The sequence below is a fragment of the Rothia sp. HMSC072B04 genome (genome assembly GCF_001813725.1).
Taxonomy (GTDB): Bacteria; Actinomycetota; Actinomycetes; order Actinomycetales; family Micrococcaceae; genus Rothia; species Rothia mucilaginosa.
On sequence record NZ_KV813813.1, the window covers coordinates 1 to 48453 of the forward strand.

Below are 48453 nucleotides of genomic sequence, written 5' to 3' on the forward strand. Positions count from 1 at the left end.
AGCGAAGCGAGGGCGGGTGCCCCTGTAGGAACGAGGACGATACCCACCTTTCCAAGCGGAGCCGCCGTGCATCCCCAGCCGAGCCAAGCGTCCCCGGTCTTTCCAAGCGGAAACTGAGGAAATGCGCCTAGTGGCCCGCCTCCTGCCAAGACTTACCCCAGCCGACCTGCACATCCAGAGGAACACGCAGGGAGGCGGCACCGCTCATCTCCTCGACCAGCACGCGTTCGGCGGCTTCACGCTCACCGGTGGCGACTTCGAGGATGATTTCGTCGTGCACCTGCAGCAGCATGCGGGTCTTCAGGCCCTCTTCGCGCAGGCGGCGGTGAATGTTGATCATGGCGATCTTGATGATGTCCGCGGCGGTGCCCTGAATGGGGGCGTTGAGGGCGGCGCGTTCGGCGGCTTCACGGCGTACACGGTTGGGCGAGTCCAGGTCGGGCAGCACGCGGCGGCGGCCGAAAATGGTTTCGGTGTAGCCGTCCTGGTGTGCCTGCTTGAGTACGCCGCGCAGGAATCGTCCCACGCGTCCGAAGCGCTTGAAGTAGTTGGTGCGCAATTCGCCTGCTTCGTCGGAGCTGATGTTCAGCTGCTTGGCGAGGCCGAATCGGGACAGGCCGTATGCCAGGCCGTAGGACATTGCCTTGACCTTGGAGCGCTGCTCGGGGGTGACTTCTTCGGGGGCGACGCCGAAGACTTCGGAACCGACGTAACGGTGCAGGTCCTCCCCCGCTTCGTAGGCTGCGATGAGCTTCTCGTCGGCGGCGAGGTGCACCATGATGCGCATTTCGATCTGCGAGTAGTCGGCGGTGAGCAGACCCTCGTACTCCACACCGTCGACGGGTGCGGGCGCGACGATGAAGGCGCCACGGATGCGGCGGCCTTCTTCGGTGCGGATCGGGATGTTCTGCAGGTTCGGCGCGGTCGAGGAGAGTCGACCGGTGGAGGCGGCACCCTGCTGGAAGGTGGTGTGCACGCGTCCGTCGTCGGCGGCTGCTTTCTGCAGGCCTTCGACGGTCTGTACGAGTTTGATGTTGTCGCGGTAGGCGGCGAGCGCACCGAGGAATGCGGCACCGTCGGACTCCGGGGAGATTTTGGCGAGCAGTTCGGTGACGGATTCGGCGTCGGTGGAGTAGCCGGACTTGATTTTGCGGGTGTGCGGCAGGGCGAGCTTGTCGAAGAGCACGGTCTGCAGCTGTTTGACGGAGGCGAGGTTGAGGGGTTCTTCGCCGTCGTCGGTTTGGACGGTGTCGCCGATGATGGTGCGTGCGGCGTCCTGCGCCTGGTTAGCGCGTGCGGAGAAGGTGTCGTGCAGTTCGGCAAGGAGCGCGTCGGAGACGGCGATGCCTGCCTGCTCCATGTCTGCGAGGACGTAAAGTAGCGGCAGTTCGATTTCTTCGTAGACTTTGAGCTGGCCGTGTTCTTCCATTTCGTAGTGCAGCAGGCGCGCGAGTTCGTGGATGATGCGGCTGATTTGGGTGAAGTAGCGCAGGTTGTCGACGGGTTCGGCTTCGCCAGGCAGGCTGAAGAGGGAGGGTTCTGCCTCATCTTCTTCGGGCTGGAAGACGAGCTGCGCGTAGGGGTCCTTGGGGATCCAGAGGTAGCGTTCGGCGAGGTCTTCCATGCGTTCGGAGAAGAGTTTGCGGGTTGCGGTGGGGATGAAGCCGCACATGTAGGAGGACAGGGCGGGGTCTTCGACGGCGCCGGCGAGTTCGTAGCCGTAGGCGCGCAGGAGTTTGCGCTGAACCTTGAGGTCCATGACGATTTTGCGGGCTGCTTCGTCGGAGAGCCAGGCGGCGAGGGCGGCGTCGAGTTCCGGGTCGATGCTGCGGGTGTCGACCCAGAGGCTGGTGCTCTTGCTGGTGAGGAGCACGCCGAGCAGTTCGGGGTTTTCTTCGGCGGCGCGGATCTTGGTTTTGGTGACCTTGACGGCGGGTGCGTCGCCGATGGCGGGGCGCGCTACGGGCAGGTTGGTGACCGGGTAGAGGGTCACGGCGCCTTCGAGGCGTTCGGGTACGGCGATGGGCGCGCCCTGTTCGTCGGTGCCGTAGTTTTCTTCGGCTGCGGCGGCGCAGAAGGCGCGGAATGCTACTGCGTCTGCGTTTTTGGTGGGTGCGCTGGTGGCAATGGGTGCGTAGACGGGGCCGGTGGGTGCCTTCTTGGTGGCGCCCTCCTCCCCTACTTCTGCGGTGGAAACTGCAGAGCCAGCGGATCCGGCTGCGCGCACGATGGGGCCGAGGGTGTCGGCGGCGCGCTTGCGGATGGTGTGGAACTCTACTTCGTCGAAGAAGGTGTTGAGTGCATCCAGGTCGGGGGTGAATGCGGTGTCTTCGAGGGTGACGTTCAGGTCGAGGTCGTTGACGAGCTGGTTGAGGCGGCGGTTGCGTACGACGTTGTCGATGTTTTCGCGTAGTGCTTCGCCCTTCTTACCGCCGATTTTGTCGCTGTTTTCGATGACGGCGTCGAGGGAGCCGTATTCGCCGAGCCATTTAGCGGCGAAGCCGGGGCCCACGCCGGGTACGCCGGGCAGGTTGTCCGCCTGCTCGCCGGTGAGGGCGGCGAGGTCGGGGTACATGTGCGGGGGTACTTTGGTTTTCTTTTCGACGGCGGCGGGGTCCATGCGCTGAATACCCTTGGAGGGGCCGGTGGTGACCGGGTAGAGCAGGGTGACGTCGTCGGTGACGAGCTGGAAGATGTCGCGGTCGCCGGAGAGGATGAGAACCTTATATCCGGCTTCGGTGCCGCGGCGGGTGAGGGTTGCGACGATGTCGTCGGCTTCGTAGTTTTCGTAGGTGAGCGCGGGGACGTTGAGCGCGCCGAGCATCTTCTTGATGAGGTCAATCTGGCCGTTGAAGGCTTCGGGGATGGCGTTGCGACCACCCTTGTATTCGCCGTATTCGGCGGTGCGGAAGGTGCCGCCGGGTAGGTCAAAGGCTACGGCGATGTGGCTGGGCTGGTTGTCTTTGATGATGCTCAGCAGGGTGGAGAGGAAGGCATGGACGGCTTCGGTGTGCTGGCCGTCGCTGCGCACGAAGATGTGCTGTCCGGTCTTTTCGGCCATGGTGTAGATGCCGAAGAAGGAGCGTAGGGCGAGGGAGTGTCCGTCAATGAGCAGGAGGGTTTTGTTCTCTGTAGTCACTCCTCTAGTGTATCGAGTCTGAGTTTTCTTGGTGGTTGGCTTCGTGGCTGCGGGTTTTGTGGTGGCTGCCGGTTAGGACTGTGGGGAGGCGCCCGCGCCGTGTTGGGTGCCGGTGCTGTGCCATATAGCGGAATAACGGGGTGTGTGGAAAGAGTTTTACCTCATATGTAGGTGCCGGTGGGGTGCGTTTGGTGAGTTTTCCCCCAAAAAATGTGCCCCAAGCCACTATGTAAGGTGGATAATAATACGGTTTCCAGATAATATATAACCTTATTATCGCCTCCAGCGTAGGAACCCCCACACCCCGTGTATTCATAGGCAGAACTCTACCCAGAATTCACCGGCAGGATCCACCGGACCGTGAGGGCACCTCCCGCGCTTAACACACAACGAACCCTCATTTAGGAAACTATGAAGGCACTCAAAAAACTTCCCCTTCTCGCGTGGATTATCATCGCGATTGCATCGGGTGTGCTCATCGGCATGCTGACCCCGGGAATGATTAGCGGCATCAATGACGCAACCGGCGCAGCCATCCCCACCGACCTCATTGTGCAGCTCTTCGTCTCCTTCTCGACCGTATTCAGCGCCTTCCTGAGCTTCGCGATTCCGCTGATTATTATCGGCTTCATCGTGCCCGGCATTGGTTCCCTCGCGCAGGGTGCGGGCAAGATGCTCGGCATCACCGTGGGTCTGGCGTACATCTCCAGCATCCTTGCTGGTTTCCTGGCACTGACCTGCGCACTGCTGCTCTACCCCATCATCCTGAAGGGTCAGCAGCTCGCCTCCTTCGATAACCCCGAGAACGCACTGTCCAAGGGCTACATCTCCTTCGAGCTAACCCCGATTATGGGCGTGCTGAGCGCACTGATTCTCTCCTTCATCCTGGGCCTGGGCATTACCGCTCTGAAGACCCGTGCGATGCTGAACCTCTTCGAGGACTTCCAGGTCATCGTTGAGAAGATGCTCGGCTACGTGATTATCCCCCTGCTGCCGGTGCACATTGTGGGCGTGTTCGCAAACATGACCCTCGCCGGTCAGGTGGCGAAAATCCTCTCCGTCTTCGGTCTTGTGTTCGTCATGGTGATTATTCTGCACTGGGTCACCCTGGCGCTGCAGTACTCGGTGGCTGGCGCGATTTCTCGCCGCAACCCCATCCAGATGCTCAAGACCATGCTCCCGGCATACTTCACCGCAATCGGTACCCAGTCTTCGGCTGCGACCATCCCGGTGACCGTGCGTTCGGCGAAGAAAGCTGGCATCTCCCCCCGCGTGGTGGACTTCGCGATTCCGCTGTGCGCGACCATTCACCTCTCCGGCTCCATGATTACCATTACCTCCTGCTCGGTGGCAGTGCTGTTCATGACCGGTCAGCACCCCGACTTCGGTAGCCTGATCCCCATGATTCTGGTGCTCGGCGTGATGATGGTTGCCGCTCCCGGCGTTCCCGGCGGTGGCGTGATGACCGCAATCGGTCTGCTGCAGTCCATGCTTGGTTTCGATGCCTCCATGATTGCCCTGATGATTGCCCTGTACCTGGCTCAGGACTCCTTCGGCACCGCAACCAACGTGACCGGTGACGCGACCATCGCAACCCTGACCGAGCGCATCTCCAAGGCAATCGGAGCGAACCCCGATAAGGAAATCCGCGACGAGGACATCGAAAAGGCAGAAGCTATTTCCGCCTAATCCTCATCCGCTCACATAGCGTTTTTCAGCCCCGCTTCCCCCTGTAGGAGGCGGGGTTGATTCGTACCCGGAAGCACTCGCGAAAAGCTATCCCACCCAAAGCAACAAAAACCAAGGAGTACACTGGAAGTCATGACTGAAAACAACACACAGCACGCACCCGTCCGCGCGGCAGCGCCCACCACCCTCACCGCAGAAGAAATCAAGGCGCAGCTGACCGAAAGCGGCATCCCCGAGCACCTGCACCCCTACTTCCCCCGCGGTCTGGGCGAGCTCATCCCCGCCATGGGCATTAAGTTCCAGGAACTCACCGCAGAACGCACCGTCGCAACCATGCCCGTTGCCGGTAACACACAGCCCATCGGTCTGCTGCACGGCGGTGCCAACGTGGTTCTCGCCGAGACCCTCGGCTCGCTCTCCGCGGGTGTGCACGGCGGCGAAACCCTCGTAGCAGTCGGCGTGGACATCAACGCAACCCACGTGCGCCCGGCAGTCTCCGGCGTGGTCACCGCAACCTGCACCGCCGTCAAGCTCGGACGCACCCTGTGCATCCACACCATCGACATTGTGGATGAGCGCGGCCGCACCACCTGCACCGCACGCATCACCAATATGCTGATTCCCCGCCCCACCGCCTAACGTCCTACAACTTCAGCAAGTAGCCTAAAATCGTAGAAGCACGGGGTACACGGCACCCCGCCAACACCCCACCAGAAGGTACGACCAGAAGGAGCACCATGGCCCGCGAGCGCACCCCCTATTTCAAGCGTTACCCGAAGATTGTGCGCGCCAAGCGCATTGTCCTGCCCATCGCAATCGGCGTGATGCTGGTGTGCCTGGTGACCGCCATCAACAACCCCGGCAGCTTCTGGTGGCTGGGCGTAATGCTCGGTACCGGCGGTATGCTCTGGGCTGGCTCCCCCACGGACCGCCCGATCAGCGGCCCCAACAATGACGAAGACGATTTAAACCGTTACCTACGTTAAGTTCCGTGTAGCGCTGGATTCCCGCCCGCGCTAAGCACCCGGTTTACAACGCACACCCGCGAACCGTTAAACACGAACGCCCCGTCCCTCAGCTTCATTGTGAGGGGTGGGGCGTTTGTGTGTCATGGATAAGGCGCTGGTTCATCACTGCACCAGCCGTGTGTGTTCAGCGGCGATTCCTAGTCTTCGCCGTAGCGTGCATTCGTACCTGTACTGTCACGTACTTTGCACGTCTTGTGCTTAGGAGAGCTGCTTGATGATGGTGTCGGAAACTTCGCGCATGGACAAGCGGCGGTCCATGGAGGTCTTCTGAATCCAGCGGAATGCTTCTGGCTCGGTCAGGTTCATCTTGGTGATGAGCAGCGACTTTGCGCGGTCAACGAGCTTGCGGGTCTCGAACTGGTCGCGGATGGTGCCCACTTCCTTCTCGAGTGCGCGAATCTGCTCGTAGCGGCTAATCGCCACCTCAATGGCGGGAACCAGATCGTTCGGGGAGAACGGCTTGACGACGTACGCCATAGCGCCTGCCTCAACGGCACGGTCAACGAGTTCCTTCTGGCTGAATGCAGTCAGCAGAACGACGGGAGCAATCTGCTCCTTCGCGATTTCTTCAGCTGCGGTGATGCCGTCCATAATCGGCATCTTCACATCCATGAGGACGAGGTCGGGGCGGTGCTTCTGTGCTAGCTCGACAGCAGTCTTGCCGTTATCGGTTTCTGCAACAACATCGAAACCCTGGTCCTTCAGAATTTCGACGATGTCGAGGCGAATCAATGCCTCATCTTCTGCCACGACGACGGTGCGAGCGGGACCTTGCTCCTCCGCCTGATTTTGAGTGGTCAGCTCTGACATTACTCTTCTCCTTTATCAAATTTGAATCACTTAAAGTCTACAGGAGGGAATAAATGTTCATCTACTTTCTCGCCTTGTCCCCCGCGTGTTACATGCATCCTATATGCAGGTGGGAAGGGTTTTTGACGTTATTTTGGGCGCCACCACACAAATTTTGCACCTTAATGCATATTTTTGTTCTATACTGCTCATAACCACAAAGAAAAACCCTCACAACATAGACATACGCGGCGAAATTCACACCTAAAACATAGACCCGAAAATGACTCTGACATGCACTAACGCATCATCGGGTTAGATACAAACGTAATAAACAAAATATTTATACCGAAACTCCATCACCTGCCAAAGAAGGCCGATACACTGGAATGGATTATTCTCCTCGACTTCTCCGGCACTCGCATTTGACCGACCATACTCGATACCCGGAGGGGATTCATGCCAATCACCCGTCAAGCACGCACCTTGTACTCAGACTTCGTCGAGTACAAGGAACTCGACCGCGCCCCGCTGACTTCCATTCACCCCGGAATTCTCGTCGCCTTCGACTCCACCGCGCTTGCAAGCCTCTACAACTACCCAACCCACATTAGCGACGAAATCCTCCGCGCCTACTCCCAGCTCCGCGGACACGCCTTTCTCCCTCACCAGGCGCTCAAAGAATTCTGGGCAGCACTCGACGGCGCATCCCCCGTGCCCGCCGCCGCAGAACGCGTCCGCTCAGCGCTCGCATCCTTCAAAGAAACCCTGCCCGAAGAACGCAACTCCCCCTGGAGTGCGTTGCGTTCCGTCACGCACCAGCTGGACCACTCCATCGCACAGATCATGCGGATTCTCGAACCCACCACCGACACCGGATCAATCAACGTGGCACGCCGCGAAGACGACACGATCCTGCCGCGACTGAACCGCATCTTCACCGGACACGTGGGTGCCGCGCCCAGCCCCGAACGCCATGAACAGCAGTGCCGCGAAGCCCTCGCACAAGGCCACCCGCTACTCGCTAACGCCAGCTTTGACGCCGACTTCGCGCTCTGGAACCAGTGCGTTACCGAAGCAACCACCCGCGTGAAGGGCACCGACTGCGTCTTTGTCACCGGCGGTGTGCGCGACACCTGGCTACGCAACGGTCAGCAGGTACGCGCCGCATCGGGTGGCGAACCCGTACACCAGCTCGCGAACCGCCAGCTGCTACGTGAATACGCTAAGGCAACCGGAGGCGGCGTGTTCCGCATCTACACCGTCGAGGAGATTCTGCGCCTCGCCTCCAACCAGTACGGCGTGACCGTCAGCGACGCGACCTACAGCGCGATTCGCGCGGAACAGCCCGTAGCTGTGTAAATTCGCCGTGCACAGTCACCGTTGAGAATAATCCCACCACACCACACCCACCACCACCATTAACCGCAAGAAGCCACATGTGTTCCGAACACATGTGGCTTCTTAGCGTCTGCGGGCAAGGTGTCTACAGAATCAAAGTAGGGCGCGAAAACCTAGTTCTCACGGCTGGCGCGGTACAGCTCAGCGGCGCGTTGCTCCGAAGACTCGTCATCACCGAGGAGCAGATAGCACAGGTACAGGGTGAAGGCGGCGCGGCAGTCGTCAGCGAGCGCGCTGGTTCCTTCGCCGGGGTGGGCGCTGAAAGCGATAACGTCATGAGCCTGGGGCAGAGCTGCAATCAGGTGTGCGGCGGTTTCGTAGCCTTCCTGGTCGCCGGGCAGGGTGAACTCGTGCGCCTCCGGGTTCTCGGTAGCGCCGGCTTCCGATTGGGCAGCCTGGAAATTAGCCTTGAGGACGTCCTCAACACGGCTCATCAGCTCATCGTCGGGCAGTGCGCGGTCATCTGCGGCAAACGCAACGTGGATGCCGTTCAGGGTCTCGTAGGGGTGCTCGCCCGCGTAGTATCCGGCGGCGAGCGCGTAGCCGGTGAGCAGCTGCGCCTCGGCGGCGGTGAAGGTGCCACGCGCCTCACGCAGGGCGGGTAGCAGTAGCTCAGTCAGGAGGGGGCGCAGGGACTCGGGGGCGTTCGCGATAGCCTCCTGCAGGTAATCTTCCGCTTCCGCGGTGGGCTCGGCATTGAGCAGGGTCAGGAAAGCCTCATCGGTGCCCGCCCAGCAGCGGGCAATCAGTACGAGGGTTGCAACGAGTGCGAGAAGTTCACGGTAACTACCCGAACGGTCAGCGTCGAAAGTGTCAGCAACAACGCGGGCGAGCATGCGGGCGGCAATGTTCTCGAGGACGAACTCGTCGTAGGGGTTGTCGCCGGGCCAGTTTGCGGGGTCGGGAAGGTAGGTTTCGTCCAGGTACCGCAGCACAGGTTCGAGGGGCACGGGAGCATCCGCAGCGAGGTCGGGGCGGCACTGCTCAATCCAGCTGTTCACAGTCGCCTCGTCGGCAATGCCGGTAGCCTCAGCCAGCTGGGCGCGCGAAAGGCTGTACGGTGCAACGAGTGCGGCGAGGTCGTCGCACGCGCCGTTGGAACGGTAGGTGGGTCGGTAGTTAGCGCTGGGGAGGGTTCCGGGGAGGGTGGCTACCATGGTGGCTCCTTCGCTGAGGTTCGGGGTGAATTGGGTTGTATGGTGTGCGATGCGCGGTGCCGCCTGAAGGGTCGGGGTGCCTTCTTTCTACGCATCTTCTAAATTCAGAATATCCCAGACCCCCGCATCATGTACTGCCCGTCGTCATTACCCGCCCATTAACCGCGAGAAGCCACATGTGTTGTGAACACATGTGGCTTCTCGGCGCAGAGGGAAAAGGATGCTAGTCCAGCAACGCGTCCACGAATGCTTCCGGGTCGAACGGCGCCAGGTCGTCCGGGCCTTCACCCAGGCCGATGAGCTTGACGGGAACGCCGAGCTCCTCCTGAATAGCGACCACGATACCGCCCTTCGCAGTGCCGTCGAGCTTAGTCAGCACGATACCGGTGACATCCACGATATCGCCGAAGACCTTCGCCTGAACCATACCGTTCTGGCCGGTGGTCGCGTCGATAACGAGCAGAACCTCGGTGACCGGCGCTTCCTTCTCAATCACGCGCTTAATCTTGCCGAGCTGATCCATCAGGCCGGACTTGTTCTGCAGGCGGCCCGCGGTGTCCACGAGCACGGTGTCAACGCCCTGCTCCTTGCCAGCCTTCACGGCATCAAACGCGACGGATGCGGGGTCGGCACCTTCCTTCTCAGAACGCACGGTCTTCACGCCCACGCGGTCACCCCAGGTGGTCAGCTGCTCAGACGCAGCGGCACGGAACGTATCCGCGGCGCCCAGGAGCAGGGTCTGACCGTCAGCGACCATCACGCGAGCAATCTTGCCGACGGTCGTGGTCTTACCCACGCCGTTCACGCCAACGACCAGCACCACGCCGGGATTGCCGTCGCTGCCGGCGGTCTTCAGTTCGCGGTCCATGTCGGGGCGAACAATCTTCACGAGCTCTTCGCGGAGCATCTTCTTCACGGCGGCGGGGTTGCTCGTACCTTCAACGCGCACGCGCTGCTGCAGCGCCTCCACCAGGCGGGTAGTCGGCTCGGAACCCAGGTCGGCAAGCAGCAGGGTCTCCTCAACCTCATCCCAGACGTCCTGGTCGATGCGGTCGCGGGAGAGCAGAGCCAGCAGGCCCTTGCCGAGCATGTTGTTGGAGCGTGCCAGGCGGGCGCGCAGGCGCACCAGGCGACCCGCGGACGGGTCGGGCATATCAAGTTCAATAGCGCGAGGTGCCGAGCTTTCGGGTTCTTCCGCCGAACCGCCGGAGGCCTTAGCCGCCTCCTGGCGCAAAGACTGCAGGTCCGCGGTCTTCTTGGGTCGGCGCAGAACGGCGAAAAGTATACCGGCGATAACCAGTACACCCAGCACAATCGCGCAAATCATCATCATCGTTTCATTCACACTACTAGCTTACCGGTTTGGGCGGTTTGGCTGGTCGAGGTGACGCGCATGCCCGGCTGTCGGCGGAGTAGACTGGACACTGTTAAGTTTTTTAGCCGAACACATGGTTGACAGTTGCGGGTGGGGCCCGCGGCTGCCGCACGGCACCGCACGATTTCGAGGATGAACATGAGGAACCCTGCCAAAACACCGCCTGTTTTTGACCCGCGCACGATTGACCCGAACCGTGTGCCGACCGGCTTGAAGGTTCTGATTGCTGCCTCGTTCATGATTGCGGTGGGTTTTGGTTTGGTGGCGCCGGTGCTGCCGAACTATGCGCAGAACTTTAACGCGACGGTCACTATGGCGACGATGGTGGTTTCTGCGTTGGCGATTACGCGCCTGATTTTCGCGCCGTCGGCGGGTCAGATGATTACCCGATGGGGTGAGCGTCCGGTGTACACGATTGGCATGCTGATTGTGTCGGTGACGTCGTTCATGATTGCGTTTGCCTGGGATTATTGGGTGCTGCTGGGTTCGCGTGCGGTGGCGGGTATCGGCTCGGTCATGTTCACGGTCTCCGCGATGGGCCTGCTGGTGCGCCTGTCCCCGGCGCATATGCGTGGCCGTATTTCGGGTTATTATGCGACGGCGTTCCTGCTGGGTAACCTGCTGGGCCCGGTGATTGCGAGCGCCCTGGCGCCCTTTGGTATGCGTGCGCCGTTTATTGTGTATGGTTTTTCGCTGCTGGCGGCGGGCCTGATTGTGTGGTTCTTGATGCCTTCGCAGGCGGCGCTGGAGGCGGAGCGCGACGCGATTATGGAGGCGGCGGCGCTGGCTGAAGGTAAGGGCACCGGGGTGTTGCCGTCGGCGGCTCCTTCCCCTGCGTCTGAGTCGGGTGACGAGTCTGCGGCGGACTCCCCCACTGGCGCATCCGGCAAGGCGGCTAAGTCTGCTGCATCCGGCGGCGCTGCGGGTAAGAGCGACCTGCCGGCGATGACGGTTCGTGACGCGTTGAAGTTCTCGAATTACCGTTCTGCGTTGGTTTCGAATTGGGCGATTGGCTGGTCGGTGTTTGGTGTGCAGTCGTCGATTATTCCGTTGGCGGCGGCGTATTTGGCGACGGGCGGCGACATGTCGAATTCGGTGGCGGGTACCCTGTTGGCTTCGTTGGCGATGGCGACGAACTCGTTTGGTAATGCGTTGACGCAGACGTTCTCGGGTCGTTTTTCGGATCGTTTTGGTCGCCGTGTGATGGCGTTTTCGGGTCTGCTGTTGGCGGGTTCTGCGGTGACGTTTATGGGTTTCGCGCCGGTGGCGTGGGTGTTTGTGTCGTTGACGGCGTGTCTGGGTATTGGTGCGGCGTTTATGGGCCCGTCGATTCAGGCTGCGGTGTCTGATGTGATTGGTACTCGCCGCAGTGGCGGCCAGGTGTTGGCGGTGTATCAGATGTGTAGCGATTTCGGTATGATTCTGGGCCCGCTGGTGGCTGGCATGATTGCGGATGCGTGGGGCTTTGTTCCGGCGTTCATTATGAGTGGTTTGTTGTTGGTGGCGGCGGCGTTCACGTGGGCGCCGTTCCGGAAGGCGCGCTGGCCGAAGGATATTGCGGACGCGGACTATACGGGCCGCTAAGCACTCTATATCATGTGAAAAGCCGGTGCCAGGTTCCTGTGATGTGACAGGAACCGGGCACCGGCTTTTTACCATTTGATATTTAGGGGACGAGCACAATATTGCCCATCATCGCGGGGTCTCCCCAGAGTAGTAGGACCCAAGGAATAGAAATCAGAATCCCAAATGCCACTAGCGAGGGGCGGTACCATCGGCTCTTCGGCAAATATGCCGCTACCAGCAGTGCCAGCGGGAACAGTGGCAACAGAATACGATTCGTAGAAGAAATCGGGAGCCAGAAGACGAAGAGGTATCCCATGTAGCAAGCGGTCCACAGCCAAAGGGCGGGGTGGATGAGAGTGCGGCTGAATTTATGGGAAATCCAGTAGTAGAAACCCACCATTGCTACCACAAATAAGATTGCCACAACAATCTTAGGAATCATTCCGCCGAAGTAGTGATAATGCTGGTTGATCCACTGGATAATGTATTGGTGTCCTTCACTGGGTTTACGCTTAGACCAGCCCAGTTCTGTTGCGAAGTAGGCGTCTATACGACCCGTGTATAGGGCGGCATGCAGGGGGTGTACGAACGCGAAGGAACAGACGAGCAGAGCGCTGAGGAGCTGTCCAAAGCGTCCGCGGAAGGCAGCCCACGCATCCGATAGCGCAGAGTGCGATGCATCCTCGATACGACGGCGACGGTAGTCGTTCACCGTACACCACAGCCACCACAAACCAACAAAGGCTCCGAGGGGCACGCCCACAGGGCGGGAAAGAGCCGCTAGAAGCGCCACAGGCAGAAGCAATACATACCGTCCCCGGAGCACACACCACACGCTCAAAGCAATGAGCAGGATAGACAGTGCCTCAGCATAACCGGTAATGAACACGGGGCTGGCCATGCTGAATGCGTACGCGGCAACAGCCCATAGCGCCAAGCGGTTGCGGGATTCATCCCCTACGAACGCACGAGTGTCGAAGACGCCGCGGTCACGCCAGTTCAGGCAGCCGATGAATAGGCGATACAGTACGTAAGCCAAAGCGAAGCCCGCTGCGAGGGTCAGTGCAAGTGTTGCGACGCGATACTCAATACCGAACGTATTGGCGATTCCACCGGCAATAAGGGATTGCAACGGCATGAAAGCCCAAGCATTGTAATCCACAGACCCGTCAGCGCGGAGCGGCAGGTTCTGAGGATACCATTCGGTATAAATGCGTTCGTAGAACAGAGCGTCCCACCTGTTCAGGAACCCAAGGAGGTCATTGTGCTGACCGAAGTCAATGAGCGGGTGGGTCCTGTGCTGTTCAAGAGCGATAGAGAACATACCCAGGTGGAGGATACATGCTACAGCCCAGATGATAAGGGCTGGAATCCAGGTTCGGCGAGCGGGCAGTAGCTCAGGTCGGTTGGCGTCGGCTCCAGAGGAGGGAGAGTCTCCGCTTCCACTCTTTGTGGAGGTTCGGAGTGCTTCTAGAGTCGGTACAGGACCGGTGAGGAAGCCATAAAAAAAGTTACGTAAGTTGAAGGACGGCACGACCCGTCCATGATGTTCAGCCATGGTGTTCCGTATGTATGAATGAGTGAAATAGTTGGTGTGTTTCGGCGCTACTCCCAGACTTTTTAGAGTATGTCATGGGTCACGGACCGGGGGGGTATGCACTGCACTTTAGTGAAATGTCCCCCATAGAATATCAGCCACTAACCCACCAGGCACGTATAACAAACTCTCCACCTGTAATCTACTCATAGATTTACGTCACAGGGCACCTGGTGGCTTGTTAAAAGACCACAGAAAAGCCGGTGCCTGCGAGGGAGCAGACACCGGCTTCACAACCAGAGAAAACCTTTATCGGGTCACAGGCACCTTGGAGAATTCACGCACGGTACCTTCGGGGTCGCCGGAGCGTACCAGTGCTTCACCAATGAGGACCGCATCGGCGCCAGCGCCGGCGTAGGCGCGCACATCCTCGATACTGGCGACGCCGGACTCAGCAACCTTAATAACCGAGTTGGGCAGGTGCGCTGCGAGGGATGCGTAGTGCTCGTTATTGACTTCAAGGGTCTTGAGGTTGCGCACGTTAATGCCGACGATTTTCGCGCCGATGCGCTGGGCGACCTCGATTTCTTCGGGGGTGTGGGTTTCGACGAGGGCGTTCATGCCGAGCGATTCGGTGAGTTCGAGGAACTCGCGCAGGGTCTGCTCGTCGAGGGCCGCCACAATCAGTAGCACCAGGTCGGCGCCGTGTGCGCGTGCCTCCCAGATCTGGTATTCGTCGACAGTGAAGTCCTTGCGGAGCACGGGGATGTTCACGGCGGCGCGGACTGCGTCGAGGTCGGCGAGGGAGCCGTTGAAGCGGCGCTGTTCGGTGAGCACGGAGATCGCTGCGGCGCCACCCGCCTCATAGCGTGCGGCGAGCGCGGCGGGGTCGGGGATTTCGCCGAGCGCACCCTTGGAGGGTGAGGAACGCTTCACCTCGGAGATAATGCGTGCCGTCGTGCCGTTGCCGCCGCCGGGTACTTCACCGCGTAGGGAGGCGAGCGCGTCGCGGGCGGGTGCGGCTGCGAGGGCGCGCTTCTTCATTTCTTCGAGGGGAACCTGCTGTACACGGGCGGCGAGGTCTTCGCGGACGCCGACGATGATCTCGTCGAGAACGGTGCTCATGGTGTCTCCTTGGGTTACTTGGTGGAGTTGACGGCTGCGTCTGCGTCCAGCGGTGCCAGGCCGGAGGCGGTCAGCACGGCGCGCAGCGGGGCGGCGGACTTGTTGACGGTTTCGAGGGTTTCGGAGTCCGGGTTGGAGTCCATGACGAGGCCTGCACCTGCCTGTACGTAGGCGGTGCCTTCCTTGAGGACGGCGGTGCGGATGGCGATTGCCATGTCCATGTTGCCGGCGAAGTCGAAGTAGCCGCATACGCCGCCGTAGACGCCGCGGCGGGTGGGTTCGTATTCGTCGATGAGCTGCATGGCGCGCGGCTTGGGGGCACCGGAGAGGGTGCCTGCCGGGAAGGCGACGCGCAGCACGTCGTAGGCGCTGAACTGGGGGTCAAGTTCGGCGCTGACGGCGGAGGAAATGTGCATGATGTGGCTGAAACGCTCAATAATCATGAACTGGTCGACGGACACGGTGCCGGGCTTGGCGATGCGCGAGAGGTCGTTGCGTGCCAGGTCGACGAGCATGAGGTGTTCGGAGCGTTCCTTTTCGTCGGCGAGCAGTTCCTCGGCGAGTGCGAGATCCTCTTCGCGGGTTGCGCCGCGCGGGCGGGAACCGGCGATGGGGTGGGTGCTGGCGATGCCGTCCTTGAGGGTGACGAGCGCCTCCGGGGAGGAGCCGACGATGTGGAAGGGGGTGCCGTTGCTGTCTTCGAAGTTGAAGAGGTACATGTACGGCGAGGGGTTGGATTGGCGCAGTACACGGTACACGTCGAGTGCCTTGGCGTTGGTTTCGGCTTCGAATCGGCGTGAGAGCACGATCTGGAAGACGTCGCCGTCGATGATGTTCTTCTTGGAGCGGTCGATGGCGTCCTTGAAGCCCTGTTCGCTCCAGGTGAGGGTGACGTCTTCGCGGACCTTACGGTCGACGTCTGCCACGCCGGAGAGAGTGGAGGTGGTTGCGGTGGCGCCGCGCTGCAGGCGGCGGAGCATGCTGTGCAGGCGCGCGACAGCATCCTGGTAGGCGCCGTCAACGTTTTCGCTGGTGCCGTTGAAGTTGATGGCGTTGGCGACGAGTAGGACGGTGCCGTCCTTGTTGTCGTGGATTGCCATGTCGGAGACCATGTTGAGCGCGAATTCGGGCAGGTTCACGTCGTCGGCGGGCGGGAAGGGCAGGTGCTCCCAGTGGCGTACGACGTCCCAGCCGAGGTAGCCGACCAGGCCGGAGGTGAGCGGCGGCAGGGTCGGGTCGGGTTCGGTGTAGAGCATCTGCAGGGTCTTGGCGATGGCTTCTACGGGGTCGCCGTCGACGGGTGCGCCGGCGGGGGTGCGGCCCTGCCAGTGGACTGCGCCGTCAACGGTGGTGAGGGTGGAGCGGGAGGACGCGCCGATGAAGGAGTAGCGGTCCCAGGCTGCGGATTCGCCTTCTGCGGAGATTTTGGCGGATTCGAGCAGGAAGGTGCCGTGGGCTGCGTCGACGGGTTCGCCCTGGTCGTTTTGGAGTACGAGGGATCGGTAGATGCCGATGGGGGTGAGTGAGTCGGCGAGGATTTTGATGTGTACGGGAATGACGCGGGTGCCGGCTGCGCGGGCGCGGAATTCTTCGAGGCTGGGGGTGATGGTGCCCAAATCCTGCATTGCTGTACTCCTTGGTGTTGGGTTGGGAGCGCATCGGTGCGCTGTGTCCCTTAGCTACCGCGCGGGGTTTTTACCGGTATATGGGGTTTTACCGGTGCATGGGTTTTTACCGGTATATGGGGGTACCGGGACATATGTGCCGGTGTGTATCTCTCTGGCGCATACTTGCCAGATCCATAGACGCCCGATAATGCCTGATAAATCCCGGTAAGCCCGGTGCGCGCGTTGTTTCAGTTTAACCGGTGCTGCGGCCCAGTTCCACGGTGAAGATTCAATAGTTCTCTTCGTGAAACTGAGCCGCGTACCGTTCAGCCGTGTTAGTTGCTGAACTGCTTGAGGGTTGCCGCGGTCTGCAGTGCCGCTGCGGTCGCCTCGTAGCCCTTGTCTTCGTTGGAGCCTTCCAGGCCTGCACGGTCGAGTGCCTGCTGCTCGTTGTCGCAGGTGAGCACGCCGAAGCCGATGGGGCGGCCGGTCAGCACGGACACGTCGGTCAGGCCGTTGGTTGCGCCCTGGCAGACGTAGTCGAAGTGGGGGGTGCCGCCGCGGATGACCACGCCGAGCGCGACGATTGCGTCGAACTTCTCAGCGAGGCGGGTTGCAGCGACGGGCAGCTCGAAGGTGCCGGGAACGCGCACGAGGGTCGGCTCGATGCCTGCGTCGCGTGCTGCACGCTGCGCGCCGTCGATGAGGCCATCCATGACCTGGGTGTGCCAGCTTGCCGCTACGATTGCGAGCTTGAAGCCCTTGTAGTCTTCGGGGTTGAGGGTGGTGTCTGCTGCGCCTACGCCGCTCATTGTGTTCTCCTTGTGGGTTTTTGGTTTTTGAAAAATTAGGGGTTTGCAGGGGTGCCGCTACGCGCTTTTGAGCACGTGGCGCATGCGCTCACGCTTGGTCTGCAGGTAGTGTGCGTTCTCGACTCGGGCGGGAATTTCGTCCGGGATGAGTTCGGTGACCTGCAGGCCGAGGCTTTCGAGCGCCTCCTGCTTGGCGGGGTTGTTGGTCACGAGCCTCAGCTCGTTCACGCTCAGTTCCTGCAGGATCAGTGCCGCCTGCGAGTAGTCGCGCATGTCGCCGTCCAGGCCGAGCGCCAGGTTCGCGTCGAGCGTGTCGAGTCCGGCATCCTGCAGCGCGTAGGCGCGGAGCTTGTTGACCAGGCCGATGCCGCGTCCTTCGTGGTTGCGCACGTAGATGAGGTACCCGCCGGTGTGGCCAATGATGCGCAGGCCGTTCTCCAGCTGGGGGCCGCAATCGCATCGGAAGGAACCGAAAATATCGCCGGTGGCGCATTCGGAGTGGATGCGTACCGCGGGCACTCCCCCGTCCTCGGCGGGGACGGGGGTGCCGTCACGGTCGAGGGCGCGGGCGCTGATGTGCTCGGCGCCGTCTGCGAATCGCCAGGCGCGCAGGCCGAACACACCCTGCGGGGTGGGTACGGCGACCTCTTCGGTGCTTTCAACCAGCAGCGGGCTGGGGTTGGGCACCATGTCGAGGGGGCTGACTCGGTAGCCTTCAGCGAGCTGGGAGGCGATGCGCAGGGATTCGGCACTGAGCTCTTCAGCCTGCGCCTCAACCGGCTCGACCGGGGTGCCCGGCTCTGCCAAGGTGACAGCCGCGGGGGTGCTCAGCTCTGCGGGAGTGCCCGGCGTTGCCTGGGTGTTAGGGGTTTCGCTCATGCGTTCTCCTACGCCTTAGCTACGTACTTGATGAGGTCTTCGATAGAGATCATGGGCAGGTTGTGCTCGGTGGCGAAGGCGCGCAGTGCGTCGAAACGCATCATGGAGCCGTCGTCGTGCACGACCTCGGCGATAACGCCCACGCCGGACAGGCCCGCCGCGAGGGAGAGTTCCACTGCGGCTTCGGTGTGGCCGGGGCGTTCCGCCACGCCGCCGTCAACGGCGCGCAGCGGGAAGATGTGGCCGGGGCGGGTAATGTCCGCCGGGGTCGAGGCTGCATCCGCGAGGATCTGCACGGTGCGGGCGCGGTCCGCCGCGGAGATACCGGTGCTCACGCCGGATGCCGCATCGCAGGAGACGGTGTATGCGGTGCCCTTGGGGTCTTCGTTGTTGGTGACCATGGGCGGCAGGTTCATCTCGTCGGCACGCTTGTTGCTCAGGGGTGCGCAGACCACGCCGGAGGTGTAGCGGATCATGAAGCCCATCAGCTCGGGGGTTGCGTGCTCGGCGGCGAAGATGATGTCGCCTTCGTTTTCGCGGTCTTCATCGTCAACGACGACTACGGCGCGACCTGCGGCGATAGCGTCCACTGCGGTCTGCACGCTGTCGAGGACGCTTGCGGCGTCGGCGCGACGCGGCGCAACCTGCTCAGAGGAAGAAGCCTGGGGCACGCCTGCGAACGCGGTCAGACGCTGCACGTACTTAGCGAGCGCATCGGTCTCAAGGTTCACGCTGTCGCCAACCTTGAGGGCGCCGAGGTTGGTTGCCTTCAGGGTTTCGGGGATCAGGCCGACCTCGAACCATGCGGGGGTTTCGCCGGGTGCAGATACCGCGGTGACGGTCAGGGACACGCCAGAAACAGCGATGGAGCCCTTCTCAGCGAGCAGGGGTGCCAGTTCGGTGGGCAGGTTGAAACGCAGGGTGCTCCACGCCTCGTGCGCGGTGACGGATGCGAGGGTACCGACCGCATCCACGTGGCCCTGCACGACGTGACCGTCGAGGCGGCCACCGGCGGGCAGGCAGCGCTCCAGGTTGACGGTGTCGCCGGGGTTCAGGTTGCCGAGGTTGGTGCGGCGCAGAGTCTCACCCATAGCGTAGGCGCGGAACTGGCCGGGCTGCAGCTGGTCGAGGTCGATAGCGGTGAGGCATACACCGTTGACGGCGAGGGATCCGCCGTGTTCGAGGTCGGCGACGATGTCTCCGGCGTTGAGGGTCAGGTAGGCTGCGTCGCTACCTTCGATGGGGGTGATGGATTCTACGGTGCCGAGGGCGCCAATGATTCCGGTAAACATGTGTGCTTTCCTTTTCTCGCCGTGTCCGCCGGGGCGTCGTCGTTGAGGGCGACGGGCGGCGATGGTTTGTTCGTCGGTATAACTATACGTATTTTTCGAATATTCCCCGTGACGGGGAGCTTTTGTGCCAGCATGCGAACCAGCCGGCATGAATTAGTCGGGCACAGGCGGGGGTCCTTGAGGTACTACTCCCCCGCCCGTGCTCAGCCCAAGGGAGACTAGCCCAAGCGGAAGCTAGTCCAGCCTCGGTTCGGGCGCGTGGCAGGCGTCCAGCTTCGGCAGGGTACGCCGCTCACCCGGTTCCTGCGCCGTTCCGCGAGGTGCCGGCACCAGATGCGTTGCGGTGTCATTGCCAAGCACGCGCACCGCCGGGAACATGCCCAGATCGTCCAGTTGCAGGCGCGGCGCCTGCGCGAGGGTGTCCACGAGCAGACGGTACACGGCGCTCTTGCCCTGCCCCATGATCATGGGGGCGCGGTACCAGACCATCTCGTCGATGAGGTCTTCACCGGCGAAGAGGCCGACCATGCCGGGTCCGCCCTCAATCATGAGGTGCCGCACCCCGCGGGCGTACAGTTCGTCGAGCAGTTCACGCGGGTCGTGGGTGAAGACCTGCAGGAAGTTCTGCGGGTCCGCCTCCACACCTTCGGGCGGGTTGAGGCCGCGCACGCGGTAGTTCTCGGTAATCTCGGTTTTACCCATGACCACGCGCAACGGCTGCTTCTCGAAGCGTTCCCCGTTGGCGTCGCGCGCATCCAGGGTCGGGTCGTCCATGAGGGTGGTTCGGGTGCCGATCATGACGGCGTCGGCGCGGTGACGAATCAGGTGCCCGTCAATGCGTGCGGCGGGGCCGGTAATCCACTTGCTCGTGCCGTCAGCAGCCGCGATGAACCCGTCCAGGGTGGACGCGCTCTTTGCGGTAATGAAGGGGCGGCGTTCGGCGGCGGCAATGAACCAGCGCTCGTTCAGCAGGTAGGATGCGTCCGCGAACTCCTCCATGGCGTGCACGGTGACGCCCTGCGAGCGCAGGTAGGCGGCGCCTCCAGCTGCGTTTTCGGTGTCGTCGCTGTAGGCGTAGTAGAGTTCGCTGATGCCCGCCTCGGCGACGGCGTGTGAGCAGGGGCCGGTGCGTCCGGTGTGGTTGCAGGGCTCGAGGCTCACGTACATGCGGGCGCCGGTGAGGTCGGTTCCCGCGGCTCGGGCGGCGGCGAGGGCGTCGGCTTCGGCGTGCGGGGTGCCTGCGCCTCGGTGGTAACCCACGTGCAGCAGGTGCCCGTGCGCGTCAGTGATGACGGCGCCGACGAGGGGGTTCGCGCCGCGGATACCCTGGCGTGCCGCCTGCAGTGCCAGGGTCATGGCCTCTGCGTGGCTGAGCTCCTGCTCGGGGCCGGGCAGCTGGAGGGTGCGTGCGGCGGGCAACCCGGCGAGGTGACCGTACTCCGCGGCGGAGTAGTCTACATCGTTGCGCGGCGAAGATACGCTCGGGGCGACGGTTAGGGGCAGGTGCGCGCTCGCCAGCACCTGCAGCGAGGGGTTCTGCGGCATTTATGCACGGCCCTTCTGCACGTCGGTTACCTCAACGGTCACGTCGGGGAACTGGGTCTGTACCTGGGTCTTCTGCGCCTCCAGGTTGCGGGTGCGCCACCAGACGAAGAAGCCGACCAGGGTGAAGCATCCGTAGAACACGTACATGAGGGAGGTCGCGTAGTAGCCTGCGCTCCACAGCAGCGGCACGCCGACCAGGTCGACGGCAACCCAGATGAGCCAGAATTCAACCCAGCCGCGCGCCATGCCGTAGGTGGCGAGTAGCGAGCCGGTGAAGATCCAGGCGTCGGACCAGACCGGTTCATAGGAGCCGAGGGCACGGAAGATGGGGGTGAGCAGCAGGGTGCCCGCAACCATGGCGACAACCAGGCCTGCGCGTTCGGTGTTGGTAGCCCACTTGGGAATCACTGCGGCACCTTCGGAGGCGTCACCACCGGCGGCGCGGGTTGCACGCCAACGATGCCAGCCCCAGATGGACACGGCAATGAACATGATCTGGCGGCCTGCCTGGCCGAGCATGGTCACGGGGTGCGGGCTGCCGACGAGGGCGCCCAGGAAGACGGTGAGGAGCAGTAGATTGCCGAGAATGCCGACGGGCCACGCCCATACTTTGCGTCGCATGCCGCCGAGCGCCGATGCCAGGCCGAATGCGTTTCCGAGAACTTCGCGCACGAGGAGGGACTGGTCCCCCACGTGAATTTGTGCGTCGAAGAGCCACCGCAAAATGTCCATGTTTCTTTCCTCTCTGAGTTGGACCGTGTGTCGGATGCGCTGTGTGCGCATCTGCGGCGGCTCCGGGGAGAGGAACAGAAAAGGGCGGCTACCGCGGGCATCTTATGGGGCGCCCGGTATCCGTGGTGAGGCGGGAGCGGCGAATCAGCCAACCGTGGATGAAGACCGTGGCTGAAATCAGCGGCTGCGGTCGAGGGGAATAACGTACCGGCACCTACGAAAGGTGCCTTTCCCCTGCTACACAGAAAGCTACTGCTCTCTTAAACAACTGCATTGGGTGCGCGGTGCAAGCTGTCCCAAGGTTTCTCGGGAGGCTCGGCGGAGTGCGCTCCTGCCTTTTTCTGCTCGTGCTACCTTCCATCCAGACTGTACTGTCGGCACCGGATTTTCACCGGTTCGGCCTCTCTTGCGGGCGGGCTTCTCTAGCGGAGTCTTGGCATCCTGCGCGGATGCGAAGATTCGTACGATTTTTGCCTGCCTGCGAGAGCGGTTCGCGGGCTGTGACCGCCGGTTCGGAATTTCACCGACCCCGGAGCACGATGTCGATACTGATTATGCCACAGCGCACGCCGGGGGTTTAATTTGTTTTCTCTGGGATAACTTCCATGACAAGATGACGTTTTATGACTGTACTCTCGGCGCATCTTCAAGACCCTCTCAACAAGCCCTCGCGGCAGCCACTTGCGGGACCGTTTTGGAACCTGATTCTTCAATTTTTCGGGGATGATTTATCACGGTTTCATAACGGTGGAGAGCACCAAACAGACCAAAGAGTTATGAGGACCTTCTGAGGGGTTACCTAGAACACATTGAACACCCATCAATACCTTTATGACAAGGAATTATAACAATAAGGTTAAATTATTGGTTTAAGGTTTACTCCAGGGGTGATTTAAGGTTATTCTTATCTACAGGAGCTCCCATCACCGATAAACCGGTTCCGTTGAGAGCGACATGATTCGGACCATCCGAGCACTCACATCAAACCCTTAAGCTTCTGCCATTTGAAGCTGGAAAACTGGCCCGCGGACTGCATTCCTGAGGATGGTTTTCACGCAACATCTGCGCATACTGGATTGCGCAGTATTGCGGCACACGATGTTGATGTGCTTCACCATCGGGAGGCAACCACACCGAATTGTTTTCTCAACGGAACCGGCGTGGGAGCTCTTCCGAATAAACTTCCGGAAGATCGCATGGCGTGCGCCTTTGTATACCTGTACGAGGGGGCGTTGTGCGTGTCAAACGGTCATAAGCTCCCGTTCTTCTGTCGTCGCCTACCGTGGTGCGCGATGGAGGTTACGGGAACCTTGCGGGATGGTTGATCCCGCGCGCTCTGCATTGTCTTGTGGAGTGTGGTGTGTTTGGGTGGCGTATTCGCAGTGCCGGAGCGAATACGCCACCCGTTTTTAACGTGTAAAACCCTGCCCACCCCAAACTCAGGCGAGCTGCACACGAAACTCAGCCCCAGACCAGCCTCATATACCCCAGACTGAGGCAAGCTAGCCTGAGAAGGAAACCCCGTACCAAGCCACCTATATTTCCCTACCTCAAGGGGATAGGCGACCTAGAGGGCGTGTACCGGACACGCAAAGCGGGGGCTCCGTCCTCAAGGCGCCCCAGCGCCGCAGAGGGGGCACTCCCCCGCGAGCGTGAACCGGTATGCCGCTCTCTCAAACGCAAAGGTCGCCCGCGATAGTTACCTATCACGGGCGACCCTATTTGTTACCAAGCCTATAGGGGCGCAGTCGGGAATGCATAGCGGGGGCTCCGTCCTCGAAGCGCCCCCAGGCGCTGAAGAGGGGGCACTCCCCCGCTAGCATTGTCCGACGTGCCCTTCCTATGAGGCTGTCGAAGAGTTTTAGTCCTCTACTGAGCGGAATGCTACAACCGCGTTGTGGCCGCCGAAACCGAAGGAGTTCGACAGTGCCACAATCTCACCGGCGGGCAGCTCGCGTGCCTCGGTCACCACGTCCAGGTCAATCTGGGGGTCCTTGTTGTCCAGGTTGATGGTGCAGGGTGCGGTGCGGTGGTGCAGTGCCAGTACGGTGAGTACGGCTTCGAGTGCGCCCGCGCCGCCGAGCAGGTGGCCGGTCATGGACTTGGTTGCGGAGACGGCAATGTTCTTGGTGTGCTCGCCGAAGGTTTCGTGCATTGCGGTTGCTTCGGGCAGGTCACCGGCGGGGGTGCTGGGGGCGTGCGCGTTGATGTGCACGACGGTCTTCGGGTCGATGTTGCCGTCTTCGAGGGCTTCGCGCAGTGCGCGGGTTGCGCCGAGTGCTGCAGGGTCCGGTGCGGTGATGTGGTAGGAGTCGGCGGATACGCCGGTGCCTGCCAGTTCCGCGTAGACGCGTGCGCCGCGTGCCTTGGCGTGCTCTTCGGATTCGAGGATGAGCGCTGCTGCGCCTTCACCCATGACGAAGCCGTCGCGGTCGACGTCGTAGGGGCGGGATGCCTTTTCGGGTTCGTCGTTGCGGGAGGAGAGTGCCTGCATCTTGGCGAATGCTGCCATGGGAAGCGGGTGGATTGCCGCTTCGGCACCGCCGACGATGACGACGTCCGCCTTGCCACTGCGGATCATTTCAGCACCGAGCTGCATGGCTTCGGTGGAGGATGCGCATGCGGAGACGACGGTCTGTGCTGCGGCGCGTGCCTTGAGGTTCATGGAGACGGCTGCTGCGTTGCCGTTGGGCATGAGCATGGGAACGGTCATGGGGAGGACGCGGCGGGGGCCCTTTTCACGGAGGGTGTCCCATGCGTCGAGGAGGGTCCACACGCCGCCGATACCGGTGCCGAAGGCTACGCCGGTGCGTTCGGGGTCGACTTCTTCTGCGGATTCGGCGTCGGGGCCGGAGAATCCTGCGTCTTCCCATGCTTCGCGTGCGGCGATGAGGGCGAGCTGGCCCGAGGGATCCAGGCGCTTTGCTTCTACCTTGGTGAGGCGGCCGGATTCGAGGGCGGGCACTGCGAGCTGGCCTGCAATGTATACGGGCAGGTCGTATTCCTTGACCCAGGGGTGGTCGAGGGTGGATACACCAGATACGCCCTTGGTTGCGTTTTCCCAGGTGGTGGGGACGTCGCCGCCAATGGGGGTGGTCGCGCCGAGGCCGGTCACCAGCACTTTTCGAGACATTGTGGCACTTTCTCTTCGGTGGTCGATTTGGTGGTTTATCCGGTGGTGTGTGGATAAAAACCTGTAGGGCCCGGGGGTTACAGTGGGCGTTTTCACGCCGTGGAGAGTGCAGTCATCGCACCCTGCGTGTGCCCGGGGTGTGTTGGATTGAAAGCTGAGTGAATAGCGATGCGGCGCGGGCCGGTGAGAGCCCGCGCCGCCTCGTTATTGGTTATAGCTTAGGCAGCGTTCGCGATGAACTCGACTGCGTCGCCAACGGTCTTGAGGTTCTTGACCTCTTCGTCCGGGATGGTCACCTCGAACTTCTCCTCAGCGTTCACGACGATGGTCATCATCGAGATGGAGTCGATGTCCAGGTCCTCGGTGAAGGACTTGTCCAGCTGAACGTCCTCAACCTCAACGCCGGTCTCTTCGTTAACGATTTCTGCCAGACCTGCGAGGATCTCTTCCTTGTTAGCCATTCAGGGGCTCCTTTGTTTTTTCGATGGTCATCGCACCCGCCGGGTGGGGGTACGCGTGCATTACCGAGTTTATCGTGTCTGCGTGGTGTACGCATGCGTCAACTCGGAGTTTGTGGGGATGCTTTCCCGCTTTATTTTCTTTCTCGCACACCGGCGCTGTACCGGTCGTGAGGAGCGGGGAGCATCGGGCTCCGGGGTTTCCTTAGGGAAGGACGACTACCTGAGCTGCGAATGCCAGGCCGGCACCGAAACCGATCTGCAGGGCGAACTTGCCGGAGAGTTCCGGGTTCTCCTTGAGCAGGCGGTGTGCGGCCAGCGGGACCGATGCGGCGGAGGTGTTACCGGCATCGACGATGTCGCGTGCCACTGCCACCGTGTCGGGAAGCTTGAGGGTCTTGACCATCTGGTCAATGATGCGGGCGTTTGCCTGGTGCGGGATGAGCGCGCCGAGCTCGTCGGGGGTGATGCCGGCGGTTTCGAGTGCCTGCTTGGCGACCTTCGCCATTTCCCATACTGCCCAGCGGAAGACGGAGGGGCCGTCCTGACGCAGGGTGGGCCAAATCTTTTCGCCTTCTTCGACGGGGTTTGCGGCGAAGTCGCGGTTGCGGATGTCCAGCAGGGAGTGGGTCATGCCGACGGTGCCCCATCGGGAGCCGTCCGAACCCCATACGGTCGGGGCGATGCCGGGTTCGTCGGAGACGCCTACGACTGCTGCGCCTGCGCCGTCGCCGAGCAGGAAGGAGATGGTGCGTTCGGTGTTGTCGATGAAGTCGGAGAGCTTCTCAACGCCGATGACCAGCACGTGCTTTGCGGTACCCGCGCGGACGAGGGCGTCTGCCTGGGCGATGCCGTAGCAGAAACCTGCACACGCTGCGGAGATGTCGTATGCGGGGCACTTGGAGCCGATTGCGTCGGCGACCAGGGTTGCCAGGGAGGGGGTTGCGTAGGGGTGCGAGATGGTCGAGATGATGACCGCCTCAATGTCCTCACCGGTTACACCGGACGCTTCGAGGGCGTCCTTGGCGGCGCCGATGGCAAGGTCGGTTACCGACTGGTTTTCGCTGGCGCGGTGGCGGGTTGCGATGCCGGTGCGCTGCTTGATCCACTCGTCGGAGGAGTCGATTGCCTCAACGATGTCGTCGTTGGGGACGATGACCTCGCCGCGGGCTGCGCCGTAACCGAGGATGCGGGAGTAGCGGTTGATTTCGTACTGCTTGAGGGTAGTCACGTATTCAATCCTTAGTGCTGATGCTCGCAAGACACTGTGTGCCTTGCAGGTCTAAAGTGCATGTCTAGTGTGAAGGGTTCCCAGTGCGGGGAGGGCGGGGTGCTCTCCCCCGGCGTTTAACCCTTCAGCGAGGCGAGGTCCTCGGGGGTGTTGATGGAGGTGCCGGGCACGCCGCGCATCGCGCGCTTTGCCAGGCCGACCAGGGTGCCTGCGGGGGCGACCTCGATAATGCCGGCGACCTCACGCTCGAGCAGGGTTGCCATGCACAGGTCCCAGCGGACGGGGCTGGTGACCTGGGAGACGAGGGTCTTGACGAACTCTTCACCGGATGCCACGGCGGAACCGTCGCGGTTGGTCAGCAGTGCGGAGGTCGGGTCGGAGACCTGCAGGGATGCGGCGAACTCTTCCAGGGCGGGCACGGCGGGTGCCATTGCCTCGGTGTGGAATGCGCCAGCAACCTTCAAGGGGATGACGCGAGCGCGTGCGGGCGGGTTCGCGGCGAATGCTTCGATGGCGGGGATGGGGCCTGCGGCTACAATCTGGCCGCCGCCATTGGAGTTTGCTGCGACGAGGCCTGCTGCGTCGATGGCTTCGCGGACGTTTTCTTCAACGCCGCCGAGTACTGCAGCCATGCCGGTCGGGGAGGCGGCTGCCGCCTCCGCCATGCCGTTGGCGCGCACGCGCACGAAACGCATTGCGTCTTCGTCACTGAGTACGCCCGCGAGGGCTGCTGCGGTGATTTCACCGACGGAGTGACCCGCGAAGATGAGCTCTTCACCGTCGAGTTCGCGCAGTGCGAGGCGACCGGTGACGATGCCTGCAGCCACGATGAGGGGCTGGGCGATTGCGGTGTCTTTGATGGTTTCTTCTTCGGCTTCGGTGCCGTAGTGAATCAGGTCGATGCCTGCCGCTTCGGAGAGTCGTTCCAGGTGCTCACGCACACCTTCAATCTCGAGCCAGGGGCTCAGGAAGCCCTTCTTCTGGGAGCCCTGTCCGGGGCAAACGAGTGCGCGCATGCGGTGCGACCTTTCTGGTTTTTAGTACTCGTACGCGGTGCCATTATAGAGACGGAGACCACGGTTAGTCTGTTACCTATGCTACCTTGTTCAGCCGCTTTGTATAAACATCACTGTGCAGAAACTTTGGGCTGCGCTGGGAGCTTAGACAGAGGTTGAACAGTGTATAGCTTAGAACGATTTCCCCCATTCGTACAGTTCAGCCGCACAAGGTTCAAATAGAGAGACATTAAACGGCGGCGCTCAGCGCACTATTTAGAGCACTATTCAAAGCACAGTCCAACACAGCCCAGCACACTCCCCCATATCGGTGCGCTCCCCTTTAGAGGCGCGAACGCCCTATGCCCGCGGATGCGCCCGCGCGTACGTCTCCGCCAGACGCTTCATCGACACGTGCGTGTAAATCTGCGTGGTCGCCAACGACGAATGTCCCAACAGCTCCTGCACCGAACGAATATCGGCGCCACCATCCACCAGGTGAGTCGCCGCCGAATGACGCAAAACGTGCGCACCCGACGCCTGAGTATTCTCCACCGTGCGCAACAGGCGGGTCAGGTCCTCACGAATCTGACGGGCATTCGCACGCCCACCCCGAGGGCCAATAAACAGCGCCGTCACACCCTGCGCGCCCTCCGGAATCCACTGCGGACGACCATAGGACACCCAACGATTCAACGCCTTAAGCGCCGGGGTGCCCAGCGGCACCACGCGCTCCTTATTGCCCTTACCCAGCACGCGTACCGTCTTATTCGCCCGGTCCACACTCTGCAAATCCAGGCCGGTCAGCTCAGAAATACGCATGCCCGAGGCGTACAGAACCTCAACCACAGCTTCCAGACGTAGCAGGCGCGCATCACGAGGATCCTGCGCCCGACGCTCCTGCAGAGTAGTCAGCAGCTGGTTCATCTGCTCACGGCTCAGCACCGGCGGCAGGTGATTCTCCCGCTTGGGGGTGCGCATACCGCGGGTCGGGTTGGCGTGCACCAGCTCCTCCTCCTGAGCCCAGGTGAAGAACGTGCGCAGGGTCGAACCGCGGCGCGCCACCGTAGAACGAGCCGCCTGCCGCAGATGCAACGAACCCAACCACTCACGAATCAGGGACGCATCAATGCTGTCCAGATGGCGCACGCCGCGGCGCGCCATGTAGGCGAAGAAGCCCTCCAAATCGGAGATATACGAGCGGATCGTCTCTTCGGAACGGTGCTTCTCGTAGCGCAGAAAACGCTCAAAACGGTCCAGGACGGGGCGGAACACCTCGCCGGAAACGCCCAGTGCCGATTCGGGCAGAGCAGAGCTCTCTACTTGCTCCGGCGCAAGCGTGCGGGTGTAGGTCACCGGCAGGGTCGTGGAGGGAGCCTCGTCCCGGTACTCTTCCCGGTTCTCACTCCGGTTTTCTGCCTGGTTTTCAGCCCGGTTTTCGGGCTGGCGGGTGGGAGTCATGCGTCCCTCCTTTCTGGTTCCTGGCTCTGCTCTGGCGGCGTTGATGCTTCTCGACGTTGTATTTCTGCCCCCGGCGTATCTGCTGATAGCGCAGCGGCAGGGGTAGGCTCCACGCCAGTACGCGCAAGCCTACCCCAATTGTAGAGAGGTTCCACGCTCTCCACGTGCCGCCCGTCATGACCGACCGCAGTAACCCGCTACTGCCGGGATGTTCACTACGGGCGTTCAGCCGGGGTGCTCAGCGGGGGTCAGCACGGGCGTTCAGCGGGGGCTCTTCTACGCAGCGACAGCCGGGCGGACCTTTCTCCAGCTTGTTCCGCTACTCTCCGCCAGACCACAACGACCCAGGTGGAACAGGTCAGCCATCACGTCGCGAGCGCTCAACCCGAGAGCTGCGGCAATCTCGTCCACGCCGCGGTAGGAGCGCGGGCTCAAATCATCCCAGACCCTACCCTGCCGCTCCGTCAGCTCATCCAGTGCGCTGGAGGATACAGCCCGATCCCACTCGCTCTCGTGCTCGGTGCCCAGCTCGAAACCCGCGACGGCATCGTATTCGAGAATATCCGCGGCCTCGGTGAGTGTTTGCGCTAGTCCATCGCGCAACAGGCGGTTCGTACCCACCGAGTTCGGCGAATTAATCTGCCCCGGAACCGCCCAGAGGGTACGCCCAATCTCCATCGCGTGACGAGCCGTGTTCAGGGCACCGGAACGCCAGCGCGCCTCCACCACAATGGTGTGCCGCGCCAACGCCGCAATCAGGCGGTTACGCTCCAGAAAACGCCAACGCGTGGGGGTGTTGCCCACACTCACCTCGCTCATGATGAGCCCGCGGTCAACAATCATGTTCAACGCGTCCGAGTTCTGCGCCGGGTAGAGCCGGTCCAGCCCACCCGCCATGAAGGCGATGGTCGGCAGGTCGCTACCCTGCTGGGTCAGCGCCGCCCGATGCGCCGCAATATCGATGCCCATCGCACCGCCAGAAATCACCGTGTACCCGCGGCGCGCCAGCTCGGCGGCGAGGTGGGTCGTCGCCTCCGTACCGTAGATGCTCGGGTCGCGCGAACCGACCAACGCAACGCTCGGGGCAGACGCCAAATCCAGCAGGTGCCGCGAATCGCCTCGGCACCACAGCCCGTACGGTCGGTCGGGCCCCAAATCGTTCAGCTGCGGCGGCCACAGCGGATCGGCGGGAGTGACCAGCCACGCCCCGCAGGTTGCCGCCATGTGCGCCTCCGCGTTCAGGGTGCGTTCCATGCGGCGGTTCCAGCGCAGGCGGCGGGTCGCGAGCGCCTTGCCGAACTTATCGCGGCTCATCTGATGCTCACCCGGCGTGTAGTAGCCATTCGCGCTACAGAACAGGGCGGACTCCCCTTCCGCGGGTGCGCCCACCGAGTGCAGAAATTCGCTGAGCTGCGTATCCGGTTCGCCGTGCTCCCACGTGTGCTCATCCGGGATGTGCCCGGTCAGCAGGTAGTGCAGGGTCAGCGGCGCTCCCAGGGTGGTGAGGGATTCGACCACGAGCTCATCGGCGGGTTCGGCGTAGCGCATCAGCTGGGCGGTGCAGCAGCGGATGTACTCGCGGCACGCCGCCTCAACCTGCTCCGCGCTGAGGGCGGGATTGAACAGGGGCACGGGGTCAGAACTGCTGGAGGCTGTGCCCGCCGCAGGTTCGGGGTGCTCACCCTGATGCTCCTGCTGATTCATCTCTTCCAGGCGCATCTCTTCCAAGTACACAGGCTCATCTAAGTACACCGGGTTCAGGCAGGAGGCGAGGAACCCCGGCAACCGCGCCGCGTTATAGGGGCTCGGTGAGGGTTCGTGCCCCAGCGATAGAATATGCGCCACCCTCTCACGCACCAGGGCGTGCGCATCCAGGGTGCGGCCGGGCAGGCGGATCTGCAGTTCCTCCTGCACAAAAACCTCCGCCGCGCTCTCTTCTGGTGTGCGCTCTTCCGGCACATGTTCTTCAGGCACTCGCTCGTCCGGCGCTGTTTCTCTCAGCCCATTGTCTTTCAATTCGGCCTCTTCAGCTCGTTTTCTGAGCTTCTTCTCACTCATGACGTTCTTCTCCTCTCGTGAGTGATTCCTTCTATAAACCGGCACGCTATGTCAGCTGGCCCTATTTCAGCTGGCGCATTATTTCAATTGCCCCTGCTGCCGCAGAAAAAGCGCCACATCCAGGTGCTCCCGACTCGGGTAGGCGGCGCCCTCCAAATCGGCGAGGGTCCAGGCGATACGCAACACCCGGTCGTAGCCGCGAGCCGTCAGCGTTCCGCGATCCACGGCGGCGTTCAGCTCGCCGGTGAGCTTCGCATCCAGACGCAGCGGGCCGCGCAGAATCTTGCCGTTCATCTCCGCATTCGTCTTCAACCCGTACGGCTCCAGGCGCTCACGCTGAGCCTGCCGCGCCGCCATGACGCGCTCACGAATCTGCGCCGAACTCTCGTTCACCTGACCGCCCGCAAGCTCCGTGGACGACACCTTCGGAACCGTCACATTCACGTCAATGCGGTCCACCAGCGGGCCGGACAGCCGCCCAAAATAGGCGCGACGCTCACGCGGGGCACACGTACACTCCGTACCGGTGCCCACGTTCATGCCGCAGGGGCACGGGTTCGCCGCCAGGATCAGCTGAAAACGCGCCGGATAGGTCGCCGACGCGCTCGAACGGTCCAGGGTCACGGTCCCCGACTCCAGGGGCTGACGGAGCGAATCGAGCACCGTGCGTTTGAACTCCGGTGCCTCGTCGAGAAAGAGCACGCCGCGGTGCGCTTTAGACACGCAACCCGGGCGGGGAATACCGCTGCCGCCGCCCAGAATCGCTGGCGCGGAGGCGCTATGATGCGGCGCCTCAAACGGCGGCTGACGCACCAGCTCGCTCAGGTGCTCCCCCGCCGAGCAGAGGGAACGGATCGCGGTCACCTCCATCGCGGCATCGTTGTCGAGGGTCGGCAGGATGCTCGGCAGGCGCTCCGCCAGCATGGTTTTACCCGAACCGGGCGGGCCTGTCAGCAGCATATGGTGGCCACCCGCAGCGGCAATTTCCAGGGCGAAACGACCCTGCGACTGACCGGCAACATCGCTCATATCCGAGGGAATTTCAGCCGGTTTCGCCGCCGGGGCGCTCGCCTCCGTCTGCGGGGCGGGCGGATAGGTCAGCTTCTGGCTCTCAGCGCCGAGCGCGGCAAAAACCTCAGCCAGGCAGCGGAAACCGCTCACCTGCGCGCCGGGAATCAGCGCCGCCTCCTCAGCGTTTTCGGCGGGCACAATCACGCGGTGGTGTCCGGCATCCACGGCGGCTTTGACCGCCGGCAGGATGCCCGGCACGGGGCGTATCGTTCCGTCTAGCCCCAGCTCACCCAGGAAGACGCTATCGCCACTGGGGTGCAGCTTCTTCTCCGCCTGCAGCGCCGCAACCACAATGGCTAGGTCGAACGCCGAGCCTCGTTTGGGCAGGGTCGCGGGGGTCAGGTTCACGGTGAGCCGGTGCTGAGTGAGGGTGATGCCGGTGTTCTTCGCCGCGGAGCGCACACGCTCTTTAGATTCGTTGAGGGCGGTATCGGGCAGTCCCAGCAGCACGAAGCCGGGCAGACCCTGCGAGATGTCAGCCTCGACGTCAACAATGTGCCCGCGCAGGCCAACCAGCGCCACGGAATAGGTGCGTGCGAATCCCATTACGCCACCGCCTTCAGATGCTCGAAGGTGAAGGTTTCGCAGGTTCCGGTCACCGCAATAGCGTCAATGCGAAAGCGCGGAAAATCCAGGTTCTCGCGCAACCTGCACCAGAGAATCGCCAACGAGCGCGTGCGGCGCGCCTTATCGCGGTCAATAGACGCGAACGGGTGCCCAAAGTCTTCGCTGCTGCGGGTCTTGACCTCAACGAAAACCAGTTCGTCCTCGGGGTCAATGGCGATCAGGTCGAGCTCGCCGCGGATCTGTTCGTGTTCCAGCCCGGCGGGCGGTCGCCAATTCCTCTCCAGGATGCGGTAGCCGTTCGCTTCCAGGATGCGGGCGGTCAGCTCCTCGCCCCACCTGCCGACGCTGTGGGCGCGGGGCTGGGTTCGCGGAGGCTGGGTGCTCTGGAGCAGAGGTCTGTTGGGTGCGCTTCGGGTTGCGGCGCGGGCTGTTATTCGGGCTGTTGTCATGGGTCTCTCCCCCGGTAGATAGCGGTAGTGCTTCTACTGTGCCCGCCGCGCGCGTGCCCGAAGGCGGTTAACGAAAAACTGTGGATAACCTCGGCTCCCAGAAGGAATTAGAGGTTATCCACAGCCGTTTATTTGAAATTTTGGGGCGTATTTTTCAAAAATGCCGCTCGGGTGCCGATTCGACGCGTCATATTCGCGCGGCTTCATCACACAGTTTCATAACGCAGCTTCATCGCGCGGTTTCAACACCCAGCTCTGCCGCCCAGCAGCTCGGCAGCCCCGTGCTTACCCCCGGCAAGGCGGTAAATCAGGCGTGAGCTAGGCGTTAAAGTCAGGCATTTCCGGCACGGTGAACTCCTGGTTGGGCAGGCGCTCCTCCACGTTCACGTCACGCACCGAGTAGGCGTGCACCTTCTTCACAAAGCGGTTGGAGCGGAATACATCCCACACCCACACGTCGCTCATGCTCACCTCAAAGTAGAGGGTGCCGTCCTGCACGTGCGGGGTGACGTCCACCTGGTTTGCCAGGTAGAAGCGTCGGTCGGTTTCTACCGCGTAGCTAAAGAGCGACATGACGTCTTTGTATTCGCGGTAGAGCGCCATTTGGACGTCGGTCTCGTAGTTTTCGAGGTCTTCTGCGCTCACTACTCTTCCTTTCCTGGGCTTTTTTAGTACTGATTCAGCGGTGGCACGTTAGGCTTTCGCAGGCTTCCGAGGCGCGGTTTTCAGGAACACCACGCACTCTAGCCGCGCTGTGCCGCAGCCGCCTCAATCTGCTCGACGGTCGCCGGGAGCGACCATGACAGTCGATGCTGCGGGCTGGGGCCCTGCACGCTAATCGCTTCGCGGTGCGCGGCAGATCCGTAGCCCTTGTTCTTTGCCCAGCCGTACCCCGGGTAGCGGATATCCAGCTGAACCATCAGCTCGTCACGTTCCACCTTCGCAACCACCGATGCGGCGGCGATGGAGGCGCACTTGTAGTCGCCCTTAATGACCATGGTCACCGGCATCTGCGCGGGCTCATCTGCACCACCCTCACCTACGCCTTCCCAAGCCTGGGCGAGCAGTGCGTTGTAGTGTGCCTGCGCCGGGTCCGGCGCCAGCGCGCTGAACAGGTCCTCCTGCGGAGGGGTGAACCAGTCGTGCTTACCGTCCAGCAGGGCGGCGTCGGCACGGTATCCGCGGCGCGCCAGCTCGGCGAGCGCACGCTGGGCGGCAAGCCTCAGCGAGAGGGTCATGCCGAGCCGATCAATATCAGCCGGTTCCACGTGCCCGACCGCCACGGCGCACCACTGGCGGATTTCGGGAACCATGGATTCGCGGCGTGCCGGTGAGAGCGCCTTGGAGTCGATCAGCCCGCCCACCTCGAGGGTGGCGTCCGGGGTGAGGATTGCGACGCCCACGGTGACCGGGCCCGCCATGGAGCCGCGGCCTACCTCATCGATTCCGGCAACCGTGCGGGCACCGGAGGCGAAGAGCTGCTGCTCGTACTCAAGGTCTGCAGCTGGCGGGGTTGCTTTGGCGGGCTTAGCTTGAGCGGGTTTCGTTGCGCTCTTCTGGGCGCTCACCATCATTGCCACGCTCGCTTATTCGCTCGGGGTGGAGGACGGTGCAGGAATCGAGGAGAACACCGAGCTCTGATCCTGCAGCAGACCGAAGTGGTTCAGCGGCCAGGCCACCACGAACACGTTACCCTGCACGTCATCCTTGGAGATGAACGCGGTGCCGTCGCTAATGTGGTAGCGGGAGTCGGCGGAGTTGCTGCGGTGGTCGCCCATCACGAAGTACTTGCCGGCGGGCACGGTCACCTTGAAGGGCATCTCCGAGGGCGGGTTGCCGGGGTACAGGTACGGTTCGGTAATCTCTACGCCGTTGACCTTGATTTTACCGTTGCCGTCGCTTTCGACCACGTCACCGGGAGTACCGATAACGCGCTTGACCAGGAAGTTCGAGGAAGTATCCGGCAGAATACCCGCGAAGGACAGGGCGTCCTTGAGCGGGCTGCTGGTCTTCTGGGTGGAAGGAATCCAGCCCTGAGAGTCCTTGAAGACGATGACGTCGCCGCGCTTAGGCTCGCTAAAGTAAGAGCCCGCCACGTTAATGAACACGCGGTCGTTGACCTGCAGGGTCTGCTCCATGGAGCCGGAAGGAATGTAGAAGCCGCGCAGCAGGAAGGTCTTGACCAGGAATGCGATGACCAGCGCGTACAGGATGACGGTGCCGCCTTCGCGTGCCTGCACCCAGAGCCATTCGCCGAGGCGGCCTTCTTCCTGCGCCTGGGAGTAGGTCAGCTCTGCCTGTTCGGCGCGCTTTGCCTTGCGGCGTTCCTTGGGGGTCATTTCGGAGAAGTCCTTGGTGGTTTCCACGTCTGCGGCACTCTCCTCATCTGCGATAGTCTCCTCGTTTGCGGTTTCTTCGCGCTTAGTGTTCTTTGCGGCGGAAGAAGTCGCGACGGCGGCATCTGCGGAGGCGGCGCTCGCCTCGGCGCTAGCTACCACCTCGTGATCACGCTCAGATGCACCCTTGGTATCGCTTTCGGTCGCCTCAGTAGCGCCCGCGGATGCCACCCAGGGGGCCGCCTTCTCTGTGCCCGCATTCTCTGCGGCACTCTGCTCGGCAGCAGCCTTCTCAGCTGCTGCCTTTTCGGCGGCGAGGCGCGCGAAGTATTCTTCCATTTCCCGGCGCTCGCGGCGGCTTTGAGGCTGGTATCCCTCAGGGAAGGGGCTGGTGTTCGCAGTGTTCTTGTCGTCTGCCATGCTGGAGTGAGCCTTTCGTTTGAGAGATACCTAGCTCGAGTGAAACGGTACCTAGCTATTGTATCGAGAGTGTTTGCGCTCTTGGGCTTTTATTTTCTGAGAGCGGCAAGGTTCTCAGAAAACGAGGTCTCAGAATATGCAAAAACCGCTCCTCTCCCGCGGAATGCGGTTGGGGAGCGGTTTGCAACAGAATTCTGTATCTATAAAGATTAGAACTCGCGCTTCTCGCGGATACGAGCAGCCTTACCGTGGCGGTCGCGCATGTAGTACAGCTTTGCACGACGGACGTCACCGCGGGTCACAACCTCGATCTTCTCGATGGAGGGAGAGTGAACGGGGAAGGTACGCTCAACACCAACACCGAAGGAAACCTTGCGGACGGTGAAGGTCTCGCGAACGCCTGCACCCTGGCGGCCAACGACGAAGCCCTTGAAGACCTGGATACGGTGGTTCTTACCTTCAACGATCTTAACGTGAACGTTCAGGGTGTCACCGGGGCCGAATGCGGGGATGTCGTCACGGAGGGACTTCTTGTCGAGGAAGTCAAGAGTCTGCATAGTTGTAGATCTCCAGAGCCATCTGCCGCAGGTCAAATAGACTCAGATTGCTCTGCCCCGCTGCGGGACAGAAAACTTCATGCTTCGGACAGGATTGGTGCCCGAAGGTTGACATCGTTGGTCGCTCTTCCCCCTGCGGCAGGGGCGTGCCCGATGTCAACACAATGCTCCATTATCCCAATGCACCCGCGTTTATGCAAGCATCCGGGGAGCACTTTTAGAAGGGGGGTTCGTCACTCTGCGCTCCCCCGCCCTGGGATGCGCCGTTCTGGGATGCACCGCTCTGCGCCGGAGCACCCGGAGCGGCCACACCCGACGCCTCCGCGTTCTGCTGGGGTGCGTGCGGCGGGGCATACTGCTGCGTGTACTGCGACATACCCAGCTGAGGTGCGCCCTGCTGAGGCGCGCCCTGCATGGATCCCTCGTTGACCGTGCGCTTCTCCACGGTGCGGGCGAAGGTGCTCGTACCGTAGTTCAGGTCGTGACCGATACCGAGGGCATCCACCTCTACGGTAGTGCCCTGCGTGCCGTCTTCGCGGTTCCAGCGGCTAATGCGCTGGCGGCCACTCACGACCAGCGGTTGCCCCTTCTCAATGGAGGTGGCGATGTTCTGGGCGAGACGGCGGTAGGCTTTCACGGTGTACCAGTTGGTGGTGCCTTCTTTCCAGGTGCCAGTGGCGTCCTGCCAGCGCGGGGTGCTGGCGAGGCGAAAGTTCACGACGGGCACCCCGTTGGGCAGGGTGCTCAGTGCCGGGTCGGAGGCGGTGAATCCGCGGATCAGGATGGTGTCACTCATGGTTTCTCCTTAGAACTAGTGAGTGGGTTCCTTCACCTTGCCAGCGCTGAGCCGACCCTGCACCCGGCGGTTACCGCTTCTGTGGATAACCTCGCGTTTTGCGGTTTTGGGTGCCGCCTGTGGATAGAGTTTTTGAACTTTTCGCCTCGTTTTTTCAAAATTTGCTCGCGGTAGCACGCTCCCCGCAGAAATATGACGGCCGCTCCCCCACGGCTAAGACCCCCATCCCCCCTCACCAATACCTCCGCAACCCCTACCCCACCCGGCATGGTGACAGGTATCTCAGCGTCGGGGCGACTATTTTTACCCTCAAGTTCACTATTTCAGCCCCGCGCCCTCTATCCTTGATGATGCGGTGCACTCAGCCGCATCCCGTCTACCCGCCTTGGAGAATCCGTGAGCAAAAAGCCCGCGAACAACAACCTGCCTTCTTTACAGGAACTTCAGCAGCTACAGCGCAACCTGCCCAAGCTGCCCGACTCGATGGACCCGCAGAAGAAGCGCCTCATTTACGGTCTGCTCGCTGTGCTTGCCGTGATCGTGCTGATTATTGGCCTGGTCTATGTGAGCAAAAACGGTGTGGACGGCCTGCTCGGTTCGGATGCGACGACCTCCGCCACCGACGAGGAAGAAACCACCGTTGCCACGGAAACCCTCGCTGAGGTCAAGAACCCGTACAAGGCAGTTGACCCCGCGACCGCGCTCGCACCGGATCTGGCGACCGCGAAGAGCGAGCTGGCATCCCTGCAGGTGAAGGAACGCGCGTCGAAGGCTGGCTACTCTCGTGAACAGTTCGGCCCCGCCTGGGATGACGTTGACGGTAACAAGTGCAACACTCGCGACGACATTCTGCGCCGCGACCTGACCAATCTTCGTTTCAAGGTCAGGACCCACGCATGCACCGTAATTAGCGGCACGCTGGATGACCCGTACACCGGCAAGACCATCGAGTTCAAGCGCGGCAAGAAGACCTCCTCGGCCGTGCAGATTGACCACGTGGTGGCTCTTTCGAACGCATGGCAGACCGGCGCGCAGGATCTGACCGCAGAGCAGCGCCGCCAGCTGGCGAACGACCCGGAGAACCTGCTCGCCGCGGACGGTCCGGCGAACCAGCAGAAGTCCGATGCGGACGCCTCCGAGTGGTTGCCGAGCAACACCGCCTACCGCTGCACCTACGTGGCACGCCAGGTGCACGTGAAGGCGAAGTACAAGCTGTGGGTTACCGCGGACGAGAAGAAGGTCATGGAGCGTACCCTTAACTCCTGCAAGGACACCAACCCGGCTAAGAAGTAATCCCAGCCAAGAAATAGCCTCCCGGCACCTCGCGGCACACCAACGCAAAAAGCATAAAGAAAACCGCCTCGCACCCTGAGTTTTGGGTGCGAGGCGGCTTTCTTATGTGGCGCCCCAGGAGGGAATCGAACCCCCGACCAAGAGATTAGAAGGCTCCTGCTCTATCCTCTGAGCTACTGAGGCCTTCCTCTAGGGTACATGAGAATTTATGCTTCTCATGCACCGCGCCTCTCACGCGGGGGCTGTTCCGTTGGGCAGCTCATCCGGCTGGCGCGGCATCCATCGAGCGCGCCGGGAGCTTACACCGGGAGTTCGCGCTGGGAATTCACGCTAGGAGCCTACCTTGGCGGCTTCCCTCTCTGCCTTCTTCACATCGCGGCGGCGTGCACGGCGGCTTGATGCGCCGGGGAACAGCTGCCACCACAGGCGGATGGTGGTGCGGCGAATCTGCGTGGGGTGCAGGCTCACGTACACCAGGCGGCGGGTTGCCGGGTCGAGGGCGACCAGGTAGATGATGTAGCCCAGGCAGATGACCGTCGCGATGAGTCGGCCCATGTCCTGGTTGAAATCGCGCAGGTAGGGCGACACGTTCAGCTGGTCGCTCACACCGTACGCCATGAAGAACAGCGTGGTGATGAAGTACCACATGAGCTGGAAGTGCGAGCGCAGACCGGTTGCGGCGAGCATCGGGATGGCCCAGAGCAGGTACCAGGGCTGAATCATGGGGCTGCACAGGAGCATGAACAGAATCGCGAGGCCGGCGTGGCGCACGATGTTGCGGTCGCGTCCGACGAATGCCATTGCCACGGCGCCAAGCATGCCGATGCCCTTGCCGACGGTTTCGATGAGCTTGCGGATGACTTCGAAGGTGTCGCCCTGAACGAACAGGGAGGCGGCGCCAATGACCAGGCCGAAGGGGGTGTACCAGATGTACTGACCGCCGGTGGTGGACAGTGCCTTAATCCAGCCGAATTCCAGTCCGGTCACCCAGCCCATAAGCGCCATTTCAGCGAACAGTAGCACGCCGGAGAGGCCCCAGAAGATGAACTTGCGCGGCCAGGAGGCGTTCTTACCTGCCCAGAGCAGACCCACGAAGGGCAGCACCACGAGGGCGAGCGGCTTGACGGCAACGCCGAGGGCTACGAAGGTCACACCGAGCGGGCCACCCCACCAGGTGTCGCGGTAGCGCTTAGCGTAGTAGAGGCCGCCGAGCATGAACATGGTCATGAGCGAGTCGTTGTGGCCGCTGGCGATGAACGATGCGATGAACAGCGGGTTCGGGCCGATCTGCCAGAGGGCGCGGACCTGGTTGAAGCCGTGTGCCTTGGCAAGTTTTGCCACGTAGAAGAGGATGCCGATGACCGCGAGCACGGAGAGCAGGCGGAAGTAGAAGAGGGAGAGGTCGATGTTCTCCCCCGCCAGGCGCACAATCCACTCTTCGAGCTTGAGGGAGACCGGGCCGTACGGGGGCGGGGATTCCGCCCACATGGGGTCCGCGCCGTTCTGCATGAAGTTTGAGATTTCGGAGACACCGTGCTTGTACGGGTTGAGGCCGTGCGCCATGACCATGCCCTGACCGTAGTAGGAGAACATGTCACGGCTGTAGATGGTGAAGGCGAAGACCTGCGGCAGGGACCAGCTGGTGATGACTGCAATCATCCAACGCATGGTGTTGGGTTCGTTCCAGTCGCCCATTTTCTGGTAGATGCGCAGCCATTCGCGGCACATAATCATGGCGCCGAGGGCGAGCATAATAATGCCGGTGATGACCCATGCGGCTTCGAATCGGATGGCGCGGATAATGTCGTAGCGCCAGAAGCTGGAGCTGTCGGCGAGCCAGCCGACGGCGTAGGAGCCGAGGGTGACCATGATAGAGCCGATGGTGCCAATAATTACCGTGCGCAGACGGTGATTATTGACGTAGTCCAAGAGTTTGGGTGAGAGAGGTGCGTCGTGTGCGCTGGGGGTGGTGAGCCGGTGTGTTAGCTCCTTTGGTGCGCGCATAACTCCCTTTCTGTCTGCATCGTCGTTCTGGCTTTTATCATACCGGAGCCCTTGGATGCACTTGTGAGAATCACTGTTGCGAAAGCGCTTGTGGACACGCATCGACTCCCCTACCTGTGTGTTTTTATGACATCGTGGGAGTCCGGTCGGCGGCGTTTAGGGGTAGAGTGGGAGGGTGAGTATTTCTAGTGAACGTATTGTATGGATTGACTGCGAGATGACCGGCCTGGACGTGGAGAACGACGCTCTCGTCGAGGTGGGCGTCCTGGTCACGGATGCCGATTTGAACATTCTGGGTTCTGGCGTTGAGTTCGTCATTAAGCCCGGTGATGAGTCTCCTGCCGGTGCGCTGGAGAACATGAATGATTTTGTGCGTTCGATGCATGAGGCGTCGGGTCTGCTGCCCGATATTGAGCACGGTGTGTCGATGGATTACGCGCAGGAGCAGGTGCTTCGTTACATCAAGAAGTATGTTCCGGTGGCGGGCAAGGCGCAGCTGGGCGGCAACTCGGTGGGCATGGATAAGCGCTTCTTGGAGCGTTACATGCCAGAGGTCATGGCGCACCTTCACTACCGCGTGATTGACGTGTCCACCATTAAGGAGCTGGCGTCGCGCTGGTATCCGGCGGCTCGTCATAGTGCCCCGGCGAAGACCGGTAACCACCGCGCGCTGGGCGATATCAAGGATTCGATTGATGAGTTGAAGTATTACCGCCGCGCCATTTTTGTGCCGCAGGGCCCGGATGCAATTGCTTCGGCGCAGATTGCGCGTGAGGTGGAGGCGGAGCGTGCCGCACGTGAAGCGGCTGAGCGTGAGGCTGAGGCGTCCTCTTCTGAGGCGACTGAGGCATCCAAGGCGTAAGCACAGTATGTAACGAGCATCACAGCTTTTCAACTTGGCAGGTTTCTGAATCTCCTGTACAGTAGTATCCGTTGCATATCGCAAGGGAAACCAAGCGAAGCACATGGTGGTCGTAGCTCAGTTGGCAGAGCGCCTGGTTGTGGTCCAGGAGGTCGCGGGTTCAACCCCCGTCGATCACCCCGATGGAAAGGGTCGTTATGGTTATCCGTAACGACCCTTTCGCTTACCCTCAATCCGGTTCACCTACGCACGGTGTACCCGGCAAGTTCCCGTTCAACAGTTCCCATTCAACACAAGCAAAGGATAATTCCGTGGCTATTCGCCCCATCGTTATTCACGGCAACCCCGTTCTGCACCGCCCCGCGGCACCCGTCACCGAGTTTAATGATGAGCTCAAGGAGCTCGTGGCTGACATGTACGAGACCATGGACGCATCCAACGGTGTGGGCCTGGCGGCACCGCAGATTGGTGTGGGTCTGCGCATCTTCACCTACAAGATGGAGAATGAGGACGGCGTTCCCCCGCGCGGCTGCATCATCAACCCGGTGCTGACCCTGGGCAAGATTTCTACCGCTGACCCGGACCCGTACGAGGAGGAAGAGGGCTGCCTGTCCTTCCCCGGTTACGGCTTCCCCCTCAAGCGCGCCGAGTGGGTGACCGTGAACGGTCTTGATGAGCACGGCAACCCCGTCCACTTTGAGGCGACCGGCTGGTTCGCACGCTGCATGCAGCACGAGACCGATCACCTGGACGGCAAGCTGTACGTGAACCGCCTGAACAAGAAGTGGACCAGCAAGATGAAGAAGGTCGTGAAGAAGGAAGGCTGGACCGTCGACGGTAACTCGTGGATGCCCGGCGTGGATCCGGATCCGTTCGGCCACTAGACACGAGCTCTTCTGAAGGTCAGAGACCTTTCGAGAAGTTTAAAACGAAGACCGCGAATGCACTCTCAAGGCGCATTCGCGGTCTTCGTTTTCCCATCAGCCGATGATGTTTTCCATCAGCCAACGGTAGCGTGAAACGGGTCATCCTATGAGCCGGGTTCTGTCTAAAACGCCGCCCGAAGGGGCGTTTCGAGGCAATCATCTATCTAGAACGTACGTTGCCGCACGTCTCAAGCAGCCTACCCGAATACGCACCCCGATTAAGCGGGGATCGGGCGCACTACCCTACCATGGCGTATTCTGTTTGACCTTGCTCCGAATGGGGTTTACCTAGCCGGGCACGTCACCGCGCCCGCTGGTGGTCTCTTACACCACCCTTTCACCCTTACCGCGGCGAACCGCGGCGGTTTACTTTCTGTGGCACTGGCCTGCGGGTTACCCCGAGTGGATGTTATCCACCATCCTGTGCTGTGGAGCCCGGACTTTCCTCGAAGCACGTGTGCCTCGCGATTGCCCGGACGGCCCGTTTCACCTCACCCATTATACGCATACCCCTGGCGGTGGCTATTTCGCGGGTTCCCTCACGGTCACGCCGAAGCCTCGCAGGTACACTGCGCCTCGCGGGTACACTGGAGAGATGCTGATTCTTCTTCCCCCTTCCGAAGGTAAGACCCCCGCCCCGGCTGGCAATGCGCCAGTTTCTTTCGCTGACCTTTCGTTCCCTGAGCTGACTGCCGAGCGTGAGAGCGTCCTGGAGGAGCTGACTGCGGTCAGCTCTAGCCCCGGCGCCCTGGCAGAGCTCAAGGTGGGCGCATCCCTCGAGGCAGAGGTGGAACGCAACACGCGCCTGCTCACCGAACCGGCGCAGCCCGCGATTCACACCTACACGGGTGTGCTGTTCGAGGCGCTGGATTATGCGAGCTTCTCCCCCGCCGAACGCGACGCCGCGCACTGGTCGCTGCTGATTTCTTCGGCGCTGTGGGGTATTCTGCGCCCCGAGGACGCGATCCCCGCCTATCGCCTGTCCATGGGCGTGAAGCTGGGTTCGATTGGTGCGCTCGCCTCCTTCTGGAAGGGCGCGCTGGGTACTGCTCTGGAGTCGACTGCGAAGGACCAGCTGATTCTGGACTGCCGTTCTGCCGCCTACGCGAAGTCGTGGGTGACTCCCCCGTCGCAGACTCTGGCGGTTCGTGTGGAGCGTGTCGCGGCTGATGGGTCGCGTAAGGTTGTCTCGCACATGGCGAAGCATTACCGTGGCTTGTTTGCGCGCTACCTGATTCAGTCGGGTTTGGCGGCTCGTCCTATTGATGGCTCCACGGCGGGTATTGCCGAATTTTTGGAGGCGGTCAGCGAGGACTGGTCGGTGGAGTGCACCCTGCCGACGGCGCGTAAGGCGGGTGTTTTGACGCTGCTGGTGCATGAGCAGTAGGTTGCCCAACTATTTATTTCCTCTTATTTTTTGCATCATATTGAAAATTTTTTAACTATTTTTCTAGGGGCTTAAATCTGTATTACCCCTTGTAAAACCACATTTCCCCACATTTTAGGGGTAGCTTTTGATGAGCAGAGAAGGCGGTTAGTGTCTAGCTATCCGCCTTCTTTTTGCGAGTAAAAATGTTTATAGTATTAAACGTCTCGCCATTGGTGGCGGGTATTTCACTCACTAACATTCACATTTTCAACTCAACACACATGGAAACACGTCACGCCACGTACGTATAGCAAACGACTAGAGGCTTACCCAATGGTTATTGGTTTGCTAGCGTAGAAGTAACCACTCAGAAACACATCGATGGGACAACGTTATGTCTACTTTTTCCTCTCGTCGCGCCCTCATTAAGGGTGCGGCAGCACTAACAGTCGCCGGCGCGTTGGGCGCACACCACGCCGGTGAGCAGGGCGCTCAGGCTGCCACCTTGGACGTTAAGACCACCCCGCTGACCTTCAAGGTTACCGAGGCGTCGTTTGATATTAGCGGCTTCAACCTCAGCTACGAGATTACCGGCCTGCAGGCTGTGCTTGATACCGGTCTGTACACCCCGTACATTGAGGTTGGCTACTACACCAAGGAGAAGGGCTTCACCCAGTTCTATTTCTTCTCTCTTGAGCCGAAGAAGCGCATCGAGAATGATGTCTACATTAGGCATCACGTCATTGATTCTGAGATCACCGGTGGCCCGAATGGAAACTACGGGGTTCGCTTGTCTCTTCGTCCGCGCCGTCAGCAGTACACCATTCTGCGCACTCTTGAAGTTCGCCCCAAGATTGACACGGAGTTCGCGTGGGCACCTTTCATCGTGGACATTGATATGGATGGCGAGTACGCCCCCGATATCTACAGGTCATGTAAGGCAAAGGTTCTGCTGCTCGATAAGGAACGTTGCTTCTACCCTAAGCGTGCGGTGACCCGCGGCGACCTGATGGATGCAATCTACCGAGGCGCCTGCTCGCCGAAGGTGAAGCTTCCTGCGCGTTCTCCTTTCCCGGATTTGTCCCCGAAGGATGAGCGTTACCCGGCGTATATTTGGGCGTATCAGAACGGTCTGACTTCCGGCTGGTCTGACGGTAAGATGCACCCGGAGGCGGTGGCTAGCCGCGCTACGATGGCTGCGTTCTTCTACCGTTACTTTATGCTTACCCCCGGTCGTCGTTCTTATTGGTTCCGTCCCACTACCCCGCAGGATATGAAGCCGGGTGCCCCGTTCTACACCGAGTCGGTGTGGCTGCACTCGTCGGTGAATATCGATACGAGCTATCACTATAAGAGCAAGGATTTCCGTCCGACCAAGACTGCTACCCGCGAGGAGCTGGCTCGTGTCCTGTCAATGCTCGACATGCTTGACACCATCCCCAACAGCCCCTATATCGATGACTAAGATTCGGCAGGTGCCTTGAACCGGGTGGTTGAGCCCGCGTGTTTTAGCTTGGGTTGACCTCTGCGAACAGCAGCTGAAGATAGTGGCCTATAGCCTATAGAAGGGGCGGTGAGAGTTTTTCTTTCACCGCCCCTTTTCGTGTGCCCGTTTTCTGGTGCGGGCGCTGCTGGTGCAGTCGCTGCTGGGTGCCGTTTTAGTGCTGGTGATGTTTCCAGTTTTTATTTCTCTATGTGTGGTCTTTTTGGGGGGTTTGGGCTTTATACAAAGCCGGGGCGTAGTTTTTGATTTTTTTGTCTTATAACTCTCATCGGCATGTTTTTCTCGTGTTTTCATTGAATGTTTAAGGGGCGGGTTGGTAGGCTGAAATTGCACTTCAGCATGCCGCCGCTACGGCTCTTCTACGATATGGATTCGGGGCGAGTTCGGTGCGGTGGACTGTCACTCATTTATCCTCTCAACTTCTTTTCTCATTCGCCCTCTTTCATGCAGAAAATTCAGATTGGATAATGATGTCCTCGTTCTTTAAGCCTGCTCGTGGCACGCGCCGAAAGGTTGCGGGTGCTTCCCTGGTTTTGGGTTTGTCTCCGCTGCTGGCTTTGACGCCGGTGGCGGCTCAGCAGGCGGCACCTCAAGAAAAACCCGCGCAGAACGCGCCTGCCCAGAACAAACCTGCGCAGAACGAACCTGCGCAGAACACTCCCGTGCAAGGTGATAAGCAGGATGCTTCCCTGCCGACCCTGCGCGTGTCCAGCGGTTCCCTCGACATTCTTCACGGCGGTACCGTGCACGTGGAGGGTACCGGGCTGAGCCCCGAGTTCTTGGCGCATCATGAGCTGCGTAGCCTCACGATTGCCCCGAAGGGCTCTTCGACCTACGCTAACCCCTACCAGAAGCTTGATCACCGCGGCCTTGTCTTTGACGCCCCGAAACCGGCTGCTGACGGCAGTTTCAGCGCTGACCTGACGGTTCCGGCGAATAGCCTACCGGCAAACCTGGAATACGAGATCATTCTCACCTACCGCCCTGTAGATGATGCGCACCCTTACGCGTGGAACACTGAGGATCGCGTCCGTACGGCGCTGCCGGTGGAGTTCAACCTCCCGAAGGCTGTCCTTCCCTCCATCACCTATGATGTTTCGGCTATTTCTGAGGAGCAGATTGCTTCCGGTCAGCCGATTGAGGTGACGTTGACGGGTACCGGTTTTCAGGATGTCAGCTCCGTGAAGTTCACCTTGTCCGAGCATGATGAGCAGGGAAAGGTCACGAACGATAATGTGGCTTCGCTTGGTGAACTGAAGGCACCGGATACGGAAGAGAATCAGCGCATTTTCAAGGGCCTGATTCCTAACGGCTATTTCCAGAAAAAGGTCACTATCCCCGCGGGAGTTCTGAAGTCCGGTAAGGGGTATTCCCTGGGTGTTTCCGGTGTAGAAACCCACGGGTGGAATAAGCTGACGCGCAAGTTCCCCTTCGTTCCTGTGGGTAATAGCCCTGCGCGCATGGCGTATCAGGATAATTCGTTCAGGAATACCCTGCCGAAGGTATCTGTTGATGCGCAGGATTTTGATCCCGGTCAGGACCGCATCTATAAGGTAACTATTTCTAATATTTCCCCCGAGGTTGACCTGGGGTACTACCTTGACTCTGTGTCGATTTATAACGCTACCTCTGGTGAGCAGGGATATTTTGCGAGGAATGATGTAGCGGGTCAATACTATAAGCGTGACGAGCTGGTAACCCGCAACGCTGACGGCACTCTGACCGTGGAGGTTGAGTATAAGGTTCACGGTGATTCCTACAATAGGCCTTCTTCTCGCGGTTCGATGGCTGAAGTGCGTGTGGTGTTCTCGGATTCTCAGTATTCGTACGGTAGCCATAAGTTCACGGTGAGCGCGCAGCTTCCGATGGTCCCTCCTGCCGCTGATGCTGTTGATTCGGAGAACCCGGCGAATGTTAAGTTGAAGGTCGATTCGGGAACCCTCAATATTTCTCAGGGTGGCACGGTGTCGGTGACGACTTCCCCGTTGAGCCCCGAGTTCCGTAAGAAGTACACTTTCTACGAGCTGGCTCTGGTGGAGCGCGGGTCGGTGTACGTGTATGCGGAGCACAATAGTTATGAGCCTCTCGACGAGTACGGCGGAATGCTCAAGGATTTGAAGCATCAGGTGCGGGAGAACCCGGACGGTAGCCTCACCTACACGTTTAAGGTTCCCCCGCAGTACGTTGAGGCTGCCGACGGTGAGCTCTTCGATGTGGTGATGACGTACTACCCGTCGGATGAATTTGAGCCGGAACCTTCGAGTAGGTCGAACCGTTTGTATGCCCGCGCCCATATTGATGTGGTTCAGGAAGCGCAGCCGACCCGTGGAACCTACACCTTCAGTCAGTCCGCTATCGATGACCCGTGGAAGGATACGACGCTGCGGGTTGAGGGACGCCATATCCTCTCCCAGGCTAGTGAAATGGTTGGTAATGATTGGCCGGTCATCGCTATCTATGAGGCTGACCCTGCAACGGGAAAGATGGTGGGTGAGCCTGTGTTCACTCAGCGGGATGACTACACGTACTACGGGGTTAACACCAGGTGGTTCCGCAATAACTATTTCAGTGCGGAGCTGAAGATTCCTGCGGGTACGTTGAAGCCGGGCAAGCTCTACTTTATTGGTATGTATGGGAACGGGTTGCCTTACCCCGGCATGGAAGATTCTCCGGGTTCTATGCTGAATGATGTTGCGGAGTTCCTTCCGGTGCATTCTCCCGAGCAGGACTCTGCGGGGCCCACGCTGCACCTTGGGTCGGTGGGGCTGAACCCGTACGCGCGGACGAACTTGTTTACGGCGCGCACTACCGGGCTCTCTGCACCGGGTGAAGGATCGTACCGCCTCTCGGTGCAGCATGTTGATGAGCAGGGGCGTTTGACCGGTCAGACGGTGTTCCAGCAGGCAATCCCGGCTGACCTCATCAAGGACGGCAGGGCGGAGCTGAATCTGACGATCGCTCAGCCGCTGAGCTATTCGGGCACTTATCGTCTGGTCTTGGAGAAGGTCACCCCCGGTAAGGATGGTGCCGGCGAGTCGGTGGAGCAGCTTGCTGTCGAGGATATTCCTCTGAAGCTGACGCGTGAGGATGAGTTGCAGGCGGCTGAGCAGTGGTTTGCTGATCGTGATATTTTGCCTAATCCTTCGCCGATGTCCTGGCATAGCGGTATGACGCGCCACGATGTGACGGTGTCGCTGTACCGTCTGGCGGGTTCCCCGAAGGTTGAGCTGCCTGCTTTTAGCCCGTACGCGGATGTGGCAACAAGCGACCCGGACTACGCCGCATACATT

The 48453-nt window shown here is 61.0% G+C and carries 38 protein-coding genes, 2 tRNA genes, 1 other RNA gene and 1 riboswitch; of the genes, 13 read left to right on the forward strand and 28 right to left on the reverse strand.

Annotated features, from left to right (window positions below; translation table 11 throughout):
* Window positions 1-127: 127 nt before the first annotated feature.
* Window positions 128-3139: a DNA polymerase I gene (gene polA / locus HMPREF2928_RS07880; protein WP_070688134.1), complete on the reverse strand. Its 3012-nt coding sequence runs from the start codon at window positions 3137-3139 to the stop codon at window positions 128-130.
* 411 nt (window positions 3140-3550) lie between these two features.
* On the opposite strand from polA, the gene HMPREF2928_RS07885 reads away from it, so the two are divergent.
* The 3 genes from HMPREF2928_RS07885 to HMPREF2928_RS07895 all read left to right on the forward strand — a co-directional run bounded on the left by HMPREF2928_RS07885 (window position 3551) and on the right by HMPREF2928_RS07895 (window position 5814).
* Window positions 3551-4828, forward strand: coding sequence for a dicarboxylate/amino acid:cation symporter (locus HMPREF2928_RS07885; RefSeq protein ID WP_049341347.1), 1278 nt, complete (start codon window positions 3551-3553; stop codon window positions 4826-4828).
* A 132-nt stretch (window positions 4829-4960) separates the two neighbouring features.
* A complete protein-coding gene (locus tag HMPREF2928_RS07890) occupies window positions 4961-5467 on the forward strand; it encodes a PaaI family thioesterase (protein WP_070678042.1) in 507 nt (168 codons plus the stop codon).
* Between the two features lie 98 nt (window positions 5468-5565).
* Window positions 5566-5814 carry a hypothetical protein gene (locus HMPREF2928_RS07895; RefSeq protein ID WP_005506231.1) on the forward strand — a complete coding sequence of 83 codons (249 nt, stop codon included), beginning with the start codon at window positions 5566-5568 and terminating at the stop codon, window positions 5812-5814.
* 240 nt (window positions 5815-6054) lie between these two features.
* Here the strand turns inward: HMPREF2928_RS07895 and HMPREF2928_RS07900 are convergent, their stop codons facing one another.
* On the reverse strand, window positions 6055-6666 hold the full coding sequence (locus tag HMPREF2928_RS07900; RefSeq protein ID WP_005509159.1) for an ANTAR domain-containing response regulator: 612 nt from the start codon (window positions 6664-6666) through the stop codon (window positions 6055-6057).
* A 438-nt stretch (window positions 6667-7104) separates the two neighbouring features.
* Here HMPREF2928_RS07900 and HMPREF2928_RS07905 point away from each other — a divergent pair, with 438 nt between their 5' ends.
* Window positions 7105-8007: a PIN-like domain-containing protein gene (locus HMPREF2928_RS07905; RefSeq protein WP_070616449.1), complete on the forward strand. Its 903-nt coding sequence runs from the start codon at window positions 7105-7107 to the stop codon at window positions 8005-8007.
* 152 nt (window positions 8008-8159) lie between these two features.
* Here the strand turns inward: HMPREF2928_RS07905 and HMPREF2928_RS07910 are convergent, their stop codons facing one another.
* Together HMPREF2928_RS07910 and ftsY are read right to left on the reverse strand one after the other, a co-directional pair.
* The gene (locus HMPREF2928_RS07910) at window positions 8160-9203 is read right to left on the reverse strand and encodes a glycosyltransferase (RefSeq protein ID WP_070688136.1); all 1044 of its coding nucleotides are present in this window, start codon (window positions 9201-9203) and stop codon (window positions 8160-8162) included.
* A 223-nt stretch (window positions 9204-9426) separates the two neighbouring features.
* On the reverse strand, window positions 9427-10536 hold the full coding sequence (ftsY, locus tag HMPREF2928_RS07915; RefSeq protein WP_070506468.1) for a signal recognition particle-docking protein FtsY: 1110 nt from the start codon (window positions 10534-10536) through the stop codon (window positions 9427-9429).
* A 180-nt stretch (window positions 10537-10716) separates the two neighbouring features.
* Between ftsY and HMPREF2928_RS07920 the strand changes: the two genes are divergently transcribed.
* Complete coding sequence (locus HMPREF2928_RS07920; RefSeq protein ID WP_070688138.1) at window positions 10717-12162, forward strand: MFS transporter; 1446 nt, start codon at window positions 10717-10719, stop codon at window positions 12160-12162.
* Window positions 12163-12244: 82 nt separating this feature from the next.
* On the opposite strand, the gene HMPREF2928_RS07925 is transcribed toward HMPREF2928_RS07920, so the two are convergent.
* From HMPREF2928_RS07925 to HMPREF2928_RS08000, 16 genes are all read right to left on the reverse strand, one after another.
* Window positions 12245-13282: a hypothetical protein gene (locus HMPREF2928_RS07925; protein WP_210399883.1), complete on the reverse strand. Its 1038-nt coding sequence runs from the start codon at window positions 13280-13282 to the stop codon at window positions 12245-12247.
* A gap of 708 nt (window positions 13283-13990) precedes the next feature.
* A complete protein-coding gene (trpC, locus tag HMPREF2928_RS07930; protein WP_005507463.1) occupies window positions 13991-14806 on the reverse strand; it encodes an indole-3-glycerol phosphate synthase TrpC in 816 nt (271 codons plus the stop codon).
* A 14-nt stretch (window positions 14807-14820) separates the two neighbouring features.
* On the reverse strand, window positions 14821-16431 hold the full coding sequence (locus HMPREF2928_RS07935) for an anthranilate synthase component I (RefSeq protein WP_070688142.1): 1611 nt from the start codon (window positions 16429-16431) through the stop codon (window positions 14821-14823).
* Window positions 16432-16748: 317 nt separating this feature from the next.
* Window positions 16749-17225 carry a 6,7-dimethyl-8-ribityllumazine synthase gene (gene ribH / locus HMPREF2928_RS07940; RefSeq protein WP_005506244.1) on the reverse strand — a complete coding sequence of 159 codons (477 nt, stop codon included), beginning with the start codon at window positions 17223-17225 and terminating at the stop codon, window positions 16749-16751.
* Between the two features lie 57 nt (window positions 17226-17282).
* Window positions 17283-18104: a GTP cyclohydrolase II gene (locus tag HMPREF2928_RS07945; RefSeq protein WP_070688144.1), complete on the reverse strand. Its 822-nt coding sequence runs from the start codon at window positions 18102-18104 to the stop codon at window positions 17283-17285.
* 8 nt (window positions 18105-18112) lie between these two features.
* Window positions 18113-19396, reverse strand: coding sequence for a 3,4-dihydroxy-2-butanone-4-phosphate synthase (ribB, locus tag HMPREF2928_RS07950; RefSeq protein WP_070688146.1), 1284 nt, complete (start codon window positions 19394-19396; stop codon window positions 18113-18115).
* Window positions 19397-19630: 234 nt separating this feature from the next.
* Window positions 19631-20941 (reverse strand): bifunctional diaminohydroxyphosphoribosylaminopyrimidine deaminase/5-amino-6-(5-phosphoribosylamino)uracil reductase RibD, encoded by a 1311-nt coding sequence (ribD, locus tag HMPREF2928_RS07955; protein ID WP_070688147.1) that lies wholly within the window; start codon window positions 20939-20941, stop codon window positions 19631-19633.
* Window positions 20942-21673 carry a nicotinamide riboside transporter PnuC gene (gene pnuC, locus HMPREF2928_RS07960; RefSeq protein WP_005506248.1) on the reverse strand — a complete coding sequence of 244 codons (732 nt, stop codon included), beginning with the start codon at window positions 21671-21673 and terminating at the stop codon, window positions 20942-20944.
* 343 nt (window positions 21674-22016) lie between these two features.
* Window positions 22017-22215, reverse strand: a riboswitch (FMN riboswitch).
* A 1319-nt stretch (window positions 22216-23534) separates the two neighbouring features.
* Window positions 23535-24806 carry a beta-ketoacyl-ACP synthase II gene (fabF, locus tag HMPREF2928_RS07965; protein WP_070688149.1) on the reverse strand — a complete coding sequence of 424 codons (1272 nt, stop codon included), beginning with the start codon at window positions 24804-24806 and terminating at the stop codon, window positions 23535-23537.
* Window positions 24807-25024: 218 nt separating this feature from the next.
* On the reverse strand, window positions 25025-25267 hold the full coding sequence (locus HMPREF2928_RS07970; protein ID WP_005507475.1) for an acyl carrier protein: 243 nt from the start codon (window positions 25265-25267) through the stop codon (window positions 25025-25027).
* A 202-nt stretch (window positions 25268-25469) separates the two neighbouring features.
* The gene (locus tag HMPREF2928_RS07975) at window positions 25470-26495 is read right to left on the reverse strand and encodes a beta-ketoacyl-ACP synthase III (RefSeq protein WP_070688151.1); all 1026 of its coding nucleotides are present in this window, start codon (window positions 26493-26495) and stop codon (window positions 25470-25472) included.
* Window positions 26496-26611: 116 nt separating this feature from the next.
* Window positions 26612-27511, reverse strand: a complete 900-nt coding sequence (locus HMPREF2928_RS07980) for an ACP S-malonyltransferase (RefSeq protein WP_005507477.1) — start codon at window positions 27509-27511, stop codon at window positions 26612-26614.
* 339 nt (window positions 27512-27850) lie between these two features.
* The gene (locus tag HMPREF2928_RS07985; protein ID WP_070688152.1) at window positions 27851-28951 is read right to left on the reverse strand and encodes a tyrosine recombinase XerC; all 1101 of its coding nucleotides are present in this window, start codon (window positions 28949-28951) and stop codon (window positions 27851-27853) included.
* Window positions 28952-29227: 276 nt separating this feature from the next.
* Window positions 29228-30925 (reverse strand): DNA-processing protein DprA, encoded by a 1698-nt coding sequence (gene dprA / locus HMPREF2928_RS07990; protein WP_246823588.1) that lies wholly within the window; start codon window positions 30923-30925, stop codon window positions 29228-29230.
* 162 nt (window positions 30926-31087) lie between these two features.
* A complete protein-coding gene (locus HMPREF2928_RS07995; protein WP_070688156.1) occupies window positions 31088-32626 on the reverse strand; it encodes a YifB family Mg chelatase-like AAA ATPase in 1539 nt (512 codons plus the stop codon).
* Entirely contained in the window at window positions 32626-33096 is a 471-nt protein-coding gene (locus HMPREF2928_RS08000; RefSeq protein WP_049327093.1) for a YraN family protein, read from the reverse strand. The genes HMPREF2928_RS07995 and HMPREF2928_RS08000 overlap by 1 nt, the downstream gene beginning before the upstream one ends.
* Before the next feature lie 80 nt (window positions 33097-33176).
* On the opposite strand from HMPREF2928_RS08000, the gene HMPREF2928_RS09115 reads away from it, so the two are divergent.
* Window positions 33177-33413: a hypothetical protein gene (locus HMPREF2928_RS09115; RefSeq protein ID WP_141754967.1), complete on the forward strand. Its 237-nt coding sequence runs from the start codon at window positions 33177-33179 to the stop codon at window positions 33411-33413.
* Between the two features lies 1 nt (window position 33414).
* On the opposite strand, the gene HMPREF2928_RS08005 is transcribed toward HMPREF2928_RS09115, so the two are convergent.
* The 5 genes from HMPREF2928_RS08005 to HMPREF2928_RS08025 all read right to left on the reverse strand — a co-directional run bounded on the left by HMPREF2928_RS08005 (window position 33415) and on the right by HMPREF2928_RS08025 (window position 37205).
* The gene (locus HMPREF2928_RS08005; protein WP_070688158.1) at window positions 33415-33741 is read right to left on the reverse strand and encodes a DUF2469 domain-containing protein; all 327 of its coding nucleotides are present in this window, start codon (window positions 33739-33741) and stop codon (window positions 33415-33417) included.
* A gap of 98 nt (window positions 33742-33839) precedes the next feature.
* Window positions 33840-34676, reverse strand: coding sequence for a ribonuclease HII (locus HMPREF2928_RS08010; protein ID WP_070688160.1), 837 nt, complete (start codon window positions 34674-34676; stop codon window positions 33840-33842).
* Window positions 34677-34682: 6 nt separating this feature from the next.
* On the reverse strand, window positions 34683-35852 hold the full coding sequence (gene lepB / locus HMPREF2928_RS08015) for a signal peptidase I (protein ID WP_070688162.1): 1170 nt from the start codon (window positions 35850-35852) through the stop codon (window positions 34683-34685).
* Window positions 35853-36061: 209 nt separating this feature from the next.
* On the reverse strand, window positions 36062-36409 hold the full coding sequence (gene rplS / locus HMPREF2928_RS08020; protein WP_049337710.1) for a 50S ribosomal protein L19: 348 nt from the start codon (window positions 36407-36409) through the stop codon (window positions 36062-36064).
* A 217-nt stretch (window positions 36410-36626) separates the two neighbouring features.
* On the reverse strand, window positions 36627-37205 hold the full coding sequence (locus tag HMPREF2928_RS08025; RefSeq protein ID WP_070688165.1) for a single-stranded DNA-binding protein: 579 nt from the start codon (window positions 37203-37205) through the stop codon (window positions 36627-36629).
* A 396-nt stretch (window positions 37206-37601) separates the two neighbouring features.
* On the opposite strand from HMPREF2928_RS08025, the gene HMPREF2928_RS08030 reads away from it, so the two are divergent.
* Window positions 37602-38498, forward strand: a complete 897-nt coding sequence (locus HMPREF2928_RS08030; RefSeq protein WP_070688167.1) for an HNH endonuclease family protein — start codon at window positions 37602-37604, stop codon at window positions 38496-38498.
* A gap of 107 nt (window positions 38499-38605) precedes the next feature.
* Here HMPREF2928_RS08030 and HMPREF2928_RS08035 read toward each other — a convergent pair.
* Both HMPREF2928_RS08035 and mptB read right to left on the reverse strand, forming a co-directional pair.
* Window positions 38606-38681: transfer RNA gene (locus tag HMPREF2928_RS08035), tRNA-Arg, on the reverse strand.
* Window positions 38682-38828: 147 nt separating this feature from the next.
* Window positions 38829-40502: a polyprenol phosphomannose-dependent alpha 1,6 mannosyltransferase MptB gene (gene mptB, locus HMPREF2928_RS08040; RefSeq protein WP_070688169.1), complete on the reverse strand. Its 1674-nt coding sequence runs from the start codon at window positions 40500-40502 to the stop codon at window positions 38829-38831.
* A 175-nt stretch (window positions 40503-40677) separates the two neighbouring features.
* On the opposite strand from mptB, the gene orn reads away from it, so the two are divergent.
* The 3 genes from orn (at window position 40678) to def (ending at window position 42248) form a co-directional block, all read left to right on the forward strand.
* Entirely contained in the window at window positions 40678-41364 is a 687-nt protein-coding gene (orn, locus tag HMPREF2928_RS08045; protein ID WP_070688171.1) for an oligoribonuclease, read from the forward strand.
* 106 nt (window positions 41365-41470) lie between these two features.
* A tRNA-His gene (locus HMPREF2928_RS08050) sits at window positions 41471-41543 on the forward strand.
* 132 nt (window positions 41544-41675) lie between these two features.
* On the forward strand, window positions 41676-42248 hold the full coding sequence (def, locus tag HMPREF2928_RS08055) for a peptide deformylase (protein WP_049334074.1): 573 nt from the start codon (window positions 41676-41678) through the stop codon (window positions 42246-42248).
* A 133-nt stretch (window positions 42249-42381) separates the two neighbouring features.
* Here the strand turns inward: def and rnpB are convergent.
* Window positions 42382-42774, reverse strand: an RNA gene (gene rnpB, locus HMPREF2928_RS08060) — RNase P RNA component class A.
* 111 nt (window positions 42775-42885) lie between these two features.
* On the opposite strand from rnpB, the gene HMPREF2928_RS08065 reads away from it, so the two are divergent.
* From HMPREF2928_RS08065 to HMPREF2928_RS08075, 3 genes are all read left to right on the forward strand, one after another.
* Window positions 42886-43677 carry a YaaA family protein gene (locus HMPREF2928_RS08065; RefSeq protein WP_070688172.1) on the forward strand — a complete coding sequence of 264 codons (792 nt, stop codon included), beginning with the start codon at window positions 42886-42888 and terminating at the stop codon, window positions 43675-43677.
* Window positions 43678-44053: 376 nt separating this feature from the next.
* Window positions 44054-45124, forward strand: a complete 1071-nt coding sequence (locus HMPREF2928_RS08070) for an S-layer homology domain-containing protein (RefSeq protein ID WP_070688174.1) — start codon at window positions 44054-44056, stop codon at window positions 45122-45124.
* 509 nt (window positions 45125-45633) lie between these two features.
* Window positions 45634-48453: siroheme synthase (locus HMPREF2928_RS08075; protein ID WP_246823589.1), on the forward strand; the 2820-nt coding region annotated here is incomplete at its 3' end.

What these genes read in the sequence shown, in the direction of transcription:
- rplS (WP_049337710.1), bottom strand. Translation starts at nt 36,409, where the DNA reads ATGCAGACTCTTGACTTCCTCGACAAGAAGTCCCTCCGTGACGACATC.
- trpC (WP_005507463.1), bottom strand. Translation starts at nt 14,806, where the DNA reads ATGAGCACCGTTCTCGACGAGATCATCGTCGGCGTCCGCGAAGACCTC.
- HMPREF2928_RS08025 (WP_070688165.1), bottom strand. Translation starts at nt 37,205, where the DNA reads ATGAGTGACACCATCCTGATCCGCGGATTCACCGCCTCCGACCCGGCA.
- HMPREF2928_RS07980 (WP_005507477.1), bottom strand. Translation starts at nt 27,511, where the DNA reads ATGCGCGCACTCGTTTGCCCCGGACAGGGCTCCCAGAAGAAGGGCTTC.
- lepB (WP_070688162.1), bottom strand. Translation starts at nt 35,852, where the DNA reads ATGGCAGACGACAAGAACACTGCGAACACCAGCCCCTTCCCTGAGGGA.
- HMPREF2928_RS07995 (WP_070688156.1), bottom strand. Translation starts at nt 32,626, where the DNA reads ATGGGATTCGCACGCACCTATTCCGTGGCGCTGGTTGGCCTGCGCGGG.
- HMPREF2928_RS07925 (WP_210399883.1), bottom strand. Translation starts at nt 13,282, where the DNA reads ATGCCGTTGCAATCCCTTATTGCCGGTGGAATCGCCAATACGTTCGGT.
- HMPREF2928_RS07895 (WP_005506231.1), top strand. Translation starts at nt 5,566, where the DNA reads ATGGCCCGCGAGCGCACCCCCTATTTCAAGCGTTACCCGAAGATTGTG.
- ribH (WP_005506244.1), bottom strand. Translation starts at nt 17,225, where the DNA reads ATGAGCGGCGTAGGCGCAGCAGACACCACCCTCAACCCCGAAGACTAC.
- HMPREF2928_RS07985 (WP_070688152.1), bottom strand. Translation starts at nt 28,951, where the DNA reads ATGACTCCCACCCGCCAGCCCGAAAACCGGGCTGAAAACCAGGCAGAA.
- ftsY (WP_070506468.1), bottom strand. Translation starts at nt 10,536, where the DNA reads ATGATGATGATTTGCGCGATTGTGCTGGGTGTACTGGTTATCGCCGGT.
- HMPREF2928_RS08065 (WP_070688172.1), top strand. Translation starts at nt 42,886, where the DNA reads ATGCTGATTCTTCTTCCCCCTTCCGAAGGTAAGACCCCCGCCCCGGCT.
- HMPREF2928_RS07885 (WP_049341347.1), top strand. Translation starts at nt 3,551, where the DNA reads ATGAAGGCACTCAAAAAACTTCCCCTTCTCGCGTGGATTATCATCGCG.
- fabF (WP_070688149.1), bottom strand. Translation starts at nt 24,806, where the DNA reads ATGTCTCGAAAAGTGCTGGTGACCGGCCTCGGCGCGACCACCCCCATT.
- ribB (WP_070688146.1), bottom strand. Translation starts at nt 19,396, where the DNA reads ATGTTTACCGGAATCATTGGCGCCCTCGGCACCGTAGAATCCATCACC.
- HMPREF2928_RS07900 (WP_005509159.1), bottom strand. Translation starts at nt 6,666, where the DNA reads ATGTCAGAGCTGACCACTCAAAATCAGGCGGAGGAGCAAGGTCCCGCT.
- HMPREF2928_RS07890 (WP_070678042.1), top strand. Translation starts at nt 4,961, where the DNA reads ATGACTGAAAACAACACACAGCACGCACCCGTCCGCGCGGCAGCGCCC.
- HMPREF2928_RS08070 (WP_070688174.1), top strand. Translation starts at nt 44,054, where the DNA reads ATGTCTACTTTTTCCTCTCGTCGCGCCCTCATTAAGGGTGCGGCAGCA.
- HMPREF2928_RS07945 (WP_070688144.1), bottom strand. Translation starts at nt 18,104, where the DNA reads ATGAGCGAAACCCCTAACACCCAGGCAACGCCGGGCACTCCCGCAGAG.
- pnuC (WP_005506248.1), bottom strand. Translation starts at nt 21,673, where the DNA reads ATGGACATTTTGCGGTGGCTCTTCGACGCACAAATTCACGTGGGGGAC.
- HMPREF2928_RS07970 (WP_005507475.1), bottom strand. Translation starts at nt 25,267, where the DNA reads ATGGCTAACAAGGAAGAGATCCTCGCAGGTCTGGCAGAAATCGTTAAC.
- HMPREF2928_RS08000 (WP_049327093.1), bottom strand. Translation starts at nt 33,096, where the DNA reads ATGACAACAGCCCGAATAACAGCCCGCGCCGCAACCCGAAGCGCACCC.
- HMPREF2928_RS07910 (WP_070688136.1), bottom strand. Translation starts at nt 9,203, where the DNA reads ATGGTAGCCACCCTCCCCGGAACCCTCCCCAGCGCTAACTACCGACCC.
- ribD (WP_070688147.1), bottom strand. Translation starts at nt 20,941, where the DNA reads ATGCCGCAGAACCCCTCGCTGCAGGTGCTGGCGAGCGCGCACCTGCCC.
- mptB (WP_070688169.1), bottom strand. Translation starts at nt 40,502, where the DNA reads ATGCGCGCACCAAAGGAGCTAACACACCGGCTCACCACCCCCAGCGCA.
- HMPREF2928_RS07935 (WP_070688142.1), bottom strand. Translation starts at nt 16,431, where the DNA reads ATGCAGGATTTGGGCACCATCACCCCCAGCCTCGAAGAATTCCGCGCC.
- HMPREF2928_RS07920 (WP_070688138.1), top strand. Translation starts at nt 10,717, where the DNA reads ATGAGGAACCCTGCCAAAACACCGCCTGTTTTTGACCCGCGCACGATT.
- HMPREF2928_RS07905 (WP_070616449.1), top strand. Translation starts at nt 7,105, where the DNA reads ATGCCAATCACCCGTCAAGCACGCACCTTGTACTCAGACTTCGTCGAG.